The 57,671-nt window shown below is 45.9% G+C and carries 46 protein-coding genes, 2 tRNA genes and 1 other RNA gene (2 of these 49 cut by a window edge); 35 read left to right on the top strand and 14 right to left on the bottom strand.

Going from position 1 to position 57,671, the window contains the following annotated elements; translation table 11 throughout:
* The 8 genes from secG to truB all read left to right on the top strand — a co-directional run.
* Positions 1 to 115, top strand: the final stretch of a protein-coding gene (gene secG / locus AC5O63_RS14380; protein WP_171323123.1) for a preprotein translocase subunit SecG. Its footprint begins 218 nt before the window's first position; 115 of the gene's 333 nt are visible here — the last part of the coding sequence; its start codon lies beyond the left edge, outside the window; the stop codon is at positions 113 to 115.
* A 31-nt stretch (positions 116 to 146) separates the two neighbouring features.
* Positions 147 to 230: transfer RNA gene (locus tag AC5O63_RS14375), tRNA-Leu, on the top strand.
* Between the two features lie 56 nt (positions 231 to 286).
* Positions 287 to 363: transfer RNA gene (locus AC5O63_RS14370), tRNA-Met, on the top strand.
* Positions 364 to 585: 222 nt separating this feature from the next.
* Positions 586 to 1,041 carry a ribosome maturation factor RimP gene (gene rimP, locus AC5O63_RS14365; protein ID WP_004744998.1) on the top strand — a complete coding sequence of 152 codons (456 nt, stop codon included), beginning with the start codon at positions 586 to 588 and terminating at the stop codon, positions 1,039 to 1,041.
* A gap of 24 nt (positions 1,042 to 1,065) precedes the next feature.
* Positions 1,066 to 2,553: a transcription termination factor NusA gene (gene nusA / locus AC5O63_RS14360; RefSeq protein WP_171323121.1), complete on the top strand. Its 1,488-nt coding sequence runs from the start codon at positions 1,066 to 1,068 to the stop codon at positions 2,551 to 2,553.
* Positions 2,554 to 2,573: 20 nt separating this feature from the next.
* Complete coding sequence (gene infB / locus AC5O63_RS14355; RefSeq protein ID WP_494505417.1) at positions 2,574 to 5,261, top strand: translation initiation factor IF-2; 2,688 nt, start codon at positions 2,574 to 2,576, stop codon at positions 5,259 to 5,261.
* Positions 5,262 to 5,375: 114 nt separating this feature from the next.
* Positions 5,376 to 5,783, top strand: coding sequence for a 30S ribosome-binding factor RbfA (gene rbfA / locus AC5O63_RS14350; RefSeq protein ID WP_005472794.1), 408 nt, complete (start codon positions 5,376 to 5,378; stop codon positions 5,781 to 5,783).
* A complete protein-coding gene (gene truB, locus AC5O63_RS14345) occupies positions 5,783 to 6,730 on the top strand; it encodes a tRNA pseudouridine(55) synthase TruB (RefSeq protein WP_171323117.1) in 948 nt (315 codons plus the stop codon). The genes rbfA and truB overlap by 1 nt, the downstream gene beginning before the upstream one ends.
* Positions 6,731 to 6,888: 158 nt before the next feature.
* On the opposite strand, the gene AC5O63_RS14340 is transcribed toward truB, so the two are convergent.
* The 5 genes from AC5O63_RS14340 to gltB (AC5O63_RS14320) all read right to left on the bottom strand — a co-directional run bounded on the left by AC5O63_RS14340 (position 6,889) and on the right by gltB (AC5O63_RS14320) (position 19,919).
* The gene (locus AC5O63_RS14340) at positions 6,889 to 7,317 is read right to left on the bottom strand and encodes a DUF1499 domain-containing protein (RefSeq protein WP_272785649.1); all 429 of its coding nucleotides are present in this window, start codon (positions 7,315 to 7,317) and stop codon (positions 6,889 to 6,891) included.
* Positions 7,318 to 7,575: 258 nt separating this feature from the next.
* Positions 7,576 to 8,988, bottom strand: coding sequence for an FAD-dependent oxidoreductase (locus tag AC5O63_RS14335; protein ID WP_494505416.1), 1,413 nt, complete (start codon positions 8,986 to 8,988; stop codon positions 7,576 to 7,578).
* A gap of 21 nt (positions 8,989 to 9,009) precedes the next feature.
* Positions 9,010 to 13,473 (bottom strand): glutamate synthase large subunit, encoded by a 4,464-nt coding sequence (gene gltB, locus AC5O63_RS14330; protein WP_494505415.1) that lies wholly within the window; start codon positions 13,471 to 13,473, stop codon positions 9,010 to 9,012.
* Between the two features lie 429 nt (positions 13,474 to 13,902).
* A complete protein-coding gene (locus tag AC5O63_RS14325; RefSeq protein WP_494505414.1) occupies positions 13,903 to 15,372 on the bottom strand; it encodes a glutamate synthase subunit beta in 1,470 nt (489 codons plus the stop codon).
* The gene (gene gltB, locus AC5O63_RS14320; RefSeq protein WP_494505413.1) at positions 15,372 to 19,919 is read right to left on the bottom strand and encodes a glutamate synthase large subunit; all 4,548 of its coding nucleotides are present in this window, start codon (positions 19,917 to 19,919) and stop codon (positions 15,372 to 15,374) included. The genes AC5O63_RS14325 and gltB (AC5O63_RS14320) overlap by 1 nt, the downstream gene beginning before the upstream one ends.
* 532 nt (positions 19,920 to 20,451) lie before the next feature.
* Here gltB (AC5O63_RS14320) and mnmL point away from each other — a divergent pair.
* From mnmL to AC5O63_RS14300, 4 genes are all read left to right on the top strand, one after another.
* On the top strand, positions 20,452 to 21,399 hold the full coding sequence (mnmL, locus tag AC5O63_RS14315; protein WP_494505412.1) for a tRNA modification radical SAM protein MnmL/YtqA: 948 nt from the start codon (positions 20,452 to 20,454) through the stop codon (positions 21,397 to 21,399).
* Positions 21,400 to 21,463: 64 nt separating this feature from the next.
* Positions 21,464 to 23,212 carry a GGDEF domain-containing protein gene (locus AC5O63_RS14310; protein WP_494505411.1) on the top strand — a complete coding sequence of 583 codons (1,749 nt, stop codon included), beginning with the start codon at positions 21,464 to 21,466 and terminating at the stop codon, positions 23,210 to 23,212.
* Between the two features lie 83 nt (positions 23,213 to 23,295).
* Positions 23,296 to 25,641, top strand: a complete 2,346-nt coding sequence (arcB, locus tag AC5O63_RS14305) for an aerobic respiration two-component sensor histidine kinase ArcB (protein ID WP_494505410.1) — start codon at positions 23,296 to 23,298, stop codon at positions 25,639 to 25,641.
* A gap of 17 nt (positions 25,642 to 25,658) precedes the next feature.
* Positions 25,659 to 26,105, top strand: coding sequence for a hypothetical protein (locus AC5O63_RS14300; protein WP_004744984.1), 447 nt, complete (start codon positions 25,659 to 25,661; stop codon positions 26,103 to 26,105).
* A 77-nt stretch (positions 26,106 to 26,182) separates the two neighbouring features.
* On the opposite strand, the gene tolC is transcribed toward AC5O63_RS14300, so the two are convergent.
* Entirely contained in the window at positions 26,183 to 27,493 is a 1,311-nt protein-coding gene (tolC, locus tag AC5O63_RS14295) for an outer membrane channel protein TolC (RefSeq protein WP_494505409.1), read from the bottom strand.
* A 232-nt stretch (positions 27,494 to 27,725) separates the two neighbouring features.
* Between tolC and nudF the strand changes: the two genes are divergently transcribed.
* The 6 genes from nudF to parC all read left to right on the top strand — a co-directional run bounded on the left by nudF (position 27,726) and on the right by parC (position 34,598).
* Positions 27,726 to 28,355 carry an ADP-ribose diphosphatase gene (gene nudF / locus AC5O63_RS14290; protein WP_004744982.1) on the top strand — a complete coding sequence of 210 codons (630 nt, stop codon included), beginning with the start codon at positions 27,726 to 27,728 and terminating at the stop codon, positions 28,353 to 28,355.
* Positions 28,343 to 28,783, top strand: coding sequence for a DUF1249 family protein (locus AC5O63_RS14285; RefSeq protein ID WP_004744981.1), 441 nt, complete (start codon positions 28,343 to 28,345; stop codon positions 28,781 to 28,783). Before nudF ends, AC5O63_RS14285 begins: the two co-directional genes overlap by 13 nt.
* A gap of 10 nt (positions 28,784 to 28,793) precedes the next feature.
* A complete protein-coding gene (gene cpdA, locus AC5O63_RS14280; protein WP_171323089.1) occupies positions 28,794 to 29,615 on the top strand; it encodes a 3',5'-cyclic-AMP phosphodiesterase in 822 nt (273 codons plus the stop codon).
* 9 nt (positions 29,616 to 29,624) lie between these two features.
* Positions 29,625 to 30,206: an esterase YqiA gene (gene yqiA, locus AC5O63_RS14275; RefSeq protein WP_171323087.1), complete on the top strand. Its 582-nt coding sequence runs from the start codon at positions 29,625 to 29,627 to the stop codon at positions 30,204 to 30,206.
* A 225-nt stretch (positions 30,207 to 30,431) separates the two neighbouring features.
* Positions 30,432 to 32,312: a DNA topoisomerase IV subunit B gene (gene parE, locus AC5O63_RS14270; RefSeq protein WP_004744978.1), complete on the top strand. Its 1,881-nt coding sequence runs from the start codon at positions 30,432 to 30,434 to the stop codon at positions 32,310 to 32,312.
* A gap of 3 nt (positions 32,313 to 32,315) precedes the next feature.
* Positions 32,316 to 34,598 carry a DNA topoisomerase IV subunit A gene (gene parC / locus AC5O63_RS14265; protein ID WP_494505408.1) on the top strand — a complete coding sequence of 761 codons (2,283 nt, stop codon included), beginning with the start codon at positions 32,316 to 32,318 and terminating at the stop codon, positions 34,596 to 34,598.
* Between the two features lie 71 nt (positions 34,599 to 34,669).
* Here the strand turns inward: parC and degS are convergent, their stop codons facing one another.
* From degS to zapG, 3 genes are all read right to left on the bottom strand, one after another.
* Positions 34,670 to 35,734, bottom strand: coding sequence for an outer membrane-stress sensor serine endopeptidase DegS (degS, locus tag AC5O63_RS14260; protein WP_494505407.1), 1,065 nt, complete (start codon positions 35,732 to 35,734; stop codon positions 34,670 to 34,672).
* Positions 35,735 to 35,862: 128 nt separating this feature from the next.
* Positions 35,863 to 37,230, bottom strand: coding sequence for a DegQ family serine endoprotease (locus AC5O63_RS14255; RefSeq protein ID WP_494505406.1), 1,368 nt, complete (start codon positions 37,228 to 37,230; stop codon positions 35,863 to 35,865).
* 123 nt (positions 37,231 to 37,353) lie between these two features.
* Positions 37,354 to 37,812: a Z-ring associated protein ZapG gene (gene zapG, locus AC5O63_RS14250; protein ID WP_494505405.1), complete on the bottom strand. Its 459-nt coding sequence runs from the start codon at positions 37,810 to 37,812 to the stop codon at positions 37,354 to 37,356.
* Between the two features lie 152 nt (positions 37,813 to 37,964).
* Between zapG and zapE the strand changes: the two genes are divergently transcribed.
* The 8 genes from zapE (at position 37,965) to sspB (ending at position 44,316) form a co-directional block, all read left to right on the top strand.
* Positions 37,965 to 39,071 (top strand): cell division protein ZapE, encoded by a 1,107-nt coding sequence (zapE, locus tag AC5O63_RS14245; protein WP_171323078.1) that lies wholly within the window; start codon positions 37,965 to 37,967, stop codon positions 39,069 to 39,071.
* 245 nt (positions 39,072 to 39,316) lie between these two features.
* Positions 39,317 to 39,745 (top strand): 50S ribosomal protein L13, encoded by a 429-nt coding sequence (rplM, locus tag AC5O63_RS14240; protein ID WP_004744972.1) that lies wholly within the window; start codon positions 39,317 to 39,319, stop codon positions 39,743 to 39,745.
* 16 nt (positions 39,746 to 39,761) lie between these two features.
* Positions 39,762 to 40,154, top strand: a complete 393-nt coding sequence (rpsI, locus tag AC5O63_RS14235) for a 30S ribosomal protein S9 (RefSeq protein ID WP_004415472.1) — start codon at positions 39,762 to 39,764, stop codon at positions 40,152 to 40,154.
* A gap of 330 nt (positions 40,155 to 40,484) precedes the next feature.
* Positions 40,485 to 41,078 (top strand): ubiquinol-cytochrome c reductase iron-sulfur subunit, encoded by a 594-nt coding sequence (gene petA / locus AC5O63_RS14230; protein ID WP_004744971.1) that lies wholly within the window; start codon positions 40,485 to 40,487, stop codon positions 41,076 to 41,078.
* The gene (locus tag AC5O63_RS14225; RefSeq protein ID WP_004744970.1) at positions 41,078 to 42,343 is read left to right on the top strand and encodes a cytochrome b; all 1,266 of its coding nucleotides are present in this window, start codon (positions 41,078 to 41,080) and stop codon (positions 42,341 to 42,343) included. The genes petA and AC5O63_RS14225 overlap by 1 nt, the downstream gene beginning before the upstream one ends.
* Complete coding sequence (locus AC5O63_RS14220; RefSeq protein WP_004744969.1) at positions 42,340 to 43,077, top strand: cytochrome c1; 738 nt, start codon at positions 42,340 to 42,342, stop codon at positions 43,075 to 43,077. Before AC5O63_RS14225 ends, AC5O63_RS14220 begins: the two co-directional genes overlap by 4 nt.
* Positions 43,078 to 43,174: 97 nt before the next feature.
* A complete protein-coding gene (sspA, locus tag AC5O63_RS14215; protein WP_004744968.1) occupies positions 43,175 to 43,810 on the top strand; it encodes a stringent starvation protein SspA in 636 nt (211 codons plus the stop codon).
* Between the two features lie 11 nt (positions 43,811 to 43,821).
* On the top strand, positions 43,822 to 44,316 hold the full coding sequence (gene sspB / locus AC5O63_RS14210; protein ID WP_004749088.1) for a ClpXP protease specificity-enhancing factor: 495 nt from the start codon (positions 43,822 to 43,824) through the stop codon (positions 44,314 to 44,316).
* 45 nt (positions 44,317 to 44,361) lie between these two features.
* On the opposite strand, the gene AC5O63_RS14205 is transcribed toward sspB, so the two are convergent.
* The 4 genes from AC5O63_RS14205 to AC5O63_RS14190 are packed head-to-tail and all read right to left on the bottom strand — an operon-like array spanning position 44,362 to position 47,695.
* Complete coding sequence (locus AC5O63_RS14205; RefSeq protein ID WP_494505404.1) at positions 44,362 to 44,931, bottom strand: BON domain-containing protein; 570 nt, start codon at positions 44,929 to 44,931, stop codon at positions 44,362 to 44,364.
* A gap of 3 nt (positions 44,932 to 44,934) precedes the next feature.
* A complete protein-coding gene (locus tag AC5O63_RS14200; protein WP_004744965.1) occupies positions 44,935 to 45,525 on the bottom strand; it encodes a phosphoheptose isomerase in 591 nt (196 codons plus the stop codon).
* A gap of 3 nt (positions 45,526 to 45,528) precedes the next feature.
* The gene (locus AC5O63_RS14195) at positions 45,529 to 45,939 is read right to left on the bottom strand and encodes a YraN family protein (protein ID WP_494505403.1); all 411 of its coding nucleotides are present in this window, start codon (positions 45,937 to 45,939) and stop codon (positions 45,529 to 45,531) included.
* Positions 45,881 to 47,695 (bottom strand): penicillin-binding protein activator, encoded by a 1,815-nt coding sequence (locus tag AC5O63_RS14190; protein WP_494505402.1) that lies wholly within the window; start codon positions 47,693 to 47,695, stop codon positions 45,881 to 45,883. Before AC5O63_RS14190 ends, AC5O63_RS14195 begins: the two co-directional genes overlap by 59 nt.
* Positions 47,696 to 47,758: 63 nt before the next feature.
* Between AC5O63_RS14190 and rsmI the strand changes: the two genes are divergently transcribed.
* Positions 47,759 to 48,622 (top strand): 16S rRNA (cytidine(1402)-2'-O)-methyltransferase, encoded by an 864-nt coding sequence (rsmI, locus tag AC5O63_RS14185; protein WP_171323070.1) that lies wholly within the window; start codon positions 47,759 to 47,761, stop codon positions 48,620 to 48,622.
* 137 nt (positions 48,623 to 48,759) lie between these two features.
* Here the strand turns inward: rsmI and AC5O63_RS14180 are convergent, their stop codons facing one another.
* Positions 48,760 to 48,909, bottom strand: a complete 150-nt coding sequence (locus tag AC5O63_RS14180) for a hypothetical protein (protein WP_494505401.1) — start codon at positions 48,907 to 48,909, stop codon at positions 48,760 to 48,762.
* A 72-nt stretch (positions 48,910 to 48,981) separates the two neighbouring features.
* Between AC5O63_RS14180 and rnpB the strand changes: the two genes are divergently transcribed.
* The 8 genes from rnpB to murD form a co-directional block, all read left to right on the top strand.
* Positions 48,982 to 49,412, top strand: an RNA gene (gene rnpB / locus AC5O63_RS14175) — RNase P RNA component class A.
* A gap of 183 nt (positions 49,413 to 49,595) precedes the next feature.
* Positions 49,596 to 50,546, top strand: coding sequence for a 16S rRNA (cytosine(1402)-N(4))-methyltransferase RsmH (gene rsmH, locus AC5O63_RS14170; RefSeq protein ID WP_004744961.1), 951 nt, complete (start codon positions 49,596 to 49,598; stop codon positions 50,544 to 50,546).
* Positions 50,547 to 50,549: 3 nt separating this feature from the next.
* Positions 50,550 to 50,867 (top strand): cell division protein FtsL, encoded by a 318-nt coding sequence (ftsL, locus tag AC5O63_RS14165; protein ID WP_004744960.1) that lies wholly within the window; start codon positions 50,550 to 50,552, stop codon positions 50,865 to 50,867.
* Positions 50,864 to 52,588 (top strand): peptidoglycan glycosyltransferase FtsI, encoded by a 1,725-nt coding sequence (locus tag AC5O63_RS14160; RefSeq protein ID WP_004744959.1) that lies wholly within the window; start codon positions 50,864 to 50,866, stop codon positions 52,586 to 52,588. Before ftsL ends, AC5O63_RS14160 begins: the two co-directional genes overlap by 4 nt.
* Positions 52,589 to 52,599: 11 nt before the next feature.
* Positions 52,600 to 54,084: a UDP-N-acetylmuramoyl-L-alanyl-D-glutamate--2,6-diaminopimelate ligase gene (gene murE, locus AC5O63_RS14155; protein ID WP_494505400.1), complete on the top strand. Its 1,485-nt coding sequence runs from the start codon at positions 52,600 to 52,602 to the stop codon at positions 54,082 to 54,084.
* Positions 54,081 to 55,439 carry a UDP-N-acetylmuramoyl-tripeptide--D-alanyl-D-alanine ligase gene (locus AC5O63_RS14150; RefSeq protein ID WP_494505399.1) on the top strand — a complete coding sequence of 453 codons (1,359 nt, stop codon included), beginning with the start codon at positions 54,081 to 54,083 and terminating at the stop codon, positions 55,437 to 55,439. Before murE ends, AC5O63_RS14150 begins: the two co-directional genes overlap by 4 nt.
* A complete protein-coding gene (gene mraY / locus AC5O63_RS14145; RefSeq protein WP_069667126.1) occupies positions 55,436 to 56,518 on the top strand; it encodes a phospho-N-acetylmuramoyl-pentapeptide-transferase in 1,083 nt (360 codons plus the stop codon). The genes AC5O63_RS14150 and mraY overlap by 4 nt, the downstream gene beginning before the upstream one ends.
* A 14-nt stretch (positions 56,519 to 56,532) precedes the next feature.
* On the top strand, positions 56,533 to 57,671 hold the 5' portion of the coding sequence (gene murD / locus AC5O63_RS14140; protein WP_494505398.1) for a UDP-N-acetylmuramoyl-L-alanine--D-glutamate ligase. It continues 184 nt past the right edge of the window; the window shows 1,139 of its 1,323 coding nt (coding positions 1–1,139); the start codon lies at positions 56,533 to 56,535; its stop codon lies beyond the right edge, outside the window.

Raw genomic sequence — 57,671 nt, 5'->3', positions numbered from 1 at the left:
GTCTACACACAAAACTGAATCTCAATGGGTTGACCCTTCACAAGGTCAAGTGATTCAGCAAGCGGATGATGCGAGTGAAATTCCAGCCCCTCAAGGCGACGAAATTCCTCAATAAGCTATTTTCTAGCTGATAAATAGAATTAGCTGCCGAGATGGTGAAATTGGTAGACACGCTAGCATGAGGTGCTAGTGCCTTAGGTGTGAGGGTTCGAGTCCCTCTCTCGGCACCATTGATTTACAAACTTGTAAAACACCTTGGAGAGCGTATAATGCTCGACAAGTCGGACGCGGGGTGGAGCAGCTTGGTAGCTCGTCGGGCTCATAACCCGAAGGTCGTCGGTTCAAATCCGGCCCCCGCAACCAAATCTCTTCTCTTTTATAGAGAGTGGATTGGGACAAGTTTGCGCAATAGCGATATTGCGAGTTAAGTGGCATTGATATCACTTAACGTATCAGGGTCCAGCAACAAAAAACCCCGACTTTTCGGGGTTTTTTGTTATCTAAATTTTCTCATTGAGAATTTAGAGCTTTGCTTGGAATTTAAATTGGGCTCTGAGCCCTTTTTTTGTTTCTGGAGTGGTTTAAATGACTGGTTTAGAAAGACAACTTACTGAAATGCTTGAAGCTCCTGTAGCGGCATCAGGTTATGAGTTAGTTGGATTAGAATTTGTTCGCGCAGGTGAACACTCAACATTACGTATCTTCATCGATCACGAGAATGGTATTAATGTTGAAGATTGTGCTGAAGTTAGCCGCCAGGTTAGCGCGGTAATGGACGTTGAAGATCCAATCACAGTGGCTTACAACCTTGAAGTGTCTTCACCAGGTTTAGAAAGACCACTATTCAAAGCTGCACACTATGAACAGTTTATTGGTCACGAGGTAAGCATCGTTTTGAAGATGGCTGTAGGCAACCGTCGTAAGTGGAAAGGTGTAATCCACTCAGTAGATGGTGAAACTATCTCAGTTACTGTTGAAGGTAACGAAGAAGAGTTTGCCCTAAGCAACATTTCAAAAGCTAACCTGATCCCTAAATTTTAATTAAAGTCTTAGAGGCTATTTAAAATGAGTAAAGAAATTTTAGCGGTAGTAGAAGCGGTATCGAACGAGAAAGCGGTACCTCGTGAGCGTATCTTTGAAGCCCTAGAAATTGCTCTAGCTACTTCTACCAAGAAGAAGCACGAAATGGAAATTGATGTTCGTGTTGAAATTGACCGTAAAACTGGCGAGTTTGAAACATTCCGCCGTTGGTTGATTGTTGAAGAAGTTGAGAGCCCAACCAAAGAAATCTCTCTAGAAGCAGCGAAATTCGAAAACGAAGAGCTGGAACTAGGTGATTACGTTGAAGACGACATCGAATCAGTAACGTTTGACCGTATTACGACTCAAACGGCTAAGCAAGTTATCGTACAGAAAGTACGTGAAGCTGAGCGCGCGCAAATCGTAGAGCAGTTCATCGACAACGAAGGTGAGCTAGTGACTGGCGTGGTTAAGAAAGTTAACCGTGAAACAGTGGTACTAGACCTAGGTAACAATGCAGAAGCGGTTATCCTACGTGACGACCAACTTCCTCGTGAAAACTTCCGTCCAGGCGACCGTGTGCGTGGTCTACTTTACAAAGTGGCACCAGAAGCTCGTGGCTTCCAGCTATTCGTGACTCGCTCTAAACCTGAAATGCTAGCAGAGCTATTCCGTGTAGAAGTACCTGAAATCGCTGAAGAGATCATCGAACTTAAAGGTGCAGCACGCGATCCTGGTTCTCGCGCGAAAATTGCAGTTAAAACTAACGACAAGCGTATCGACCCAGTTGGTGCGTGTGTTGGTATGCGTGGTGCACGTGTACAAGCTGTTTCAGGCGAGCTTGGTGGTGAGCGTATCGATATCGTTCTTTGGGACGATAACCCAGCGCAATTTGTTATCAACGCAATGGCACCTGCTGATGTTGCTTCTATCATCGTTGATGAAGACGCAAACGCAATGGACATCGCGGTTGAAGCAGACAACCTAGCACAAGCTATCGGCCGTAACGGTCAAAACGTACGTCTTGCATCTCAACTAACGGGTTGGGAACTAAACGTAATGACAGTTGAAGATCTTCACAAGAAACACGCTGAAGAATCACAAGCTGCAATCGAAAGCTTCATGAAGCACCTAGATATCGAAGAAGACTTTGCTCAACTGCTTGTTGAAGAAGGTTTCTCTACTCTAGAAGAAGTGGCTTACGTACCTGTAAACGAGCTTCTTGAAGTTGACGGTCTAGATGAAGATCTAGTCGAAGAACTACGTAATCGTGCTAAGAATGCACTAACGACTCTTGCTCTTGCACAAGAAGAATCTTTCGAAGGTGTAGAGCCTGCAGAAGACCTACTTGGTCTAGAAGGTCTAGAGCGCGAGATGGCATTTAAACTGGCAGCTAAAGGTGTTGCAACACTAGAAGACCTAGCTGATCAGGGTATCGATGATATCGAAGGTATTGAAGGTCTAACCGAAGAACGTGCGGGTGAGCTTATCATGGCTGCTCGTAACATTTGTTGGTTCGGCGACGACGAATAATTTCAGCAAGGAGGAAGCGGATGACACAAATTACTGTTAAGGCACTGAGTGAAGAAATTGGTACACCAGTGGACCGCTTGATTGAACAACTTGCTGACGCTGGTATGAAGAAAGCGAGTAGTGATCAAGTTACTGATGAAGAAAAGCAGAAACTTTTGACTCACCTTAAGAAAGAGCACGGTGACACTTCAGGTGACGCAGAGCCAACTCGCTTAACGCTACAGCGTAAAACTCGCAGCACACTAAGCGTTAACGCTGGTGGTGGCAAGAGTAAGGATGTTCAAGTAGAAGTGCGTAAGAAGCGCACTTATGTGAAGCGCAGCATTATCGAAGACGACGCGAAACGTGAGGCTGAGGAAGCAGCAAAGCGTGAAGCTGAAGAGCTTGCGAAGCGTGAGGCTGAAGAGCAAGCGAAACGTGAAGCTGCAGAGAAAGCAAAACGCGAGGCCGAAGAGAAAGCGAAGCAAGAAGCGGATGCAAAACGCGACGCTGAAGAAAAGGCTAAACGCGCCCAAGCTGATAAGGCTAAGAAAGACATGAATGCAAAAAATGCGGAAGCTAATACGCAAGCGAAGAAAGAAGCTGACGAGCTGAAGCGTCGTCAGGAAGAAGAAGCCCAACGTAAAGCGGAACAAGAAGCAGCTAAGCTTGTTGAAGAAGCTCGTAAACTTGCTGAAGAAAATGAAGCTCGTTGGACTGAAGAAGAGAAGAAGAAGAAAGAGCTTGAAAACTCTGACTACCATGTAACGACTTCTACTTATGCTCGTGAAGCTGAAGATGCAGCAGACCGTAAAGAAGAAGGTGGCCGTCGTAAGAAGAAGAAAAAAGCTTCTAACAACGATGACCAAAATCGTGGTGGCCGTAACCAGCGTGGTGGCAAAGGCCGCAACAAAGGTAAACTGGCTAAGCCTGCTTCAATGCAGCAAGGTTTCGATAAGACAGCAACAGTTGCTAAAGCTGATGTTGTAATCGGCGAAACTATCGTGGTTTCTGAACTGGCAAGCAAAATGTCAGTGAAAGGCACGGAAGTTATCAAAGTAATGATGAAGATGGGCGCAATGGCGACTATCAACCAGGTTATCGACCAAGAAACAGCACAGCTAGTTGCTGAAGAGATGGGTCACAAGGTAATCCTGCGTAAAGAGAACGAGCTAGAAGAAGCGGTACTATCAGATCGTGATAACAACGCTGAAGCAGTTCCTCGCGCTCCTGTTGTTACTATCATGGGTCACGTTGACCACGGTAAAACGTCTACGCTTGACTACATCCGTAAAGCACACGTTGCATCGGGTGAAGCGGGTGGTATTACACAGCACATCGGTGCTTACCACGTTGAAACTGACAACGGCATGATCACTTTCCTTGATACTCCTGGACACGCAGCGTTTACTGCAATGCGTGCTCGTGGTGCTCAAGCGACAGATATCGTTGTTCTAGTAGTAGCAGCAGACGATGGCGTAATGCCACAAACAATCGAAGCGATCCAGCACGCGAAAGCGGCAGGCGTTCCTCTGATTGTTGCTGTGAACAAGATCGATAAAGAAGATGCGAACCCAGATAACGTTAAGAACGAGCTAGCTCAGTACGACGTTATTCCTGAAGAGTGGGGCGGTGAGAACATGTTCGTTCACATCTCTGCGAAACAGGGTACAAACATCGACGGTCTTCTAGAAACTATCCTTCTACAATCTGAAGTTCTTGAACTAACTGCAGTTGAAGAAGGCATGGCGTCTGGTGTGGTTGTTGAATCTCGCCTAGATAAAGGCCGCGGTCCAGTTGCAACTGTACTTGTTCAGTCTGGTACGCTAAACAAAGGCGACATCGTTCTTTGTGGTCAAGAGTACGGTCGTGTTCGTGCAATGCGCGATGAGAACGGTAAAGAAGTCACTACTGCTGGTCCTTCTATCCCAGTAGAGATCCTAGGTCTTTCTGGTGTACCTGCTTCTGGTGATGAAGCAACAGTAGTACGTGATGAGCGTAAAGCACGTGAAGTAGCGAACTACCGTCAAGGTAAATTCCGTGAAGTGAAACTGGCTCGTCAGCAGAAAGCGAAACTAGAGAACATGTTCTCTAACATGGCTGCTGGTGAAGTTGCTGAACTAAACGTTGTTCTTAAGGCTGACGTACAGGGCTCTGTGGAAGCAATCTCTGACTCACTAATCAAGCTTTCAACTGATGAAGTGAAAGTGAACATCGTAGGTTCTGGTGTTGGTGGTATTACTGAAACTGATGCCGTACTAGCAGCAGCTTCTAACGCTATCATCCTAGGCTTCAACGTACGTGCTGATGCAACTGCTCGTCGTACTGTTGAAAACGAAAACCTAGACCTTCGTTACTACTCAATCATTTACCAATTGATTGATGAAGTGAAACAAGCAATGGGCGGTATGCTTGCTCCAGAATTCAAGCAAGAGATCATTGGTCTTGCTGAAGTTCGTGACGTATTTAAGTCACCGAAACTGGGCGCAATCGCAGGTTGTATGGTTACTGAAGGTACCATCAAGCGTAACAACCCTATCCGCGTACTACGTGATAACGTTGTTATCTACGAAGGTGAACTAGAGTCACTACGTCGCTTTAAAGATGACGTACAAGAAGTTAAGAACGGCTACGAATGTGGTATCGGCGTTAAGAACTACAACGATGTTCGCGTTGGTGACCAAATCGAAGTCTTCGAAATCGTTGAAGTTAAACGTACTCTAGACTAATTGACTAACATTGCTGGCTTACTTATTGATAGATAAGCAGTAATTGGTTGTTGAATACGCCATGGGGGGCTGGAATTTATCCATCCCCCCATTCTTTCTAATAAGAGAAAAGATATGTCAAAAGAATTTAGCCGCACGCAGCGTGTTGCACAGCAGCTGCAAAAAGAACTCGCAATGATCCTTCAACGCGAAGTTCGTGATTCTCGCCTAGGCATGGTGACGATTTCTGATGTGGAAGTGTCACGTGATTTAGCATACGCGAAAGTTTTCGTTACTTTCCTATGTGTTGGTGAGCAAACGCCAGAATCTTGCCTAGAAGCACTACGTGAGCATGAAGTTCATATCCGTATGATGCTAGGCAAACGCATTCGCCTACGTCTAACACCTGAAGTACGTTTCCACTACGACAATACACTTGTCGAGGGTATGCGTATGTCAAACCTAGTGTCAGAGGTAGTTAACGAAGATAAGCGTAAACAGCATGATGCTGGCCGTGAAGAAGATCAGGCAGGTGAAGAGTAATGGCTCGTCGTCGTAAAGGTCGTCCAATTAATGGTGTTGTCCTTTTAGACAAGCCAACAGGCATTTCATCTAATGATGCGCTGCAGAAAGTAAAACGCATTTACTTTGCAGAGAAAGCAGGTCATACCGGTGCTCTGGATCCCCTAGCGACAGGTATGCTGCCAATCTGTCTTGGTGAAGCCACCAAGTTTTCTCAGTTCTTGTTGGATTCTGATAAACGCTACCGAGTGATCGCCAAGTTAGGGGAGCGCACGGATACTTCGGATTCTGATGGTGAAGTGGTTGAGACTCGCCCGGTAGACGTGTCTCTCGACAAGCTTGAAGCCTGTATTGATAAGTTCCGTGGTGAATCAGATCAAGTGCCTTCGATGTTTTCGGCATTGAAATACCAAGGTAAGCCTTTGTATGAGTATGCGCGAAAAGGTATTGAAGTGCCGCGTGAATCACGCAAAATTACGGTTTATGAAATCGTCCTGCATCGCTTTGAAGGTGATGAAGTCGAGATGGAAGTTCATTGTTCTAAAGGGACTTACATCCGCACTATCGTTGATGATCTCGGTGAGATGCTTGGCTGTGGTGCTCATGTCACTATGCTACGTCGTACTGGGGTTGCTAAATATCCATACGAGAAAATGGTGACTCTAGAGCAACTTAATGAGCTGTTAGAGCAAGCACATCGTGATGAAGTCGCACCGAAAGAGCTGCTTGATCCTCTGTTGTTACCTATGGATACCGCGGTAGAAGATTTACCAGAAGTAAACCTTAATGCAGAACTGACCAATTTGGTTCAACACGGTATGCCAGTGCAAGTATTCGGCGCACCAGAAGGCACACCGCTGCGTATGACTTCCGGTGAAGAGAAGCTGTTCATTGGTGTTGCTGAAGTGAACGATGATGGCAAGGTAGCACCAAAGCGCTTAGTGGTTTTCCGCGAAGAAGCTGAGTAACAGGCTACCGCTAGTGAATACCTAAAACCGAAGCTTAATGCTTCGGTTTTTTTATAGCTGCGTTGCGTAATGTCTACGCACACTTGATGCAATAGCAATAAGCAGTCGTTACTCAAGCAGCGAGGTTTGCCAAGGCGTCTGGACTCTTGTGTAAGAGGCTATTTAATTAGTTTAGCCTCACTCAGAGCGGCTCTCAGTGCGTCAGCGCGTTTGCGGTTAACCCCAAAATCAGAGTGACCGGTGCGAGATTCAGAGCGAACAATCAGACTGTTCCCTTCTATTCTTAATTCTAAATCATCGACGAAACGCATGATCTTACTGGTAAATTCTACTCGTAAATAATCAGCGCTTTTTTCCGCAGTTTTGGTTCTTGGCTCTTTCAGTACCACAGCTTCTATCTGATCTAAGGTAACGCCATCATTGAGTTCAAACGGCGCGAGGTTATGCTCTGGTCGAGTATCTTGTGTTGAAACGCAGTTAGGTTTGTCACCACAAGGGGAAGCTGTACGATCTTGCATCTCTTGAACTCCTTGGCTACAAGCGGTTAAACCCAATAGGGTGATTGAAAGGAGAGCGGCGTTCTTCATTTTGAATACCTTGTCTTATTTTTATACCAATCACACCAATTATCTGCTCATTCTTGCTTGTAAAAATCGCTGATAACTGCGTTAAAGATTTTGTAGGTAGAACAACTAGCTAGCTGCAATCTTTGCCTTGTTCTAAGCGATTTTTCCTATGCAATTTCTGAACATCTAATTAATGCGATTGGTATTATCGAATTCAATTATATGTTTTAAATGAAAAAAGGATCCAATTAATGGATCCTTTTGTGAGTTGAGTTAAGGCTATATCTCAAGGTAATCAAGTATACCTTCAGCAGCTTTACGCCCTTCATCAATCGCAGTAACAACAAGATCAGACCCGCGAACGGCATCTCCTCCGGCAAAGATCTTTTTGTTGCTCGTCTGGAACATAAACTCTTGATCAGATGGTGCTTTGATACGTCCCCATTGATCAAGCTCCACACCGTATGGTTCAAGCCAACTCATCTGGTGAGGTTGGAAACCAAATGCCATGATAACGGCATCGGCTTCCAATACATGTTCACTGCCTTCTACAGGCTCTGGGCGACGTCGCCCCGCTTCATCTGGTTCACCTAACGCCGTTTTGACCACTTTGACACCGCTGACTTTGCCAGAGCTATCGACCTCAAGTCCTAGTGGCTGAAGGTTAAACATAAAGTTAACCCCTTCTTCTTTGGCATTTTTAACTTCACGACGAGAGCCAGGCATGTTTGCTTCATCACGGCGGTAAGCACAAATGACGTTATCGGCACCTTGACGAATCGATGTACGTACACAGTCCATTGCGGTATCACCACCACCAAGGACGACCACTTTTTGTCCTGCCATATCTATAAATGGCTGGTCAGCTTCTAAATTCATTACCTTATAGGTATTTGATACTAAGAAAGGTAGAGCGTCATAGACACCAGGAGCATCCTCGTTATCTAGACCCGCACGCATATTCTTGTAGGTGCCGACGCCAAGGAAGACTGCGTCATACTCATCGACAAGCTCCTGCATTTGGATGTCTTTCCCTACCTCAATGTTGAGCTTGAACTCGACACCCATTTCGCTAAAGACTCGACGACGATTCTCCATGACCCCTTTTTCCAACTTAAACGATGGAATACCGAAAGTGAGTAGACCGCCGATTTCAGGGTAGCGATCGAAAACAACGGGCTTGACGCCGTTACGAACTAAGATATCTGCCGCAGCAAGGCCCGCTGGTCCTGCGCCGATAATGGCAACCTTCTTATCTGTCCATTCGACTTTGGACATGTCTGGTTTCCAGCCCATCTCAAACGCTTTGTCGGTAATGTACTTTTCAATATTACCAATCGTTACCGCACCAAAGTCGTCATTTAGGGTACAAGAGCCTTCACACAGCCTATCTTGAGGACATACTCGACCACACACCTCAGGCAAACTGTTAGTTTGGTGAGAGAGCTCAACGGCTTCTAAGATGCGCCCTTCATTGGCGAGCTTTAGCCATTGAGGGATATAGTTGTGAACCGGACATTTCCATTCACAGTAAGGGTTACCACAATCTAAGCAGCGATCCGCTTGCGCAGTAGCTTGCTGCTTAGTAAAGGGTTCATAAATTTCGACGAACTCAATCTTACGAGTTTTAATCGGCTTTTTCGCAGGATCTACGCGTTGTACGTCGATAAATTGGTATACGTTCTGACTCATGATTCAAACATCCTCCATGAATTATTGGACTTGAACGCGCAGTTCTGCGGCACTGCGGCTTTGATGGCCTAGCAGGGTGTTTAAGTCTGCTGCTTGAGGTTTCACTAAGTAGAACTTTGGAATCCATTCATCAAAGTTCGCTAAGATATTTTCTGCGTGAGCAGATCCTGTCTCTTCTAAGTGTTCTGCAATTAAGCCACGTAAATGTTCCTGATGAATATAGAGTTCAGAAAGGGCAACTGCTTCTACCGATTCTTGGTTCACGCGACCTTGGAAGTCGTCGTTTTCATCCAAGACGTAGGCAAAGCCGCCTGTCATGCCAGCACCAAAGTTCACGCCAGTCGCACCCAGAATGGCAACAATACCGCCTGTCATGTATTCGCAAGCATTATCGCCAGCGCCTTCAATCACAGAGATGGTGCCAGAATTACGCACTCCAAAGCGTTCGCCTGCAGTACCTGCCGCAAATAGCTTGCCGCCTGTTGCGCCATACAAACAGGTGTTGCCTATGATGGTCGCCTCATTACATCTAAAGGCGGTACCTTGGTGCGGCTTGATAACAATCTTACCGCCAGCCATGCCTTTACCGACATAGTCATTGGCATCACCTGTCAGGTAGAGTTCAACACCGCCAGCATTCCAGACGCCAAATGACTGACCAGCAGTACCATCCAGATGGAGTTTAATCGGTGTTGCAGCCATACCTTGGTTACCGTAGCGTTTGGCTATTTCACCAGAAAGACGAGCGCCAATTGAACGGTCAGTGTTAATGACGTTATAGAAGAGGTCAGCACCTTGCTTAGCCTCTACAGCCGCTAAGGTATCTTCAACGATCTTTTGATTGAGTTCTGCCTTGTCAAATGGAGCGTTTGGCTCGGTCCAATAAAGCGGATGGTTTTGTGGTGACACTGGTGCTTCAAGAATACTAGATAGATCGAGCTTGCTCTGTTTGGCTGTCATACCTTCTACTGCTTCCAGTAGATCGGTACGACCAATGAGATCTGTTAGCTTTTCAACACCAAGTTCAGCTAACAGCTCGCGCACTTCATCAGCAAGACCGACAAAGTAGTTCATCACCATCTCAGGTAGGCCTTTGAAGTATTCTTTACGTAAGGTGTCATCTTGCGTAGCAACACCTGTCGCACAGTTGTTTAGGTGACAAATACGTAGGAACTTACAACCCATCGCGACCATTGGGGCGGTACCAAAACCGAAGCTTTCTGCACCAAGAATTGCCGCTTTGACCACGTCTAAGCCAGTTTTCAAGCCACCATCAACTTGGAGGCGAATCTTGTGGCGAAGACCATTGGCAACTAGAGCTTGCTGAGTTTCGGCAAGGCCGAGTTCCCAAGGGCTACCTGCATATTTTACTGAGGTGAGTGGGCTTGCTGCTGTACCGCCGTCATAACCAGAAATGGTAATCAGATCGGCGTAAGCCTTAGCAACCCCTGTTGCGATAGTGCCGACACCAGGTTCAGAAACCAATTTTACTGACACCAGTGCGTTCGGGTTGACCTGCTTAAGGTCGAAAATAAGCTGAGCCAAATCCTCAATCGAATAGATATCGTGATGAGGAGGAGGGGAAATAAGGGTTACCCCTTGCACTGAATAGCGCAGTTTAGCGATTTCAGCCGTGACCTTATGCCCCGGTAACTGACCGCCTTCACCAGGCTTCGCCCCTTGTGCAACCTTGATTTGCAAGACATCAGCATTAGTTAAGTAGTGAGGTGTTACACCAAAACGTCCTGAGGCAATCTGCTTGATACGAGAGTTACGTTCAGTACCAAAACGGCGTGGATCTTCACCACCTTCACCAGAGTTTGAGTAACCTCCCAGTCGGTTCATAGCGGCTGCCAGTGCTTCATGAGCCTCAGGGCTTAAAGCACCAATAGACATCGCTGCTGAATCAAATCGTTTGAACAGTTCAGTGCTTGGTTCAATTTGTTCCAGTGGTAGCGGGGAATCAGACTTTTTCAATTGCATTAAGTCACGCAGCATAGCGACAGGGCGATCATTGACCTGTTTGGCAAAACTCTTATAGTCAGAAGAGTCGCCGGACTTAACTGCGGTTTGCAATGTTCCTACAACATCTGGGTTGTAGGCGTGGTATTCACCACCGTGGACATATTTTAGCAATCCACCATGTTCGATAGGTTTGCGCTTTGCCCAAGCTTTGCGAGAAAGGTTGTAAAGGTCTTGCTCAAAGTCTTCAAAGTTTGCACCTTGAATACGCGTTGTAACACCATTAAAGCACAGCTCGACAACTTCCTGACTTAGGCCGACAGCTTCAAACAACTGAGAACAACGGTATGAAGCGACCGTTGAAATGCCCATCTTAGACATAATCTTGTACAGGCCTTTGTTGATGCCGTACTGGTAGTTCTGCATCACTTCGCGATAGCTCTTATCGATCGCACCATCATCAATCACTTTGCCTAAGGCTTCATAGGCCAGATACGGGTAAACCGCGGTTGCGCCGAAGCCAAGCAGAACCGCAAATTGATGCGGATCGCGCACCGTTCCTGTTTCGGCAATGATGTTAGCGTCACAGCGTAAGTTAGCTTCTATCAAGCGGCTTTGCACTGCGCCAACTGCCATTGCGGCTGGGATAGGTAACATGCCTTTGCGTAATGCTCGGTCAGAAAGAACCACGAGCACAGAGCCATCTTTTACCGCCTGCTCAGCTTGATCACAAAGATCTAAGATGGCCTTTTCGAGATCTTTCTCTTGAGGGTCGTAGTTAATATCCAGTACTGAGTTGCCATAGTGTTGATCATTTAGCTCAAGCAACTGCTTCATATCTGAATAAAGCAGAACGGGCGAATCAAAGGTAACTCGGTGGGCGTGACCATCGGTTTCACAGAAGACATTCATCTCCTGACCAATACTGGTTGCAAGCGACATGACGTGTTTTTCACGCAATGGATCGATCGGTGGGTTGGTTACTTGAGCGAATTTCTGACGGAAATAGTCAGTGACAAGGCGTTCTTTTGAAGAGAGCACTGCCATTGGCGTGTCATCACCCATTGAGCCAACGGCTTCTTGTCCCATATCACCCAGAACGCGAAGGACCTGATCGACTTCTTCGTTGCTCATCGCAAACTGTTTTTGGTAGGTCTTAAGTTGGTCATCATCAAAGCTACGTTCCCCAACCTGATCCTCTGCCAACTGCGAGAATGGAGTAAGTTTATGAACATTGCTATCCATCCACTCTTTATATGGATGGCGACCTTTAAGATCATTATCAATTTCGCTTGATTGCCATAACTTGCCTTGGCGAGTATCCACCACGAGCAGTTCACCGGGGCCTACGCGGCCTTTTTCCGCCACTTCATCCGGTGCGTAATCCCAAATACCGACTTCTGATGCAAGAGTGATCAGCTTGTCTTTAGTGATCACATAACGAGCAGGGCGTAGGCCATTTCTATCTAAGTTACATGCCGCATATCGACCATCGGAAAGCACGATACCAGCCGGGCCGTCCCACGGCTCCATATGTTTCGAGTTGAAGTCGTAGAAGGCGCGTAAATCAGGGTCCATATCTGGGTGGTTTTGCCACGCAGGTGGAACCAGCATGCGCATAGCGCGGAAGATATCCATGCCCCCGGCTAAGAACAGATCGAGCATGTTATCTAAGCTTGATGAATCTGATCCCGTTTCATTGACGAAAGGTGCGGCCGTTTGCAGGTCGGGTAGGAGCGGCGAAGCAAATTTATAAGCACGCGCTCGCGCCCACTGCCTATTGCCTTGAATCGTATTGATTTCACCATTATGGGCGAGATACCGGAATGGCTGAGCCAGAGGCCAACGCGGTTGAGTGTTAGTCGAAAAACGCTGGTGGAACAGGCAGATAGCTGATTCCATGCGTAGATCGGCGAGGTCTAAGTAGAACCTAGGTAAGTCTGCGGGCATACACAGACCTTTGTACACCATGACTTGAGTCGACAAGCTACAAATATAAAACTCGTTATCGTCAACGATCTGTTTTTCAATTCGGCGGCGAGCGATATACAGGCGTCGTTCAATGTCGCGCTCACGCCACCCGGCAGGTGCTGAGATAAAAACTTGCTGAATATTGGGCAGTGAATCAGCCGCAATTGGGCCTAACACTGCCGGGTTGGTTGGCACTTCTCGCCAACCTGAGACAGTCAATGTCTCTTTTGCAAGCTCTTGATTAATAATGTCTTTAGCTTGTTGAGCTTTAAGAGGGTCTTGATTGAAAAAAATCATACCTACGGCATATTGTTTGCCGAGGTTGAAACCATTTTCTTCAGCGATAAGACGAAGATATGAGTCGGGCTTTTGTAATAAAAGACCACAGCCATCACCCGTTTTTCCGTCTGCGGCGATACCACCACGGTGGGTCATGCGGTCAAGTGCTGAAATTGCGGTGCGTACCAGTTTATGGCTTGGCTCACCTTCCATATGTGCAATCAAGCCAAATCCACAGTTGTCTTTTTCAAGACGAGGATCATATAAAGCCATTGCAATTCTCCCTTTGCTTCTCTGTCATCCCGACAGAACTACCAACATCAAAAGGGTTGGTATGTATGACTAACTATGCGTTCTAATTGTTATATATCGGATAGATATGCAGTAAATATTCTTAAAATATTTAACAAAATTGGACGAATTCATTTTCATCGACTTCACAACGTATAGGTTATTGTAAAAAAGGTCAAGTTCTTGGTGGAATATCACGTCAATATGCGATTTACCACTGAATGCGCTGTAATAACCTATATAATTCAGAAGGTTAAGGTTTTTATTGTTACAATTTTGCAACAAAGGGTGTTTTGGGAAAATAAAAAAGACCAGCACAATGTACTGGTCAATCGGAAAAGTTTGGAAGGAATGATTGTTTATGCTTAACCACCTAGAATCTACTAAATGAGCTTCTTAGGTGGTTAATCATTATGCTGAGAGCATCAGTGAGTCTGCTTTTGCTTCAAGATTTGAATTACCCATTAGGTAATCATCAATCGCAATTGCACATTCACGTCCCTCATTGATACAACGTACCACTAGAGACTGGCCAGTACGCATATCACCGGCTGCAAAGACACCTTTCTGGTTGGTTGCAAAGCCTTCAGTTGCTACGTTACCGCGCTCATCAAGTTTGATATCAAGTTGAGCAAGTACACCTGTTGGTTCTGGGTGTAAGAAGCCCATTGCTAGGAAGGCCATATCACATGGGATAACACGCTCCGAGTTTGCTACTTCTTCAAAAGTAGGGCGCTCGCCTGGCGCTGCATCTTTCCATACAATATCTGCGATGCGTAGACCTGTTACCTGACCTTCATCGTTACCGATGAACTCTTTAGTCAGAATGTTCCAGTGACGATCACAACCTTCTTCGTGAGAAGTGGTTGTTTTCATGATCATTGGATATTGCGGCCAAGGCATGTTCGCTGGACGTTTTTCTGGTGGGATCGGCATGATCTCAAGCTGAGTAACGCTCGCGGCTTTATGGCGATTAGAGGTACCAACACAGTCAGAGCCCGTGTCACCACCACCGATAACAACAACGTGCTTACCTTTTGCGTGAATCTCTTCAGTTTTAAGGTCCATGTTGTTAGCGCGGCGGTTGTTTTGACCTAGGAATTCCATTGCGAAATGAACGCCTTTCAGCTCACGCCCAGGAACTGGGAGATCGCGTGGAACGGTTGAACCACCTGTTAGCAGCACGACATCATATTCTTGGCGCAATTGCTGAGCATTTACATCAACACCGATGTGTTGGTTTACCTTGAATTCAACGCCCGCTTCAGCCATTAGATTGATCTTGCGATCAATCACATCCATGCCCAATTTGAAATCAGGGATACCGAAGCGTAGTAGACCACCGACTTTCTCGTCACGCTCAAATACTGTCACTGAGTGACCGGCACTATTGAGCTGCTCGGCGGCTGCAAGACCTGCAGGCCCAGAACCGATGATTGCAATAGTTTTACCTGTGCGAGAACGAGGCGTTTTAGGTTTTGCGTACCCTTCACGGTACGCAGTTTCGACAATAGTTTTCTCGATGTTACAGATAGTGATTGGATCTTGGTTGATACCAAGTACACATGCACTCTCACATGGAGAAGGGCAGACACGACCTGTAAACTCAGGGAAGTTATTGGTAGAACTTAGAATGTTCCACGCTTCTTCCCAGCTATCACGATAAACGGCATCGTTAAATTCTGGAATGATGTTGCCAATCGGACACCCGCTGTGACAGAAAGGAACACCACAGTCCATACAACGAGAAGCCTGAGTATTGATCTTGTCGCCAAACTCTTCGTTTAAAACGAACTCTTTGTTGTCTTCAATACGAACCGATGGGTCGAGCTTCTTTGGAAGCTCGCGACCATGTTCTAAAAATCCAGTAGGCTTACCCATTATACTGCCTCCGCCTGTTCCGTTTGTGCTTGCTCTGCTTCAGCCTTACGCTTTTGAAGTACCGCTTTGTAGTCACGCGGCATGACCTTAACCATAGAGGCTAGGCTTGCTTCAAAGTTGTCTAGGAAAGACTGAGCAACTTCACTTCCTGTGAACTCAACATGCTTAGTAAGCATCTCTTTCAGTAATGCGCGATCTTCGGCTTCGATTGGATCGAGGTCGACAAGTTCTGGGTTGAGCTTAGTTTCAAAGTCTTCTGACTTGTCCCAAACGTAAGCGACACCGCCACTCATGCCTGCTGCAAAGTTACGACCTGTTGAGCCAAGGATAACGGCGACACCACCAGTCATGTATTCACAGCCGTGGTCACCGACACCTTCAACAACCACTTTTGCACCCGAGTTACGAACACAGAAACGTTCACCCGCCATACCGCGAATGTAAGACTCGCCTGATGTTGCACCGTAGAAACAAACGTTACCCACTACGATGTTGTCTTCAGCAACGATGGTTGACTTCGCGTCAGGGTAAAGCACAAGCGTACCGCCAGATAAACCTTTACCCCAGTAGTCGTTCGCATCACCTTCCACTTCGAACTTCACGCCCTTAGCTAGGAAGGCACCGAATGACTGACCTGCAGAACCTGTGAACTTGACGTTCATCGGTTGTGGTAGACCTGTATCTTTGTAAATCTTAGAGATTTCGTTCGACAGCATAGTACCTGCAGAGCGATCCGTGTTGATGATAGGGAACTCAGCGTTAACTGCTTCGCCTTTTTCAAGGGCTGGGATAGCTGCTTGAATCAACTTACGGTCTAGAACTTCTTCTAGGTTGTGGTTCTGCTCTGTTTGGTTGTAGATGCCATCGCCTTCACGTGCTTGCTCAATGTGAAGCACAGGTGATAGGTCTAGGTTCTTGTATTTCCAGTGTTTGATGTCTTCACGAACTTTGAGTTTGTGCGACTGACCAACCATCTCATCGATAGTACGGTAGCCAAGTTCAGCCATCACTTCACGTAGACCTTCAGCCATGTATTGGAAGAATGTCACTACGTCTTCTACGCGGCCATCAAAGCGCTCACGTAGAGTCTTGTTCTGGGTTGCGATACCAACAGGACAGGTGTTCTTGTGACACTTACGCATCATGATACAACCTTCAACAACCAATGCCGCTGTTGCCACGCCCCATTCTTCAGCACCTAGCAGTGTTGCGACTGCAAGGTCGCGAGGGGTTTTCATCTGACCATCAGACTGAACCACGATACGGTTACGTAGACCATTCTTGATGAGAGTTTGGTGCGTTTCTGCTAGACCAAGTTCCCAAGGCAGACCTGTGTGACGGATAGACGACATTGGTGATGCACCAGTACCGCCATCGAAACCAGCGATAAGGACAACGTCTGCTTTCGCTTTCGCTACACCTGAGGCGATGGTACCGACACCGGCTTCCGAAACGAGCTTAACGTTGACACGACCTGCGCGGTTCGCGTTCTTCAAGTCGTAGATTAGCTGAGCCAAATCTTCGATTGAGTAGATATCGTGGTGTGGCGGTGGTGAGATTAGACCGACACCCGGAGTCGAGTGACGTGTTGCACCGATCCAGTCATCAACCTTATCACCTGGTAGCTGGCCACCTTCACCTGGTTTCGCGCCTTGAGCCATCTTGATCTGTAGCTCATCTGCGTTAGTGAGGTAGTAAGAAGTTACACCGAAGCGACCTGAAGCAACCTGTTTGATTGCTGAGCGTTCCCAATCACCGTTCTCTTTGCGTTCGAAACGTGTTGGGTCTTCACCACCTTCACCTGAGTTTGATTTCGCGCCAATGCGGTTCATCGCAACAGCCAGCGTTGAGTGTGCTTCGTACGAGATAGAGCCGAATGACATTGCACCTGTTGCGAAACGCTTAAGGATGTTTTCAATTGGCTCAACTTCTTCTAGCGGGATTGAACCTGCTGGGTTTTTAACAAAGTCTAGCTGGCTACGCAGTGTTGCTGCGTTATCACCTTGGTCATCGACCGCTTTCGCATACTGCTTGAACTGTGCGTAATCTTTATTACGTGTCGATTGTTGTAGTAGTGAAATAGTCTCAGGGTTAAACAGGTGTTTTTCACCACGCTGCTTCCACTGATAAACACCACCCACATCAAGCACTTGTACTGGGATTTCACGCGTTGGGAAACCGATACGGTGACGCACTAGTACTTCTTTCGCGATATCGTCAATCGTTAGACCTTGGATACGCGAAACTGTACCTGTGAAGTACTTATCGACAACAGATTTGCTGATACCTAGCGCTTCGAAAATCTGCGCACCATGGTAAGACTGAAGCGTTGAGATACCCATCTTCGAGAAGATCTTCAGTAGACCGCCGTTGATAGACTTACGGTAGTTCTCAAATAGGTCACGAATATTGGTTTCAGGATCAAGCTTCTTAGTACGCTGCAGTTCAACCATAGTTTCGATAACTAGGTATGGGTTGACTGCGTTTGCACCGTAACCAACTAATGTTGCAAAGTGGTGCGTTTCACGTGCGTCACCTGTCTCAACCACGATGTCACACTTGGCACGTAGACCTTTACGGATCAGGTGGTGGTGAACAGCGCCAACCGCCAACATAGCTGGAATTGCGGCGTGGTTAGAGTTAACTGCACGGTCTGTCAGAAGGATGATTGAGTAACCATCGATGACGGCATCTTCAGCATACTGACAGATACGCTTAAGTGCGCGCTCTAGTTTGCCTTCGTCTTCGCTTGCTTGGAATACGATGTCTAGTGTCTTGGCTTGCAGGTGCTCGTTATCGATTGCACGTAGTTTCTCAAGCTCAGAGTTAGAAAGAACTGGAGACTCAAGCTCGACTTTTTGACAGTGCTCTGGTGACTCAGCAAGCAGGTTCTGATCTTTACCTAGGTAAGTGTTCAGAGACATAACCATGCGCTCACGAATCGGGTCGATTGGCGGGTTAGTTACCTGAGCAAATAGCTGTTTAAAGTAGTTTGATAGATGTTGTGACTGGTGCGAAAGAATCGCTAACGGCCAGTCAGCACCCATTGCAGAAAGTGGCTCTTTGCCATCTTTCGCCATCGGTACGATGATTTCGTTAACTTCTTCAGAACTCACGCCAAATGCTTGTTGCTTGTGCAGTAGCTTCTCTGGCGATGGTTGGTTGAATTCGTTGCTTGCATCAGGAAGCTTCTTCAAGCTCAGTAGGTTTTCTTCAACCCACTTTTCGTAAGGCTGTGCCGACGCAATACCATCTTTCACTTCTTCATCAGAAATGATGCGACCTTGTTCTAGGTCAGCAACGAAGATACGACCTGGCTGAAGGCGACCACGGAACTCAACGTTCTCTGGCTCAATCTCAACCACGCCAGACTCAGAAGCCATCACTAGGAAGTCATCTTTAGTCACTGTGTAGCGAGATGGGCGCAGACCGTTACGGTCAAGCGTTGCACCGACTTGTACACCATCGGTGAAACAGACTGAAGCTGGGCCATCCCAAGGTTCCATCACGTTCGCGTGGTATTGGTAGAACGCACGACGAGTTGGATCCATGTTTTTGTTTTCTTGCCATGCTTCAGGGATCATCATCATTAGCGCATGTGGCAGGCTGCGACCAGATAGAACTAGTAGCTCAAGTGCCATATCGAAGTTAGATGAATCCGAGCTACCTTCCTGACAGATAGGCAGTAGCATGTCGATCTCGGCCTGAGTGAACAGGTCAGATTCAATGATTGCTTCACGAGCTTTCATCCAGTTCAGGTTACCGCGAACTGTGTTGATTTCACCGTTGTGAGCAATGTAACGGAAAGGCTGTGCTAGACGCCATTTCGGGAATGTATTGGTAGAGAAACGAGAGTGAACCAGTGCCAGTGCACTCACCATGGTTGGGTTCTGTAGATCTAGGAAGTACTGAGGTACTTGTTCCGTGGTTAGCTGACCCTTGTACACCACTGTCTTGTAAGACATAGAGTTGATGTAGAAATCATCGCCAATGTTAGAAACGCTTTCTAGACATACGCGAACTGTGTAGTTTCGCAGTACGTAAAGTTTACGCTCTAGTTCTTCAGGTGTGATACCTGGGCCGCCTGAGACAAACACATGCTCAAACTGAGGCTCGGTGCTTAGAGGGTCTGCGCCGATCATTGAGTTGTCAGTAGGTAGAACGCGGTAGCCAATAACGTCTAGCTCTAGACGCTTTGCATTACGTTCTAAAATATCGCGACATTGTGCGCGTTTGTGTTCATCTTTAGGGAAAAGTACAACACCGACACCGTATTTCTCAAAAGAAGGCAGCTTGATACCAAGCTTTACTGCTTCTTCTAACAGAAATTCATGGGGCTTTTGCAATAAGATACCTGCACCGTCACCACTACATGGGTCACAACCTTGACCACCGCGGTGTTCCATACGGGCTAGCATATCCAGTGCCTGAGTAACTACTTCGTGTGATTTACGGTTTTTAAGGTGAGCAACAAAACCGATACCACAAGCGTCATGCTCCAGTTCCGGAGTATATAGACCTTGGGCATTTTGCTCTCTATCTACCATAGATACATCCTTCCAGTTCAGTAGGCGCAAATGTGCTAGTCGAAACTAGTTCTACGTCCTGTCCTTTATAGTTTTGATTCGAAGTCAGCCTAGGTTGGCGACTTTGATTCCTTTCCGTATCTCGCAGAAAAATATTGCGAGAAAAACAATCCTTGGTGGAATCCCGTTTTTTAGTATCACAATCTAGTGATTTATATAGGTGGGAGTGGGATAACACCGACGTTTCACCGAGTTTTTATGTAAGTAAAATCACAAAAAACAGCGAAATCTGTAAGTATCCTACAATTTAGTAAGGATGAAATGCAATCAAAACTCGATGCTGTTGCCCACTTTTTTTGGGTTATAAATGAATATTATGTTTAACTTTTGCGTAACAATCTGGTTGAGGCACGTTATTTTTGCATGTTTATTGATATTGATTAATGCTTCGCCTGTTTGAAATCGCTACCTTTCCTCCTCCATTTTTTTCAGAATTGTAATTTAATTACATAGATCTTAATGAGACTCATTTCGATCTAATAAGAGGTTAGTCATGCAGCTTCACGAGTTGGTCAACACCATAGGGCAAGACCTTCAGCGCCGTTATGGAGAAAAAGTCCATAAGCTCACGTTACATGGTGGATTTAGTTGCCCAAATCGAGATGGGACGATTGGTCGTGGCGGCTGTACTTTCTGTAATGTTGCTTCTTTTGCGGATGAAGAAGCGCAGATCAAAAGCATTCATGAACAGTTAACCGATAGAGCGGGAGAAATTGTTCGTGCCAAGCGCTATCTCGCCTATTTCCAAGCCTATACCAGTACATACGCTGAAGTTCAGGTGCTTAAGAACATGTATGAAGAAGCACTTAAAGCGGCTGATATTGTCGGACTTTGTGTCGGCACTCGACCTGACTGTGTGCCAGATGCTGTGTTGGAATTACTATCTAGCTACGTAGAGCAGGGATATGAGATCTGGCTTGAGCTTGGATTGCAAACCGCCAACAACCAAACCTTAAAACGCATTAATCGCGGTCACGATTTTGAGTGTTATGCTGAAATTACTCAGCGCGCGCGCGAGCTTGGCATTAAAGTTTGTACTCACCTTATTGTTGGATTGCCCAAAGAAACGCGTGAAGACAATATCGAGACGCTGAACAAGGTGCTTGAGGTGGGAACCGATGGAATCAAGCTCCATGGGCTGCACATCGTTGAAGGTAGCACCATGGCTAAAGCGTGGAAAGCGGGTAAATTGGATGCGCCCGAGCTTGAAGAGTATGTCGCTATCGCGAGTGAAATGATCCGCATGACTCCCCCGGATGTGGTTTACCATCGAGTCTCTTCTGCTGCTCGTAGGCCGACTTTACTCGCCCCGCTTTGGTGTGAGAATCGCTGGCTAGCAATGACAGAAATTGGCCGAGCACTTAATCGCCAAGGTGCACAAGGGTCTTTGTTAAATCAACCCTTTATATATACAAAACCAATATTAAAGGCTGATAATTAAGCAATAAGCTGATATCTTTTATACACTTACAAAAAGCGTGTCAAAGATAGGTTCGAGAAGCTGAATGGAGCAAGTATTAGTTTGGTTGTGGGACACCTCCCATGGGCATGGATTTGATCTTGTTGTCATTCTGCTCTCAATTATTGCGGTCGTGTTTTTTTATACCCGCAGTCAAACACATTTAGTCCAGCTTTTAAAAGACAATCCTACCGCCTTAATTATTGTCGACAGTAAAACTGGCGAGCTTAAGTTAGCCAACGTAGCAGCAAACAAAGTTTTGGGCGTACGTAAAGTGGGCAAAAGTTATATGTTGCCTGAAATGGTGACACCTCAATTCGTCCTGTCTATTTTTTCTCCTATCACTGAAAATGTCTTCAAAGAGCAGAAACTCAGTTGGCCGATTTCACAAAGCCGTATCATTAAGTTAAAAGTCAGCGGTCGTAAAACCACTTACCGTCGACGAACCATGTGGTTACTCTACTTTACTCCCTCTCAAGTGACGGACCTTGAACTGAAGCGCGAGGTTGACTCACTTTCAATGATCAAAAGCGCATTCGATAATCTGTCGGAATTGGTGTTTATCAAAAATAACCAAGGTGAAATTATTTCTAGTAATCGCGCCTTTCAACGTTTCTGGAACAACAGGGAAGAGGAAGGGGCGGCAGATATCCAAAGCGTAATTAAAGGCAGGGCCAGTAAACGCCGCTGGACAACCAATCCAGATGGAAGAGGCTGCCTGTTAGAAAGCTACCAAAGGGTATTGATCTCTTCAGATGGGGAGAAGATAGGTACCTTGGGAATTAGCCATGATGTTACGGATTGGCACGATATGCAGCAAAATCTACGCGATGAAATGGAGAAGCGTAAAGACACTGAAGTGGCGTTGGCACAAAGAGATACTATATTGCAGAACATCCTAGAATCGAGCCCAGACTCGATCGGGATTTTTAATGAGAATATGGTTTATCAAGCGTGTAACCCACCTTTTGTTAAAGCGTTAGGCATCGCCGATGTTGATGAGCTGATCGGTAAGCGATTGCAAGATGTGATTCCCAATGAAACTTATGCTCGTCTTTCTGAGACAGATAAAAAAGTGTTGTATGAAGGTAAGTCACTACGTTATATCGACCAAGTAATTAGTAGTACAGGGCAATGCATTTGGTATGACGTCGTGAAATCACCTTTTAGAGATCCCGCATCGGGAACCAATGGTGTGCTGGTTATGGCGCGTGACGTCTCCGAGCGTTACCTTGCCGAGCAAAAATTAGAAGAGGCGAACCAAGAGCTTGAAAGGCTAAGTTTTGTTGATGGCTTAACCCAAATCTCTAATCGACGTCGATTTGATGAGCAGCTAGAAACATTGTGGTACCTGCATATTCGTGAGCAGCAGCCTTTAAGCGTGATGTTATGTGATATCGACTATTTTAAAGAGTATAACGATGCGTACGGACACCAAAGTGGTGATGAGGCTTTGATCAAAGTGGCTGAAGTGTTTAGAAAAGTACTGACCCGCTCCAGTGATTGTGTAGCGCGCTATGGAGGAGAAGAGTTTGGTTTTATTTTGCCAAACACAACCGTTGAAGGGGCGCTGCTGGTGGCTGAAAAAGTTCATGAGGAAGTGAAAAACTTAGCGCTTGAACATCACACTTCAAAAGTTTCTGGTTTAGTGACGATAAGTATTGGCTTGGTATCTATCATTCCTCAACGTTTGGATCATAGCGACTCAATCGTTGCTTTGGCTGATAGCGCATTGTATCAAGCGAAAGCGGATGGTCGTAACCAAACCTGTGTGCATCACACATCCGAGAATTAAGCTTTTCTTATTTAAGGATTCTTTTAGCTGTCGTTTATGAAAACAGGTAGTATTTAGTCATATGTTTTCGTGCGGAGCTCTCAATGAAGCCGATTAAAAATCTTGCCCAATACTATGTCGATCTGCTGGTTAAGTTGGGCATCCTCCGTTTCTCTATTCTTCTCGCTCTTGCCCTCGTTGCTCTCGCTGTTGTGGTGCAGGTTGGTATTACCCTAGTCTTGAGTGGCCATGTCGATGATATTGATATTGTTCGCTCAGTATTCTTCGGTCTTCTGATTACCCCCTGGGCGGTCTATTTCTTATCCGTGGTCGTTGATCAACTGGAAGAGTCACGCCAACGACTTTCAAAGTTAGTGTCTAAGCTCAAAGATATGCGCTCGCGTGACCAAGAGCTCAACAATAAGCTTCAGCAAAATATAACTAAGCTCAATCAAGAGATCGAAGAAAGGATCAAGGCGGAAGAAGCTCGCGAAGAAGCGATGAAAGATCTTGAGAATGAGGTCTATCAACGTGAAAAAACTCAAGTCGAGCTTGCAGAAAGAACTGCACTGCTGCGCTCATTTATTGATGCCTCTCCCGACCTTATTTATTACCGTAATGCTGAAGGTGTTTTCTCCGGTTGTAACCGCGCAATGGAAGAGTTGACCGGTAAGAAAGAGAGTCAGTTAGTAGGCTTAACACCTTGGGATGTCTACAGTAAAGAGGTTGCGCAGCAAATTGTCGATACTGACCAAAAGGTCTTCTCCGACAACCAAGCCCTTACGTATGAACAGTGGCTTGAGTATCCAGATGGTCGCCGTAACTACTTCGAGCTGCGTAAGGTGCCGTTTTACAGCAAAGATGGTCGACACTTAGGGCTAGTTGGTTTTGGTCGTGATATTACCGAGCGTAAGCGTCATGAAGAGTCGCTTGAAAAGGCGAGCCGTGATAAGACAACCTTTATTTCTACAATCAGTCACGAACTAAGAACGCCGCTCAACGGCATTGTTGGTTTAAGCCGCATGCTACTTGATACTCAGTTGACTGCCGAGCAGCGCAATCATATGCAAACGATCAATGTCAGTGCGATTACGCTGGGTAACATTTTCAATGACATTATCGATATGGATAAATTCGATCGCCGTAAGCTAGAGCTTTTCCCTGCAGCGCTGAACTTCGAAGAGTTTGTCGCTGAAATGGAGAGTATTTCCGCACTTATGGCATCGCAAAAAGGGCTGAGATTTGATCTTGAGCGCTTGAGCGAATTGCCGACTGCGATTGAAGTTGACGCGACCCGTTTGCGCCAGGTGCTATGGAACTTGATAAGCAATGCAATGAAATTTACTAAAGAGGGCGGCGTTGTAATGACGGTCAGCTCTGAAGTTGATGAAGAGTACGCACATATCACAATGGAAATCGAGGACAGTGGAATTGGTATCCCAGACGCTGAACTGGATAAGATCTTCGCAATGTATTATCAGGTGAAATCAGGTAAAGATAATCTTCATGCCGTAGGAACGGGTATTGGCTTAGCGGTTTCGAAACAGCTGATCAATATGATGGATGGTGACATTACCGTTTCAAGTGAAGAAGGTTTTGGCAGTACCTTCACTGTTACGATTCGAGTCCCGTTGGCAGAAAGCGAACAACCTACAGCGGAGGTCATTAATCAGTCGCAAGAGCTGAATATCTTTATGGTTGAAGATATTGAACTCAATATTACTGTTGCTCGATCATTACTTGAGAGTATGGGGCATGAAGTTTCCGTTGCGATGAATGGCGCGGAAGCGATGGAGATGTTCGACCCTGAAATTTATGACCTAGTGTTCCTCGACATTCAACTACCAGATATGACAGGTTTCGATATTGCTGAGTACTTCAGACGTACCTATTCTGATTTACCGCCACTGGTTGCTCTAACGGCCAATGTGCTGAAAAACAAACGAGAATACCTTGATAGAGGAATGGACGATGCTATCAGTAAGCCGCTTTCGGTGACTGCGGTTCAGGACGTGTTAGCCAAGTTTACTCAGCAAGAGGTGGCAGATAAGGTCGCTGAAGTTGTGATTGAAGAGCCTGTTATTGAGGGAGGCGAGATCTACTCTCGCGTACTTGACCTTGATATGCTTGAGTCGTATGTCGGCATTGTCGGTTCTCAGCCTGTACTGGATAGCATCACTATGTTTGAAGAGATGATGCCTGACTATCTGCAAGTTCTCGACTCAAACATGATCGCTAAGCATCAAGAAGGCATTGTGTCTGAAGCGCATAAGATTAAAGGTGCGGCAGGCTCTATTGGATTAAAGCACATTCAAAGCGTCGCTCAGAAAGCTCAATCACCAGATTTACCTGCTTGGTGGGAAAATATTGATGATTGGGTTGAAGAAATGAAGAATGAATATAAAAATGATATTCAAATACTTAAAGAATGGTTAGCACAACAGTCGTAACGTCAGAGGTGAAAGAGATGAAAAAATTAGCATTGGTGTCATTAAGTGCCGCTCTACTAGCAGGTTGTGCTTCAGAGCCAGTTGGGTGGGAGCAAGACAATCAAGTTGTTATTTCTGAGGCGACCGTATCGCTAAAAAGTAACCTTTGGCTGAATAAAATGCCAACTATCGGTGAGGTTCAAGACAACACCTTACATGGGGCTCTGTATCTTGAGTCTGATAAAACCCTTCCGGCTGAACTTGATGTAGAAAGCATCTCTATTCAACAGGGTGAAGAGACGTGGCAGATTGATGGTGACTTACTTGAGCTACGTACACACAATCAAAATCAGTGGGAAGTTGCCTTTGTATGGCAGTTCCCTATTGATGCTGCTAAGCCAGTGAATGTTGCTTTAATGCTCAACAATAACGGCCAAGTGGAATGGTTGGTAGAAAAGAACGTCAAGATTGATACGGTTTATTAGATTCCAATCTAATAGCAGATAAATAAAAAGGCTTGCTTCACATATCGGAGCAAGCCTTTTTCATTCAATCAGCTAGATTAGTTGCTTGCTGTCTTTAGACCCGCATTCACATCTAGTACATCTTGCTCGCTCAGAGTACCGACAGCTTGACGTAGCTGCAGTACGCTTAGGATGTAATCGTAACGAGCGTTCGATAGGTTTTTGTTCGCATCATATAGACGACGAGTTGAGTCTAGAACGTCAACGATAGTACGAGTACCTACATCAAAACCTGCTTCCGTCGCTTCAAGAGCTGACTGCGCAGAAACTACAGTTTGCTCGTAAGCGCGAAGTGCACCGATTGAAGCGCTGATGTTGTTGTTGAATGCGCGAACATCTTTAACAACGCTGCGGTAAGTTTTTTCTAGGTCTTGGCTTGCAGAGACATAGTTAAACTCAGCCTGTTTGGTTAGCGAGGTTGTTGCACCACCGCGATACAACGGAACATTTAGATTCAAGCCAACATTCAAGTTATCAGAATCAAAATCACTTGAGCTGTTCGTTTGCTCCGCCAGTGTATAGCCACCGTCTAATGTTAGAGTCGGTAAGTGACCAGAGCTTTGCAGCGTAATATTGTCTTTAGCAATATCTTGAGTAATACGCGCTGATAGAAGACTTAGGTTTTTTTCTTCTGCTTCTCTTACTAGTTCATCTATAGCTGCAGATGTTTTTTGTGCAGAGAAACGTGCCGTATCAAGAATATCTAGGTTAGAGTGCTCTTGACCGGTGATTTCACGTAGACCTTCGTAGCTATTGACTAGGTTGTTTTGCGCTAGAACTTCATCGGCTAACACAGAATCGTATTGAGCTTGCGCGTCATGTACGTCGGTAATTGCAGATAGACCCACTTCAAAACGCTGCTTAGTTTGCTCTAGCTGACGGCCAACGGCGGCTTTTTCTGCTTGAACAAAGACTAGGTTATCTTGCGCGCGCAGTACGTCAAAGTAGGCTGTCGAAACACGTAGAATGAGTGCTTGCTGCGCTGCTGCATAAGAAGCATCACTTTGACGTGCTGACTTTTCTGCTGAATCTAATGTTACCCAACTTGAACGATTATATAGTTCTTGCTTAAAGCCAATACCTGCGTTCCAAGCGTTAGAATCATTGTTTACATTGCTTCGTTCGCCGCGATTAAGATCGTAAGCCGCTGTTAAATCAATTTGTGGCAACAGAGCTGCACGACTAGAAGTCACTGCTTCAAATGCTTCATCACGCTTTGCCGCAGCGCTTAGTAGCGTTGGATCGTTCTCTTTTGCTTGATTGTAGATGTCCGTCAGAGTGTCAGCGAAAGCGCTTGTGCTTAGGCTGCCTAGTGCTGCACTGATAATAAGTGGAAGCAGTTTTTTCATAGGTCCTATTCCTGCCAAATGCGAAAAATATTTGTCTTCAAGAGTTTAACTCAATTGATGGCAATTCACTCAAAAACTTTGCAAAGTTTTACACTTAACTGTCCGCTTGTGCAATAAAAATAATTCATCAATTTAACTTAAACTATAAAAATTGTATAAAAAGTTGAGCCATGTCCTTGGAAGTTAAGCTTTTGTCTGCGTAAACTATAAGATTCACTCAGAGAGGTGCCAAATGCAACAGTCTGACAACCAACATCAGCAGTTTACTCCCCAAGATGTGGAAATAATCTCAAAAGAAACACTGTTTCAGGGTTTTTTTAGAATGATTAAGTATCGCTTCAAGCATAAGCTGTTTGAAGGCGGGTGGAGTGAGCCGATAGAGCGCGAAATGTTCGAGCGTGGACATGCTGCTGCAATGTTGCCTTATGATCCAGTTCGGGATCAGGTTGTCATTATTGAACAGATCCGTGTTGGTGCCTTAGAGCACCGCAGTCCATGGCAGTTAGAAATTGTCGCGGGCATGATAGATAAAGGCGAAGAGGCCGAGGATGTTGTAAGGCGCGAAGCCGTAGAAGAAGCGGGCATTGAAGTGGGGAAACTGGAAAAAGTGACCTCTTACTACCCATCTTCGGGCGGCTGCTCTGAAAAATTAGATGTTTTTGTTGGTCAAGTGGATGCGAGTACAGCGTATGGCGTTCATGGTTTAGACTATGAAGGGGAAGATATTCGTGTACACGTTATTTCCCGCCAACAAGCGTATCAATGGGTAGTAGAAGGAAAATTTGAAAATGGTGCCTCTATCATTGCGTTGCAGTGGCTAGAGTTAAACCATCACAGATTACAGGAACAATGGCACAAGTAGCACTAAAGAAACCGTATCATGTTGATCTTGCTGATTTGATGCGGACTTACGAAACAAATTACGCCAAGCTTAACGCTTTGTTGCCTAATCAACCGAGTGTGGGTGATGTACGTTGCTATCAAGCTGCTTATTTGACCTATCAGATTCAAGTGGTTGAAGTCACAAAGTACACAACTTTGGTCGATATTTGTCAAAGCGATGACGTTCCAGTGTTTCCATTGCCGACAATGTCTGTCAGGCTCTATCACGATGCTCGCGTAGCAGAAGTCTCTGCTTGTGACCACTTGAAACGTGTCAATGCCCGATATGATTACCCGAACGATAAAATGCTACAACAAGATGAGAAGGTGCAACTTAACCGCTTTTTAGGTGATTGGCTTTCATTTTGTTTAAAGCAGGGTATTAGCCGCACTCCATTGAATATTTAGGTTTTTTGTTTTGAAAGTAACGTCAAGTTCATCAAATAGCGACAGTATTAAGCTACTTCAGATTACTGACACTCATTTGTTTGAGCCAGTGGATGGTAGTCTGCTCAGCGTAAATACATTAGACAGTTTTAATGCTGTGGTAGCGGCGATCGTCGAAGAAAATCAAAGTTTTGATGCGGTTATCTCGACCGGAGATATCTCTCAGGATCACACTGCTGAGTCCTACCAGCGTTTTGAGCAAGGCATTGCTCCGCTGAAGAACACCTGTTTCTGGTTGCCGGGCAATCATGACTTCAAACCAAGCATGAACTCGGTATTGCCATCGACTCAAATAAAACAAGTTGAGCATGTTTTGCTTGGCGAACATTGGCAAATGGTCCTGCTAGACTCACAAGTCGTTGGTGTGCCGCATGGACGCTTAAGTGATCAACAGCTCGCTCTGCTTGAAGATAAACTTTCTCAATATCCACAAAGACATACCTTGGTGCTGCTTCATCACCACCCAATATTGGTAGGTAGCCGTTGGTTAGATCAGCACACGCTAAAAGATGCTCATCATTTTTGGGAGGTTGTTGAAAAGTACAGCAACGTTAAGGCGGTACTGTGTGGCCACGTACATCAGGATATGAATGTGTTGCATCAGGGAGTGCGTGTGATGGCGACCCCTTCAACGTGTGTGCAGTTCAAGCCAAATAGCGATGATTTTGCTCTGGATACGCTTTCCCCTGGATGGAGAGAGCTAGAGCTGCATAGTGATGGCCAGTTAACCACGCAAGTCAAACGTCTACCTTATGGCAGTTTTCAACCGGATTTTAACTCAGCGGGTTATTAAGGGAGCGCAATGAAACCGTCATTACTACTTTATATTCATGGTTTTAACAGCTCACCTTTATCGCACAAAGCCAATGTGATGAAGGAGTATTGCCTAGAAAATCGACCTGATATTAAATTAGTGACGCCGCGTTTGCCTTGCTTTCCACAGCAAGCTGCCCAGCACCTTCTCGATATTGTTAACCAGTATAAAGGTGACTATACCATTGGCTTGGTTGGCAGCTCTTTAGGCGGTTACATGTCAATGTGGCTCAATGCACAGTTTGGCTTTAAAGCCGTGGTGGTGAATCCAGCAGTGAAGCCCTACGAGCTGCTTGTCGACTATTTAGGTGAACAAGAAAACCCATACACTAAAGAGCGCTATGTGCTTGAGGCGAAACATATCGAAGAGTTAAAAACACTCGATACGCCCAAAATAGCCACACCGTCTGATTTTTGGTTGTTGCAACAAACCGAAGATGAAGTGTTAGATTATAAGCAAGCGGTTGAGCACTTTTGTGGGGCGAAGCAGACCGTTGAACTGGGCGGTGATCATAGCTTTGTTGATTTCGAACGCTATCCTGCTCAAATCATAGAATTCTTACAACTCTGACCCTCATTGAGGGAAGAGTCATAATTTTGCTTGTTACTTAGTTATCTCTCTTGACATAATTGGGTCTGTTCCAGACTATGTCTCACCAGTACTTGTGTGGGTTTGACGCAATTAGATAGTGGCCGCATGGACGACTGCCAACAGTCAATGCTCCCATTGTGAGCCAACGCCTTATCCATCACCCAACAAGTAACCTTTTTATTCTTTATAACGATATTCCGTATTATGACTGAACAATATAATGCTGGAGCCATTGAGGTTCTTAATGGTTTGGAGCCAGTACGTCGCCGACCAGGGATGTATACGGATACAGCGCGCCCAAACCATTTGGGCCAAGAAGTCATCGATAACAGTGTCGATGAAGCGCTCGCCGGACACGCTTCAAAGGTTCAAGTAATTTTGCATGCTGACCAATCACTCGAAGTGATCGATGATGGTCGTGGTATGCCTGTAGACATCCACCCAGAAGAGAAAGTCTCTGGTGTGGAGCTTATTCTATGTAAGCTTCACGCAGGTGGTAAGTTCTCGAATAAAAACTATCAATTCTCTGGTGGTCTACACGGGGTTGGTATCTCCGTGGTAAACGCCTTGTCTAAGCGCGTGGAAGTGACGGTGCGCCGTGATGGTCAAGTGTACGAAATTGCATTTGAACACGGTGACAAAGTGTCTGACTTAACGGTTACCGGGACATGCGGCCGTCGCAATAAAGGTACCAGTGTTCATTTCTGGCCTGAGGCGAAGTACTTTGACTCGGCAAACTTCTCGGTTACTCGTTTAGTTAATAACTTACGCGCGAAAGCTGTCCTTTGTCCGGGCTTAGAAATTACTTTTACTGATAAAGTAAATGGCAATGACTACAAATGGCTGTATGAAGACGGTTTAAAAGATTACCTAGCGGAAGGCGTTAAAGGTTATACCGTTCTCCCAGAAGAACCATTTACGGGCGAATTCTCGGCGGAAACCGAAGCGGCTAACTGGGCTGTTATCTGGCAGCCAGAAGGCGGTGAGATGATCACCGAAAGCTACGTTAACCTGATCCCTACCGCGCAAGGTGGTACCCACGTTAATGGTCTGCGCCAAGGTTTGCTTGATGCGATGCGAGAGTTCTGTGAATTCCGCAACCTGCTGCCACGTGGTGTTAAGTTAACCGGTGACGACGTCTTCGACCGCTGTTCCTATGTTTTATCGGTTAAGATGCAAGATCCTCAGTTTGCAGGTCAGACGAAAGAGCGCTTATCTTCTCGCCAAACCGCTGCTTTTGTTTCTGGTGTGGTTAAAGATGCTTTCAGTCTGTGGCTGAATGAAAAACCACAATTAGCAGAGCAACTGGCTGAAGTGTGTATCGCAAACGCACACCGCCGAATGCGCGCAAGCAAGAAGGTTGTGCGTAAAAAAGTGGCTTCAGGCCCAGCTCTACCAGGCAAGCTGACGGACTGTTCTGTTCAAGACTTAAACCGCACTGAAATCTTCTTCGTCGAGGGTGACTCGGCAGGTGGCTCAGCCAAGCAGGCTCGTGACCGTGAGTTCCAAGCAGTAATGCCATTACGCGGTAAGATTCTCAATACTTGGGAAGTCTCTCCTGATCAGGTGCTTGCCTCTCAAGAAGTTCACGATATCTCAGTGGCGCTAGGTATTGACCCAGATAGCGAGAATCTTGAAGGTCTTCGCTACGGTAAGATCTGTATCCTTGCCGATGCGGACTCGGATGGTCTGCATATCGCAACGCTACTTTGTGCGCTATTTACGCGTCACTTCCGCTCTCTGGTTGAAGCGGGTCATATCTATGTAGCTATGCCTCCTCTCTATCGTATCGACTGTGGTAAGGAAGTGTTCTATGCCCTTGATGACGATGAGAAAGAGGGCATTCTAGAGCGCTTATCGAAGAAGAAAGCAAAAATCAATGTACAGCGATTCAAAGGTTTGGGTGAGATGAACCCGCTGCAACTTCGAGAAACGACGATGGATCCGAATACTCGTCGCTTAGTTCAGCTAACCATTGATGACAACCAAGCCACCATGGAAATGATGGATATGCTGCTTGGTAAGAAGCGTGCTGATGATCGTCGCTCTTGGTTACAAAACAACGGCGACATGGCAGAGGTTTAACGGATGTCTACTGAAATTACATTTGATGGCGTTGAACAGTTGCCAATGCGCAAGTTCACCGAAGACGCTTATCTTAACTATTCAATGTACGTCATTATGGACCGTGCGTTGCCATATATTGGTGACGGTTTAAAACCGGTTCAGCGTCGTATTATCTACGCAATGTCGGAGCTTGGTCTTTCGGCAGCGGCAAAATACAAAAAATCGGCACGTACTGTTGGTGACGTGTTAGGTAAGTACCACCCACACGGGGACTCGGCTTGTTACGAAGCAATGGTATTGATGGCTCAGCCATTCTCTTACCGTTATCCACTCGTAGATGGTCAAGGAAACTGGGGTGCGCCTGATGATCCTAAATCATTCGCGGCAATGCGTTATACCGAAGCAAAACTCTCTAAGTTTGCCGAAGTTCTGCTTGGCGAATTAGGCCAAGGCACCGTTGAATGGCAGCCTAACTTTGACGGCACGATGAAAGAGCCGCAAATGTTACCAGCGCGTTTACCTCACATCCTGCTTAATGGTGTGACAGGTATCGCGGTAGGCATGGCAACGGACATTCCGCCACACAACGTACGTGAAGTGGCTGAAGCGACGATTCATCTGATCGACAATCCAAAGTCTGAACTTGCGGATGTAATGAACTTTGTTCAGGGGCCAGATTACCCAACAGAAGCAGAGATCATTTCGCCTAAAGCAGATTTAGAGAAGATTTATCGTACTGGTCGTGGCAGCATTAAAATGCGCGCAGTATGGCACAAAGAAGGTTCAGAGATCGTCATTACCGCTCTGCCACACCAAGTGTCTGGCGCTAAGCTACTAGAGCAAATCGCTAACCAAATGCGCGCTAAAAAACTGCCTATGGTTGACGATCTACGTGATGAATCCGATCACGAGAACCCAACTCGTATCGTGGTGGTACCGCGTTCAAACCGCGTTGACTGTGACCAGTTGATGAATCACCTATTTGCCTCGACCGATCTTGAAAAGAACTTCCGTGTAAACCTAAACATGATTGGTTTGGACAACCGTCCTCAGGTGAAAGGACTCGTTCAAATTCTATCTGAATGGATCGAATTCCGTCGTGCAACTGTACGTCGTCGTTTGCAACACCGTTTAGATAAGGTCATGGCTCGCTTGCACATCTTGGAAGGTTTGTTGGTTGCATACCTTAATCTCGATGAGGTGATTGAGATCATTCGTACTGAAGACGATCCTAAAGCGGTGCTTATGGAACGTTTTGGTATTACCGATATTCAAGCAGATGCGATTCTCGATACCAAACTTCGCCACTTAGCGAAATTGGAAGAGATGAAGATTCGCGGTGAGCAAGATGAGTTAGAAAAAGAGCGTGAAAAACTAGAGCAACTATTAGGCTCTGAGCGTCGTCTTAACACTCTTCTGAAGAAAGAAATCAAAGCGGATGCTGATAAATACGGTGATGATCGCCGTTCGCCAATGGTTGAGCGCGCAGAAGCTAAGGCGCTAACAGAGCGTGATTTAGTCCCTAGTGAACCAATTACGGTTGTTCTTTCTGAGAAAGGTTGGATTCGTCATGCTAAAGGGCATGATGTGGATGCTGATGGTTTGAACTATAAGTCGGGCGATAAATACCTTGCCCATGCTCGTGGTAAGAGTAATCAGCAAGCTGTGTTCCTTGGCAGTGATGGTCGAAGCTACTCTTTAGAGTCTCACTCATTGCCATCTGCGCGTAGTCAAGGTGAGCCAATTACAGGTCGCTTGAACATTAGCGCAGGGACCAATATTCGTCATGTTGTTATGGGCGAAGAAGAGCAACTGTGGTTAGTCGGTTCTGACGCGGGTTATGGTTTCGTTTGTAAGGGAAGTGACTTACTGTCGAAAAACCGCAGTGGTAAAGCTTTGGTGACACTGCCGCAGAATTCTGAAGTGCTTTCACCACAAACGGTGGGCAATTTAGACGCCGACGAAATCTTAGCGATTACTAACCAAGGTCGTATGTTGCTGTTCCCAATCAAGGATCTGCCGCAGCTTGGTAAAGGTAAAGGCAATAAGATTATTAACATTCCAGCTGCAAAAGCGAAAGAGCGTGAAGAGCTTGTTTCTCACCTCATTGCTCTGCCTCAAGGGAGCTCGGTCACTCTGTATGCGGGTAAACGTAAACTTGGATTAAAACCGGCAGACCTAGAGAATTTCCGCGGAGAGCGTGGACGTCGAGGTGGCTTGTTGCCTAGAGGTCTTCAGCGCGTAACTCGTATTGAGGTTGAGTCTGGTTCAACCCCGGAGCCTGAAAACGAAGCGTCTGAATAGAACAAAAAAACCCATGCCTAGCATGGGTTTTTATTTTTCATCGTATTTGTTAGGTCAACACACTCTAAAGCTTATTCGCGCGTATCTTCTTCAATGGTGACTTTAAGGGTTTTCTCAACTCCTTTACGCAGTACTAGCACATCAACAATGGTACCTGGTCTTAACTCGGTGACTATGTCCATCACGCTTTGACGTCCATTGATCTTCTGACCATCAATTTTCAAGATAATATCTTGAGCTTCAAATCCAGCATCTGCCGCAGGGCCGTTAGGGTCAATACCTAATACTACAATGCCGCCTAGATGTTCGTTACCTAATAGACGTGAGGTAACTGAGTTAATATCTTGTCCATCAATTCCGATATAGCCGCGAATCACTCGACCATCGGCAATGATTTTCTGCATGATTTTATTGGCCAGTGCGTATGGAATGGCAAACGAAATACCGTAAGTTTCCAGCTCAGTGGCTTGTTGGAATGAAGCAGTGTTAATTCCGACTAGCTCGCCACGCGTATTGACCAAGGCGCCACCAGAGTTACCTTCATTGATTGCGGCATCGGTTTGGATAAACGCTTGGTGACCATCGGCGCTGATTGAAGAGCGGCCAGTGGCAGAGATAATACCGAAAGTGGTGGTTTGACCAAGGTTGTACGGGTTACCAATTGCCAGAACAATATCACCGACTTTCGGCGAGTATTCAGGATTAAGTGGAATAACAGGTAAGTTCTCGCCTTCAACCCTCAGAATGGCGATATCGGTTCTACGGTCTTTACCAACTAATTGAGCGGCAGCCACTCGGCCATCTTGCAGCGCAACGATAATTTGATCGGCCTGTGCAACGACGTGGTAGTTGGTAATGATATAGCCTTTATCACTGACGATGACACCAGAGCCTAGCCCTTGGGTAAGCAGTTTGGAACGATCGCTCTCTTGGTACTTACGGCTATAAATATTCACCACAGCAGGAGCGGCTTTTCGAACGGCTTGATTGAATGACACCTGAACCTGTGAATAGTCAGTTACAGTGGATTGATTGGTTTGAGGAAGGATGTTGGACCGCAAAGACGGTACAGCGATTAATAACAGAGCAGCAGTTGCTAAGCCTAAGCCAATAGAACGCAACAAAAATTGCAGCATGCTTTCCTCGTCAAGGTCATAAAATGGATAAGTTGGTGAAGAATAGCACTAGATGAGAAAATAACAAAAGGACAGCGGGTACTACCGCTGTCCTTTCAAGCCAATATCGCGTTTTTTATCAATGGCGTTTATCGAATAACAAGATAGATACTACGCTCTCCACGTTGGATATTGAGTGCAAGTACTCCTGATTGCTTCTCTACCACTTTTCTAAACTCAGCAAGGTTTTTCACTCGTTGACGGTTAACGCCAATAATGATGTCATCTTTTTGCAGCTGATAAGCTTCAGCATTAGAGCCTTTTTCTACTGAGGTAACTTTAACTCCTTGCACAGAGTCACTCGCATTGGTGTTGGTTAGCTGAGCACCAGACAAGCCTTCATGTAGCTTATCAGCAGTCGTCTTCATGTTAGTTTGCTCACCTAAGGTGACATCGAATGATTTCTTCTTACCGTCGCGCACGACGCCAAGTGAGATCTCTTTACCTGCACCTAAGGTGGCGACTTTTGCTCTCAGTTCGCTAAATGAATTAATCGCTTTACCGTTGACAGAGACAATAACATCGCCTGCTTCAAGCCCTGCTTTATCTGCAGCACTGTCTGGAACGACTTGGCTAACAAATGCGCCTTTGCTTGATTCGTATCCTAAAGCTTCTGCTAATTCAGAGGTGATTTCGCCACCTTGTACGCCGAGCATGCCGCGTTTGACTTCACCAAACTCTAAGATTTGCGCGGTTAGGTTGGTCATCATGTTGGATGGAATCGCAAAGCCGATACCGACGTTACCGCCGTTGGGGCCTAAGATAGCGGTGTTAATACCAATCAGTTCACCGTTAAGATTAACTAGAGCTCCCCCCGAGTTGCCGCTGTTGATAGCTGCGTCGGTTTGGATAAAGTTCTCAAAATTTTCTAGGTTAAGACCACTACGACCTAGCGCAGACACAATCCCCGAGGTTACGGTTTGCCCTAGACCAAATGGGTTACCAATGGCTACGGTGAAATCACCAACGCGCAATTTGTCTGAGTCAGCGATCTTAATTTCGGTCAGGTTTTTCGCTTCTTCCAACTTGAGTAGTGCGACATCTGACATCTGGTCGCCACCTACCAACTCAGCATCGTATTCACGACCATCACGCAGTTTAACGCGGATTTTTTCTGCGCCGTTGATTACGTGATAGTTAGTAACAATGTGGCCTTTCTTAGCGTCAACGATGACACCCGAGCCTAATCCACGGAATGGGCGTTCTTGGAGTTGTTCGGTTGGGAAGTCAGGCCCGAAGAAAAAACGGAACTGATCAGGAATTTGTTGTTTGGATACTTGGGTTCCTTCTACTGAGATACTGACGACAGCAGGGGTCACTTTTTCAAGCATTGGAGCCAAGCTTGGTAACTGTTCGCCATCAACCGTAAAAGGCAAAGCGGCTGTAGCCTGCATTGGTGTGATGATTGAACTTAGGCTTAATGACAGGACGGTTAAAGCAAGCAAAGGTTTTTTCATCGGATACTCCTAGTTGGTTAAGGACCTAATACTGACATTTGTACGAAAAATCAGATTTTAATGGTCACTTGTAGGAGTTATGACTTAAAAACCTTTGCAAAGTTCATCAAAGATAGATTTCAATTATGACGCTTTAGCTGAAACAACATCTTGAGAATCTAAAATTTCTTTTTTCTGCTCTTTTAATAAACCCGTTGAACCTGACGCATAATCCTTAGGTGCTTCGCTTAACGGTTGAATATCAACATCGTTATTTTCAACTGATTCTGAATCAGACTGCTGAACGATCTTCTTCACGAATGGGTTATCTTGCTCGGGAATGTTTGGTAAAAGCTCTGAAGACGTCTTCGCCATATGCTGATACAGCTTAGTGTACTCTTTACCTAGTGAATCCAACATTTCCGCTGTTTGCGCAAAGTGATCTGCAAGATCTTGTTTTTGCTGCTCTAATTCAAATTTTGCGTTGTCGAGATCTTTTTGAACGCTTTTTTGCTTCTTGTATCCTGGTGTTGTCAGGCGAGAAATCGCAACACCTAAAATCGTACCAACAAGCAAACCTACGAGGGCATAAATCCAAGGCATAATTGCTCCTTATCATTGTTATTTAACATGTTTTTTACTGGTTAGTTACACATGTTCAATTGACATGGTACTATGAGAACTTAAGCCAATAAAGAAAAATGCATGTGCTCTACATAGCAGTTTGACAGTCTTCTTGAGTAGGTAAAGAAGCAATGACGCCATTAGAAATCTATAACAACGATATAAAACAACATGGTTTTCAAAAGGATGCCGCGCAGCTTCAAGCGGTTACAGCCTTAGATAATCTCTACCATGAATTCATCGACTACGTTAACACGCCGGTAGAAAAGCCGAGCGGATGGAAAACTTGGTTTAGTAAAAAAGCGCCTGAGCTACCACAGGCACCCCAAGGTCTCTATTTTTGGGGCGGAGTAGGGCGTGGTAAAACCTACCTGGTTGACACCTTCTTTGAGGCTCTACCCACAGAAAAGAAAATGCGCGTCCATTTTCACCGCTTTATGTATCGTGTCCACGATGAGTTAAATGCATTAGGTGATGTGAATGACCCACTAGAGTTGGTGGCTGACAAATTTAAGTCTGAGGCTGAGATCATCTGCTTCGATGAGTTTTTTGTTTCAGACATTACTGATGCCATGATTCTGGGCACTCTGTTCCAAGCTCTGTTTAAGCGTGGGGTTATCTTAGTCGCGACTTCGAATATTCCGCCGCAAGATTTGTATCGTAATGGATTGCAACGTGCTCGTTTTCTTCCTGCGATTGAATTGATCGAGAAAAACTGCCGCGTGTTGAATGTTGATAGTGGGATTGATTACCGCTTGAGAACTCTAGAACAAGCCGAGATCTACCACTCTCCGTTAGATGCGCAAGCCGATAAAAACCTGCGCCACTATTACGAACAGCTCGTTGGGGAAGGGAAGAAAGGGGCTCAGAGTATCGAGATAAATCATCGAGAGATTGATGTCATTCAAGCTTCTGAAGATGTGTTACACGCCAGCTTTGCACAGCTATGCCAATCTGCGCGCAGCCAAAATGACTACATAGAGATGTCGCGTATCTATCACACCGTATTGCTAGCGGATGTGCAAATAATGGATCGCACCATAGATGATGCTGCCAGACGTTTCATTGCTCTGGTCGATGAGTTCTATGAACGTCATGTCAAACTGATTATATCTGCGGAAGTGCCTTTGGAAGCGCTTTATGCGGGTGGTCAATTGGAGTTTGAATTTAAACGCTGTCAGTCGCGTTTGATTGAAATGCAAAGTCATGATTACTTGGCGAAAGAACATTTAGCATAGCTGGCGGAAGCGAACTGTGCTCAATTGAAAAAAAATGAAATTTTCACGCGAAAAGAGGTGATTTTTTCTACTGACTTCTCTATAATCCTGCGACCCACCGTTACTGCAGACCTTATTATCGAAGGTATTTCGACATAACGGGTCGAGAGTGCCAATCACTCGAAGGGGTGTTAACTGGACTCTTAGTCAGTGGGAGCGAAAGCTCCTTAAGTGTAAATTTAATTATTGAACGGGTTATTATTAGCATGAAAACTTTCGTTGCTAAACCAGAAACTGTAAAACGCGACTGGTACGTTGTAGACGCTGAAGGTAAAACTCTTGGCCGTCTAGCAAGTGAAATTGCATCTCGCCTACGTGGCAAACACAAAGCTGAATACACTCCACACTGTGACACTGGTGATTACATCATCGTTGTTAACGCGGAGAAAGTTACTGTAACTGGTAACAAGGCTAAAGGTAAGATTTACTACCGTCACACTGAATTCCCTGGCGGCCTAAAATCAATCAGCTTCGAGAAGCTAATTGATCGCAAGCCAGAGATGGCTCTTGAGCTAGCAGTTAAAGGTATGCTACCACGTGGTCCTCTTGGCCGTGCTATGTACCGTAAGCTGAAAGTTTACGCTGGCGCTGAGCACAACCATGTTGCTCAACAACCTCAAGTACTAGACATCTAATCGGGGATTTCGAACAATGGCAGATAATCAATACTACGGTACTGGCCGTCGCAAAAGCTCAGCTGCACGTGTTTTTGTTAAACCAGGCAGCGGCAACATCGTAATCAACAAGCGTAGCCTTGATGAGTACTTCGGTCGTCCAACTTCTCGCATGGTTGTTAAACAGCCTCTAGAGCTAGTTGAACTAACTGAGAAACTAGACCTATACGTTACTGTTAAAGGTGGCGGTATTTCTGGTCAAGCAGGTGCTATCCGTCACGGTATCACTCGCGCTCTAATGGAATACGATGAGTCTCTACGTCCTACTCTACGTGCTGCGGGTTACGTTACTCGTGACGCTCGTTGCGTTGAACGTAAGAAAGTTGGTCTACGTAAAGCACGTCGTCGTCCACAGTTCTCTAAGCGTTAATCTTTTTTCGAAAAGATTCGCTTCCAATGTTTACATTGGAACGTGGTACCAAAAGCCTGGCTTCTTGCCAGGCTTTTTTGTTTTTGTCCGTTAAAAAAATCCTTTCCTAGCGCCACTTATCATTTGATTTCTCTTACTTATCCTCCTTTTGTGACCTCACTGGCGATTCGCTTCACAAATGTTACAAAAAGGTAGCTTTATCTTGTCAAAAAGTAGGGTTTTATTTATCATTTGGCATCAAATAAATACAACTAAATTCGTATTTTGTTAGCCATGCTCTTTAAGCGGAATAACAATAAATCCACAAGGAGCAAATGGGAGAATGTTTGGATGAGCAATGCGCCTTTAAATAACGGTCGCAGACGTTTCTTAACCGCTACAACAGCCGTTGTGGGTGGTTTAGGAGCAGCTGCTGTCGCCGTTCCTTTTATTAAATCTTGGAACCCAAGTGAAAAAGCCAAAGCTGCAGGTGCCCCTGTTGAAGTTGATATCGGTAAACTTGAAGAAGGGCAAATGGTACGTGTTGAATGGCGTGGTAAACCTGTATGGGTTGTCCGTCGTGCACAGTCTGTAGTTGAAGGATTAAAAGCTATCGATGGTCAGCTACGCGACCCATCTTCAGCAGAAGAACAACAACCAACTTATGCTCAGAATGCTTATCGCTCAATTAAGCCAGAGTATTTTGTTGCGGTAGGTATCTGTACACACCTTGGTTGTTCTCCAACGTATTTGCCTGACAGTTTTAATGAGCAAGTTCAGGGTGTTAAATCAGGTTTCTTCTGTCCGTGTCACGGCTCTAAGTTCGACATGGCAGGTCGTGTTTTCCAAGGCGTACCAGCGCCATTAAACCTAGTTGTTCCAAAGCACCAATACTTAAGTGATACCAAGATTATTATCGGTGTTGACGAAGAAGGGGAGGCATAATGCAAGCTCTACTTGATTGGGTAGAAAAACGCATACCCGCAATGAATGCGTACAAGAAGCACCTTTCTGAGTACCCGATGCCAAAGAACTTTAACTTCTGGTATCTATTTGGCTCGCTAGCGATGCTTGTCTTGGTTAACCAAATCCTAACCGGTATCTGGTTAACAATGAACTACGTTCCTTCTGGTGACGGAGCTTTTGCCTCAATCGAATACATCATGCGTGATGTTGAATACGGTTGGTTGCTGCGTTATATGCACTCTACAGGTGCGTCAGCCTTCTTCGTTGTTGTCTACCTGCACATGTTCCGCGGTCTTATCTACGGTTCTTACCAGAAGCCTCGTGAGCTACTGTGGATATTCGGTATGCTTATCTTCCTAGTGTTGATGGCAGAAGCTTTCATGGGCTACTTACTACCTTGGGGACAAATGTCATACTGGGGTGCACAGGTAATCATTTCTCTATTTGGTGCGATTCCTGTTATTGGTGATGACCTAACGCTATGGATTCGTGGTGACTACGTTATCTCTGGTGCAACGCTAAACCGCTTCTTTGCACTACACGTAATTGCTCTGCCTATCGTTCTATTACTGCTAATCGTTCTTCACGTACTAGCACTGCACGAAGTAGGTTCAAACAACCCTGATGGTATCGAAACTAAGCTACCTAAAGGTACTATGGGCGATGACTACAAGACTCAGTTCCCATTCCATAACGATTACACTAAGAAATACGACATCATCGATTCTATTCCTTTCCACCCGTACGGGACTGTGAAAGATATGGTTGGTGTAGCCGGTTTCCTATTCTTCTTCTGTTATGTGCTGTTCTTCAACCCAGAGATGGGCGGTTACTTCCTTGAGCCACCTAACTTTGAAGCAGCAAACCCACTGAAAACACCTGAGCACATTGCTCCTGTATGGTACTTTACTCCGTTCTACGCGATTCTACGTGCGGTTCCGGATAAGCTACTAGGTGTTATCGCGATGGGTGCATCGATTGCGGTTCTATTTGTACTGCCTTGGTTAGACCGTTGTCGTGTACGTTCTTACCGCTACCGCAGTAAGTTCCATTTATTCAATATCATCCAGTTCACGATCAGCTTTATCGCGTTGGGTATTCTTGGTGCGCTACCAGCAACACCAACATACACGCTATTAGCTCAGATCTTCAGCTTAGCTTACTTCATGTTCTTCGTACTGCTGTACTTCTACAGTAAGAACGAAGCGACTAAGCCACTACCAGAAAGGGTGACATTCAAATGAAAAAATGGATTGTAATTTTATTTGCAATGCTGCCTTCATTGGCGATGGCAGCGGGTGCGAACGTACCACTTGATAAAGCAAACAATGATCTGAGTGACCAAGCTTCACTGCAAAACGGTGCGAAACTGTTTATGAACTACTGTTTCGGCTGTCACTCAGCTCAATACCAACGTTATGAGCGTGTCGCTCGTGACATTGGTATCCCAGTTGAACTGCTTAAAGAAAATCTAATCTTTGATCCAGAAGCGAAAGTGGGTGACTTGATGGAAAACTCGATTCCTGAGAAGTCAGCAGCGAAATGGTTTGGTGCTCCACCGCCAGATCTAACACTGGTTGCTCGTGTTCGTGGTACGGATTGGCTATACACATACCTACGTTCATTCTATGAGGACCCAAGCCGTCCGTTTGGTGTTAACAACATTGTTTTCCCAAGTGTTGGTATGCCTCATGTACTAGAAGAGCTGCAAGGCATTCCTAAGCCAGTTTTTGAAACTCATGTCGTAGATGGCAAAGAAGTGACAAAAGTGGTTGGCATAGAAGCTGATGGTACCGGTGAGCTAAACAATGAAGAGTACGACCAAGCAGTACGTGATTTGGTTAACTTCTTGGAGTACTCAGGTGACCCAGTGAAACTAGAGCGTCATGCGCTAGGTTGGTGGGTAATGGCTTTCCTAGTCATCTTCACGATTGTTGTTGTGCTACTGAAGAAAGAGTATTGGCGTGATGTGCACTAATTGTGCTATCATACTGTGCTAATTCCCAATTTTTGAACTTAACAATGGAGGCTTAGCCTCCATTGTTTTTATATTTGTAAGTGTGCTGGAGGGCTCCATGGCTGTAGCTGCCAATAAACGTTCTGTGATGACTCTATTTTCAAGTGCATCTGATATGTATAGCCATCAGGTACGTATTGTTCTAGCAGAGAAAGGTGTAAGCGTTGAAGTAGAACTCGTAGATGAAGCAAATCTACCTGCGGAGCTTATTGAACTTAACCCGTACAAGACAGTACCAACGTTAGTAGACCGTGAACTAGCGCTTTACGATTCAAAGATCATCATGGAATACCTAGATGAGCGTTTCCCTCATCCACCATTGATGCCAGTTTACCCAGTTGCTCGTGGTAACAGCCGTCTAATGATCTTCCGTATTGAGAAAAACTGGTACACGCTTGCTGAGAAAATCGTAAAAGGCAACGCAGAAGAAGCAGAAGCAGCACGTAACAAACTACGTAATGACCTGCTAACTCTAGGCCCAGTTTTTGCTGAGTACGAATATTTCATGAGCGAAGAGTTCAGCCTAATTGACTGTTACTTAGCACCGTTACTATGGCGTCTGCCTCAACTTGGTATTGAGTTGGTAGGCCCAGGTTCTAAAGAACTAAAAGTTTACATGAACCGCGTATTTGAACGTGATTCATTCCTAGCTTCTCTAACTGAAGCTGAACGTGAAATGCGTCTAGCTCGTTAATTGGCGAGAAGATGGATATAGCAAACATGACACCACGCCGACCATACATGCTTCGTGCATTCTATGATTGGCTGGTGGATAACGATTTAACTCCACACTTGGTCGTGGCAGCAGAATTACCTGGTGTACGTGTACCTTTGGAGTTCGTTCAAGACGGTCAGATTATCCTTAATATCGCTCCAAGAGCGGTGGGTAATTTAGAACTAGGCAACGAAGCAATTACCTTCAATGCTCGCTTTAGTGGTCGCCCTCACTCAGTGATTGTTCCTCTGTATGCAGTACAAGCTATCTACGCGCGTGAAAACGGCGCAGGTACGATGTTTGAGCCTGAAGAGGCTTACATGGCTGAATACGAGGAAGAAGGCATTGAAGAGGTATCTGACGAGCCTCAACCATTGTCAGTTGCGACAGAGGTGGAGCCAGAACCAGAAACCGCAGATGCGACAGTGGGTGATGACGAGCCGCCAAGACCTAAAGGTCGACCGAGTCTTAGAGTCGTTAAATAATAAAAAAGCAGCGCCTAGCGCTGCTTTTTTGTATCTGCGATTCGCTTAGCTTCCCTGATGGAATGCTTTTACCACCTGTTTTACCCCAGAGGTATTGCGGGCGATATCTATCGCTATTTCAGCATGTTCATGTGAAACGTAGCCAAGTAGGAAGACTTCTTTATCTTCAGTGATGACCTTGATTTTGGTTCCACTTAATTCAGAGTTGGCAATTAAAGCGGATTTAACCTTAGTGGTGATCCAACTGTCGTGACTGATCTCGCCAACAGAGAGCGGCGCTTTAACGCGCAATTGGTTATATATGTTCTCGACGCCTTTTATATCACGGGCGCGACTTTCAATCTCACGCTTAAGCTGCTCGGTATTCGCTTGCCCCATTAAAACTACGCTGCCATTGTAAGAGCTAGCAGTAATACGTGCGTTGCCTCTGAATGGTGCTTTGTTGCCGATACCTGCAATTTCAAACTCGATGTTATTGTCGTCCCAGATCTCTTGAGTTGTTCTTGGATCAATCACAATACTGGCAGTTGTTGCCGCACCTGCGACAAACAGACCTGCACAACCGGTCAGGCTGAGGGCGAAAAATGACAGCAATAAGCCTTTAAACATCTTCATAACTTACTCTTCGTGCGCTGGGAACAATACTTGGTCGATAAGATCGCATAAGCAGTGTAGCGTCACCATATGAACTTCGTGAATTCTTGCGGTTCTGTGAGATGGGATACGAATCTCAACATCATTCTCACCCAACAAGCCAGCCATTTCGCCGCCATCTTTACCAGTTAGGGCAATAATGGTCATATCTCGGGTTACCGCTGCTTCCATCGCTTTGATGATGTTCTTACTGTTACCACTGGTAGAGATAGCAAGTAGGATGTCTCCCGTTTGACCAAAAGCGCGTACCTGTTTGGAGAATATCTCTTCGTAGTGGTAGTCATTTGCCACTGCGGTTAAGGTGGTGTTATCAGCTGTCAGTGCCATCGCGGGTAAGCTTGGTCGCTCAGTTTCAAAACGGTTGAGAAGACAAGAAACAAACTGTTGGGCGTTTGAAGATGAGCCACCGTTGCCGCAGCAAAGAATTTTGTTGCCGTTGAGTAGACTCGCTACCATAGCTTGCGCTGCATGAGTAATGGCATCAGGGAGCGCTTCGGCTGCTGCGATTTGAATTTGAATACTTTCAGTAAAACTGTCTTTAATGCTATCTAGCATTGATTATCCTTGAGTAATTGCGTTTTTGATCCACTCGATTTGCGCGCCTTGCTGATGGATAGCCACTAAGTCAAAGCGAAAATCGGTTGAATAGATAGATAAGCCATTTTTGCTCAGCCACAGCGTGGCGGTTTTGATGAGCTTTTTCATTTTGCTGGCGGTAACGGTTTCCGCAGCATGTCCATAAGTTTGGCTTTTACGGTAGCGAACTTCGACAAAAACGATCGTCTCGCCATCTTTCATAATTAGGTCGAGTTCGCCTCCTTTGATAAGGAAGTTTCTCTCAATTGGCGATAAGCCGCAACTGATAAGATGCTTTTCAGCTGCAGCTTCGTAATGTTGCCCTTGTGCGCGCTTACTGAGTAGCACTGTGCTCCGCCCAGCTGATTTCACGTTGGACGATACAATCTTCATTAATGCTCAACACACCCGTGTTGCCATCAACCGTGTAATCATGCACGACTTTCATTTGTGGTAGGTGCTCCATTAAACGGTAAGCATCCATTCCCAATGCTTGAAGACGCTTCTCGGCATTGGAATCTTTTGGCCAAAGTTGTTCCATTTGAGCTTTCAATGCCGCATCAGGTTGAATTAGTAGTGGAATGTCGCTGTACATCACACCCGAAAGATCTTCGTATTGCTGGCGACCACTGTTACTGCGTGAGTTCGAGTAGAGTTTAGGTGGCACTGTATCAGGGTTAATCGCTACTTCAATAAATGGCTTAATCAGCGTAAGTTCAGAGCCGTTTGCGACAATGTAAACTGCATCGATATCACGGCGGCTACGCGGTTGGCTTTCCAGTGGAATGTTGAGTAGTGATTCCATCTGGGCAATGTGTTGCTGGCTACTTTGCAGGCCGAATACTTTGTTGATATCACGTTGGAGTTGACGCTTGTCACCGAAGAGGTTTACCGCAACCTTATTCTCACTGTGCTTATGCCACTCTTGTTCGAACGCTTCGACAACTCGTGATCCCAAACGGCCTTGTGGCGCAAGGATTAACGGGTATTGGTAGCCTTGCTGCGCTAAATGCTTGGCCGCTTGTGCCACTTCTTGCTCAGGCGATAGGGCTAAGTAGCAAGTGTTGTTACCCGCTTCGACTTCATCCGGAATGTTAAGTGCCAGCGTTGGGAGTGGGTTGGCAAAGCTAGCTTGAGCTTGCTGTAGTTTCTCTATGTTGCTTTTTAATAGCGGGCCGACCACTGAATCAATCTGTTTTTCAACCAATGTTGCTTCAAGCTCTTCGATAGAAGTAGCGTTGGTATCAATGACTGTTAGTGTGGCGTTTTCATCGCGCTCATCATCGTTCATCATTTCAAGGATAAACCCATCACGAATCAACTGAGCTTGCTTAGCAAACTTGCCTGAGAGTGGTAGCAGCAAGGCCGTGTTCACTGGCTTGGTGATTTCTAACGCGATAATGTCAGTTACGGCTTGAGGGGTGTAGATAGCGCCGGGGTGAGTTGGATTATCTACAAGCCATTGCTCAAGGCCAGATTTTAGCTGTGGAAGATTGTTTGCCAGACTTTTAGTTAGACCTGTTAACTCAAGCCAACCAGAGATGACTGGATCGGACTCTTGTTGTTTTAGCGTCTCGATTTGCGAAGCTGAGTATTGACTTAGGTTATTCCAAATCCCCTGTGCGACAAAGGCTTGCTCATTTTCTGGAAGGTATCGACTACTCAAAGAGAGTTCGCGTGTCGCGTTGAAGAAGTCACCCTGCTTGGTAAACAGTGAAGCGCGTAACTGGTGGTAGTTAAGCCATTGGTCTTCGCCTAACTGCCAAGACGGTCTAAAGTTGAGAATTTGCAACGCTTCGGCATGGTTACCTTGAGTCACGAGCAGTTCGGCACGTGCGAGTTGCCACTCAGCTTGTTGCATGTCATTTAAAGACTGACGAGCCAAGCGTTTGATCAATAGTTCAGATTGAACAAGGTCGCCTGAATCAATAGAGGCTTTAAGTGCCATGATTAACCAGTCATTTTGTAAGCTACCCTGGCTGCTGTCGGCGCGCATTAAGTAGGTTTGCACCGATTGATTCGGATCTAGGGTAATATCGACACTTCGCGGCGTCTTAGGAGCAGAAGAACACGCTGCCAATGTGACAGCAAGTGCTACAGGAGTCAGTAAGCGTGTTACACTTAGACGCTTGTGGTTATTCATGGCCATGAGTTCTTTATTAATTCCGTATAAGATTGTGTCTATATTAATCGTTGAAGTGATGGTAAACAAATGACAGATAACAAAACCTTACCAACTGAGGTTCCAACTCTCTATATCGTGCCTACGCCGATTGGTAATTTAGGCGATATAACTCAACGAGCGATTGAAGTTTTGTCCAATGTAGACCTCGTTGCTGCTGAAGATACTCGTCATACTGGTAAACTATTGTCTCACTTCAGTATTCAAACTAAAACTTTTGCCCTTCATGATCATAATGAACAGCAAAAAGCGCAAGTGTTAGTCGATAAATTGTTAGCTGGGCACTCGATCGCATTAGTTTCTGATGCAGGTACACCATTAATTAGTGATCCAGGTTACCATCTTGTGACTCAATGTCGTCAGGCGGGAGTCAAAGTTGTTCCGTTACCAGGAGCTTGCGCGGTCATCACCGCACTAAGTGCTTCAGGTCTACCCTCTGACCGCTTTAGCTTTGAAGGTTTCTTACCGGCTAAAAGTAAAGGTCGTAAGGATAAGTTTCTTGAAATAGCCAAGGTTGAGCGTACTTGTGTCTTCTATGAGTCTCCGCACCGTATCTTAGACTCGCTTGACGACATGCTTGAAATCTTGGGTCCAGACAGAGAAGTGGTATTGGCTCGGGAGCTAACCAAAACCTTCGAAACCATCCAAGGTATGCCGCTAGGTGAACTGGTTGAATGGGTCAAGTCGGACTCTAACCAGCAACGTGGTGAAATGGCATTGCTGATCCATGGCTACCGCGCATCAGAAGATGATTCTATCCCTGAAGAAGTTAAGCGCACAGTGACTATTTTGACCAAAGAGTTGCCATTAAAGAAAGCGGCAGCGATGGCGGCAGAAATCTACAATCTTAAAAAGAATGCCCTGTATAAATGGGGGTTGGAGAACCTGAGCTAGAACGTTACAGCTATAAAATTCATTTAGGGTAGGCGTTTATGCCTGCCCTTTTTATAATCTTAGATAACTAGATAACTAGATAACTAGATAACTAGATAACTAGATAACTAGATAACTAGATAACTAGATAACTTTACTTATTTGAGGATTGCTGTGCTTTCTTGCTGCAAATGTTTTAGATTTTCTTGCAGGGCGTAGCCCGTTCCAGTTTTCCATAGCGAAGCGTTCCAGCTCTCAAAAGTGTTCTCAAGTCTCAATGCCGGACGTTCTGTCGATTCCTTAACCACTTAACCCTCCGTTTGCAGCAAATCTGTGATCTCGCTAGACACTGCTCTCTGAACTCTATACAATCCGCCCTCGGAGTCGACTGGGTAGTCGCTGCTTTGTTGATGTCCTTCGGGAGACTGACGTTGAGGTCCTTTTAGGAGACTGACGTTGACGTCCTTCGGGAGACTGACAAAGGGGAGGAAAGTCCGGGCTTCATAGAGCAAGGTGCCAGGTAACGCCTGGGGGGCGCAAGCCCACGACAAGTGCAGCAGAGAGAAGACCGCCGATGGCCCGTAAGGGAACAGGTAAGGGTGAAAGGGTGCGGTAAGAGCGCACCGGACGACTAGTAATAGTTCGTAGCAGGGTAAACTCCACCTGAAGCAAGACCAAATAGGCCTCCACATTGCGTTGCTCGCGTAAGGAGGCGGGTAGGTTGCTTGAGCCAGTGAGTGATTGCTGGCCTAGACGAATGGCTACCGCCGCGCAAGCGGAACAGAACCCGGCTTATGTGTCGGCTCCACCTATTCGAGACCCATCGTAACTTTGTTATGATGGGTTTTTTGCTTTTTATTGACCAAATTTATTTTCGAACTATTAAACTTAGCGCAAAATCACGTGTTCTCACTCGCTAGTGGTGGCGATAAGCCATTAAATCAGTACACTGGAGAATCTGAATTCGTCAATGCGTCAGCCACATGAGATAACTATGACCGAAGCATTCAAACACATATCTGTACTCCTCCATGAATCGATCGATGGTTTAGCGATAAAACCAGACGGCATTTACATTGACGGTACATTCGGTCGCGGTGGTCACAGCCGTACAATTCTCTCTAAGCTAGGTGAAAACGGTCGTCTTTACAGTATAGATCGCGACCCACAAGCCATCGCTGAAGCGAACAAAATTGACGATCCGCGTTTTACCATTATTCATGGCCCATTTTCGGGTATGGCTGAATATGCCGTTGAGTACGATCTGGTCGGTAAAGTTGATGGTGTATTGCTTGATCTTGGTGTGTCGTCACCCCAGTTGGACGACGCAGAGCGTGGCTTTAGTTTTATGAAAGACGGGCCGCTAGATATGCGCATGGACCCGACCTCAGGCATTCCAGTTTCTCAATGGCTATTGGAAGCTGACCTTGATGATATTACTTGGGTGATTCGTGAGTTTGGTGAAGATAAACATGCTCGCCGCATTGCTAAAGCGATTGTTGCTTACCGTGAAAACGAAGAGAACGAACCGTTAACTCGCACAGGTCAACTGGCTAAACTAATTTCTGAAGCTGCACCAAAGAGCTTTAAAGAGAAGAAACACCCAGCAACTCGAGCATTCCAAGCGTTCCGAATCTACATCAATAGTGAGTTAGAAGAGATTGATACGGCACTTAAAGGTGCTGCAAGTATATTGGCTCCTCAAGGTCGCCTATCAGTAATTAGCTTCCACTCGTTAGAAGATCGTATGGTTAAGCGCTTTATTCGCAAAGAGAGTAAAGGGCCTGAAGTACCTCATGGCATTCCTATGACGGAAGATCAAATTAAAGCGTTAGGCAGTGCCAACCTGAAACCTGTAGGCAAAGCGATCAAACCTTCTAAACAAGAAGTGGAAGTGAATGCTCGCTCACGTAGTTCAGTGCTTCGCTTGGCTGAAAAGCTATAAACCATGAGTAAGCCTGCTCCTAATCTCGCAAAACTGATAGCACTCGATCTTTTGAGTGTTGGTCGAGTGCCACTGATTTTATTGGTACTGATTTTTAGTAGCGCGATGGGGGTGGTTTTTACTACCCATCACACTCGTCAGGCAATTACCGAAAAGGATCAGGCACTGGTTGAGCGTGAAAGATTGGACAATGAGTGGCGCAATCTGCTTATCGAAGAAACAGCCTTAGCGGAGCATAGCCGCGTACAAGCTGTTGCTAAGAAGGAGCTAGAAATGAAGCGCCCAGATTCAGACAAAGAAGTCATTATCAACCTTCCATGAGCAAAAAAGTTAAACCTGTCGAGTCTAAAACCGAACAGCCGCCAGCGACATTAATCCGTTGGCGCTTCTACTTGGTGCTATTTTTCGTATTCTGCGCTTTCGCGGCGCTTGCTGGCCGTATTGCTTACATCCAAATCGTTGAACCAGACAACTTAATCAAGCAGGGTGATCTGCGCTCAATCCGAGCAAAGACACTCCATTCGGCACGAGGCATCATTTCAGATCGTAATGGCGAGCCTTTGGCAGTAAGTGTTCCGGTTGAAGCCGTTTGGGCTGATCCGGTTGCCATTTTTAAAGCTGGCGGGTTAGTAGATGTCGACCGCTGGCATGCTCTCGCAGATGTTCTTGGTCTAAAGCGCCAAGGCTTAATCGACAAAATAAACCGTAACAAGAGCAAGCGATTTATCTATCTGCAGCGTCAAGTAAGCCCTGCTATGGCGCACTACATTCGTGAGTTAAAGCTATCCGGCGTAGGTCTGAAAGCCGAATCGAGACGCTACTATCCAGCAGGTGAAGTTAGTGCTCACTTAGTTGGTGTGACAGGGATTGATGGCCATGGCCTTGAAGGCGTTGAGCGCAGTTACGATAAGTGGCTCACGGGCGAAGCGGGTAAGCGAATTATACGTAAAGATCGCTATGGTCGCGTAGTGGAGAACATCTCTCTTGAAGAGCGTGAAGAAGGCAAGCCGTTAGAGCTGACCATTGATCAGCGTATTCAGGCGATTGCTTACCGCGCGATAAAGCAAGCGGTCGCTGACTATCGAGCGACGTCTGGCTCTGCGGTAATTCTTGATGTAAAAACAGGTGCAGTGTTGGCGATGGTCAATGCTCCTTCATATAACCCAAACAACCGCGCAGACCTTCAGTCAGCAAAAATGCGTAACCGAGTGATTACCGATGCATTTGAGCCGGGTTCAACGGTGAAACCTTTTGTTGTTTTAGCTGCGTTAGAAAATGGCGTTGCTGATGACGATACGGTGATTGATACCGGCAACGGTATTATGCAAATTGGCGGAAGCCGTGTACGCGACACGTCCAAAGTCGGCAAAGCTGACTTAACAACCATTTTAAAGAAGTCGAGTAACATTGGTGTGGCGAAACTTGCCTTAGAGATGCCGCTTGAAGCTTTGCTAGGTATGTATAGCTCTGTCGGATTTGGTGAAGTTTCAGGTCTGAACCTCGTCGGTGAAACTCAGGGTATTTTCCCTAACCGTCGCCGTTGGTCGAAGTTTGAAATTGCGACACTGTCGTTCGGCTACGGATTGACCATTACTCCTCTTCAGCTTGCTCACGCCTATGCGACCTTAGGTAACCTTGGTGAGTACCAGCCAATTCATATCATCGAAAACAATCAGCAAGATTTATCTAAGCAGGTCATTGACCACGACAACGCACAAAAAGTCCTCAATATGCTTGAGACAGTAACGCAACCGGGTGGTACTGCGACTAAGGCTGCGGTACCAGGCTATCGAGTTGCAGCAAAAACCGGTACTTCACGTAAAGCGATTGCTGGTGGTTATGGCGATGAATACTTCGCCTATACCGCAGGTGTTGCTCCGGCGAGTGACCCAAGAGTCGCGCTAGTGGTGGTAGTCAATGAACCACAAGGTGATAACTACTATGGTGGTTCAGTAGCAGGACCTGTCTTTGCAGAAATTTTGAAGGGGACGTTGCAAATTCTCAACGTAGCCCCTGATGAGAACAGATTTAAACAAGATTAAGTGAGTTTACTATGTCGAAGGAACTGACCTTAGCCGTGTTACTTTCTCCGTGGTTGGATATCTCTAACCACTCAAGCGCGAGTGTGATCGTTCAGAACCTAGAACTTGATAGCCGAAATATCTCGCAAGGTTCAACCTTTGTGGCGGTAAAAGGGCATGCAGTCGATGGACGACGTTTTATTCCTGTCGCTATCGAACAAGGCGCAAATGCTGTTATTGCTGAGGCGTGTGAGTCTCATCCGCATGGTCTGGTTGAACTGCAAGATGATGTCCCTGTAATCTATATTGCTGACTTAGCTCAGAATTTATCTGCGCTTGCCAAACGTCTATACCCATTAACTCACAACAAGCTTATTGGTGTCACGGGCACCAATGGTAAAACCACCATTACACAGTTAATTGCGCAGTGGCTCGATCTTGTCGAGAAAAAAGCGGCGGTGATGGGTACCACAGGCAACGGTTTTCTTGCCGATCTTCAAGTGGCGAAAAACACCACGGGCAGCGCGATTGAGATTCTTCAAACCTTACATTCGTTGGAGCAGCAAGGCGCTGACTATACCGCTTTAGAAGTCTCTTCTCATGGTTTGGTCCAAGGGCGTGTTAGAGCCGTGGAATTTGAGGTTGGTGCTTTTTCTAACTTAAGCCGTGATCACTTAGATTATCACGGTACGATGGAAGAGTACGCAGAAGCCAAGTTCTCGCTGTTTAGCCAACATATCTGCAAGCAAGCGGTGATCAATATTGATGATCCGGTTGGGGCAGAGTGGTTCAATCGCCTAGATAACGCCATTGCGGTTACCCTTAAGCCGAGTGATCATCCACGAGTAGTGTGGGCAGAGCAGGTTAGTTACTCTGAATCGGGTATTACCCTCGATTTTGCAGGCGCATTTGGCCCAGGCACGATTAGCGTCCCGTTAATTGGTGAATTCAATGCCAATAATGTCTTACTCGCAATGGTGACTTTGCTTTGTCTTGGTATTGATAAGCAAGAGTTGATTGTAACGGCACGTTCGCTAAAGCCTGTAATTGGACGTATGGAACTGTTTGCGGCTGATGAAAAAGCCAAGGTTGTTGTCGATTACGCTCACACACCAGATGCACTAGAAAAAGCCCTGCAAGCACTTCGAGTTCACTGCCAAGGTAAGCTTTGGGCTATTTTTGGTTGTGGCGGTGATCGCGATACAGGTAAGCGCCCGATGATGGCGGAAATTGGTGAGCGCTTAGCGGACCATGTCATTCTGACTGATGACAACCCTCGCAGTGAATCACCGCAACTGATTGTCCAAGATATGCTTGCAGGCATGATTAATCCTGACAGCGCAATCGTACAGCACAGCCGTTTTGATGCGCTGAAACATGCTTTAGAGAATAGTCAGTCAGATGACATCATTTTACTTGCGGGTAAAGGTCATGAAGATTATCAAGTGATGGCTAATGAGACGGTTCACTACTCGGATCGTGAGTCAGCGCAGCAACTGTTGGAGAAAAATGCATGATTTCTTTGATGTTAAGCCAGATTGCTGAATCGCTAGACGCTGAACTTATCGGTAATGATTTAGTGATAAATTCAGTATCAACCGATACGCGCGTCATTGAAACTGGCGCATTGTTTATTGCTTTAGTTGGCGAGAGATTTGATGCGCACGATTTTGCCGCTCAGGCCGTTGAGTCAGGTGCGGGAGCTCTATTGGTGAGCCGCGTTGTTGAAGCTGATGTCCCTCAATTACTCGTTAAAGATACTAAGCTTGCTCTTGGTCAACTTGGTTCTCTGGTGCACCACACTTGCTCAACGCCTACCGTGGCTATTACGGGGAGCTGCGGTAAGACCACAGTAAAAGAAATGGTTGCCAGTATTATGGAGCAGAAAGGCCGCGTGTTATTCACGGCTGGAAACTTCAATAACGACATTGGTGTTCCGCTGACCTTGCTACGTTCAACGCCAGACGATGACTTTGCTGTGATTGAGATGGGGGCAAATCATATTGGTGAAATTGCCTACACCACTCAACTGGTTCAGCCTGATGTCGCACTGGTCAATAATGTCGCCGCTGCTCACCTTGAGGGCTTTGGCTCGATGGATGGAGTAAAGCAAGCTAAAGGTGAAATCTACCAAGGCTTAAAACCGGGTTCTGTAGCGATTGTTAACCTTGATAGTCATGGTGGTGACTATTGGCAAGCCGTATTAGCAGACAAAACTATTAAGACTTTCTCGGTCAAGGATGCTTCTGCGGACTACTTTGCCAGCAACATCTCACTCAATGAAATGGGTGTGGCGCAGTTTACTCTTGTGGCACCGATTGGCAGTGTTGAAGTTAAGTTGGGTATCATTGGTCAGCACAATGTATCGAATGCGCTATCTGCAACTGCACTAGCGTTAGAACTCGGTGCATCGCTTGAGCTGGTTAAGAGCGGATTGGCTCAACTCGGCAAAGTAAAAGGCCGTGTCGAGTTGGTTGAGTTAAGTGAGACGGTCAAGCTTATCGATGATAGCTACAATGCCAGCGTACCAGCTATGAAAGCGGCTGCTGATCTCCTTTCTGGCTTTAGCGGAGAACGTTGGTTAATTTTGGGTAATATGGCCGAGTTAGGTGATGAAAGTCTTGCACTTCATCGTCAAGTCGGGGAACATGCTGCCCCATTCAAATTTGAACACGTGCTTACTTATGGCGCTGATGCAAAAGCGATCAGTAAAGAGTGTGGTGGGATTCATTTTGAAGATCACCAAAGCATGATTGATTATATAAAACAGCAGATTGAACAGAGTCAACAAGCTCAAACACTGTTAGTCAAAGGGGCTAATAGTGCAGGAATGAGCAAAATTGCTACTGCTGTCAAGGAGATGTATACATGATTATTTGGCTTGCTGAGCTGCTACAGCCATATTTTTCATTCTTCCGATTATTCGAATACCTGTCGTTCCGTGCGATTGTCAGTGTGTTAACCGCACTCGGCATTTCACTCTGGATGGGCCCGATTATGATCAGACGTTTGCAACTGCTGCAAATTGGTCAGGTTGTGCGTAACGAAGGACCAGAGTCTCACTTTAGTAAACGTGGTACGCCGACCATGGGCGGTATCATGATTTTGACCGCCATCGTGACGACGGTACTGCTTTGGGCTGATTTGTCGAACCCTTATGTTTGGGCTGTGCTTGCGGTACTGCTTGGCTATGGGGCGATTGGTTTCGTTGATGATTATCGCAAAGTGGTGCGCAAGAATACCGATGGATTGATTGCCCGTTGGAAGTACTTTTGGCAATCTGCGATTGCACTAGTGGTAGCCTTTGCTCTATACGCTCACGGTAAAGATACCGCAGCGACTCAGTTAGTGGTGCCTTTCTTTAAAGAAGTAATGCCTCAATTAGGACTGATGTACATCGTTCTTACCTATTTTGTTATCGTGGGTACCAGTAACGCAGTGAACTTAACCGATGGTCTCGACGGACTAGCGATTATGCCGACCGTACTGGTTTCCGCTGGCTTCGCCGCTATTGCTTGGGCGACAGGTAACGTGAACTTTGCTAACTATCTGCATATTCCACACATTCCGCAAGCCTCTGAATTGGTGGTCGTTTGTACCGCAATTGTTGGCGCCGGATTAGGATTCTTATGGTTTAACACCTACCCAGCTCAAGTGTTTATGGGCGATGTAGGTTCACTAGCCTTAGGCGGTGCACTAGGTACTATTGCGGTGCTAGTTCGCCAAGAGTTTGTCTTGGTGATTATGGGCGGTGTTTTCGTTATGGAGACTCTGTCTGTGATTCTGCAGGTTGGTTCATACAAACTACGTGGTCAACGTATCTTCCGTATGGCTCCGATCCATCACCACTATGAGCTAAAAGGCTGGCCGGAACCACGAGTGATTGTACGTTTTTGGATCATCTCTATTGTTCTCGTTCTTATTGGTCTAGCGACTCTTAAAGTTCGATAAGGAAATCATACACAATGACCATTGACCGCTGGCAAGGTATTGAGAATGTGGTGGTTGTAGGGCTCGGTATTACCGGGCTCTCTGTCGTTAAACACCTGCAAGAATTACCTAAAGCACTTGATATTCGCGTTATCGATACCCGAGACAATCCACCGGGCAGTGACGCTCTGCCTGAAGGTGTTGAACTGCACTCAGGGGGCTGGAATCAAGCGTGGTTGATGGCCGCAGATTTAGTCGTGACTAATCCAGGTATAGCGCTTGCGCTGCCAGAGATTGAGCAAGTCATTAATGCCAAGATTCCTGTCGTTGGTGATATCGAACTGTTTGCTTGGCAAGTCAACAAGCCAGTCATTGCGATTACTGGATCAAATGGTAAAAGCACTGTGACTGACTGGACTGGTCAAGTTGCTCAAGCGACAGGTTTAAAGGTTGGGGTTGGCGGCAACATTGGTGTGCCTGCTTTAGATTTGCTAAGGCAAGACGCTGACCTTTATGTATTGGAGCTTTCGAGCTTCCAACTTGAAACCACCTCATCTCTCGCTCCGAAAGCGGCGGCTTTCCTTAATCTTTCCGAAGATCACATGGATCGCTACCAAGGGATGGAGGATTATCGTCAAGCTAAGCTGCGTATTTTCAATCATGCTAGCGCTTGTATTGTGAATGCTGATGACCGAGCAACCTACCCTGAACAGGCCAATAATTTAGTCGAGTTTAGTCTTAACCAAGCGACGCGCTTCTCGCTACTTGAATACGACAAGACTGAATATCTAGCCATTGATGGCAAGCCTATTTGTGCCAGTAGTGATCTTTCCTTAGTTGGTCGACATAACGTCGCCAATGCTTTAGTCGTTTTAGCTCTGCTGACCGAAGCGGGAGTCGATGTGGCGAAAGGGCTATCCGCACTTAAGTCTTACAACGGTTTGACACACAGATGCCAGGTTGTTGCAGATAATCAAGGTGTTAAGTGGGTCAATGATTCTAAGGCGACCAATGTTGCTAGCACTATGGCAGCGTTAGCAGGATTAGAGCTTGAAGGTAAACTCTACTTGCTGGTTGGTGGTGTCGGTAAAGGTGCTGATTTCTCTGAACTTGCACCAATTTTGCAGTCGCTCAACGTACAGCTGTGCTGCTTTGGTGAAGATGGTGATCAGTT

It is taken from the genome of Vibrio sp. SCP2, assembly GCF_059295395.1.
The sequence above is the reverse complement of the archived record's forward strand: the minus strand, read 5'-3'. Positions and strand labels throughout refer to the sequence as shown.

Excerpts from the sequence above, each read along its gene's own strand:
- rimP (WP_004744998.1), top strand. The coding sequence starts at position 586 with ATGACTGGTTTAGAAAGACAACTTACTGAAATGCTTGAAGCTCCTGTA.
- nusA (WP_171323121.1), top strand. The coding sequence starts at position 1,066 with ATGAGTAAAGAAATTTTAGCGGTAGTAGAAGCGGTATCGAACGAGAAA.
- infB (WP_494505417.1), top strand. The coding sequence starts at position 2,574 with ATGACACAAATTACTGTTAAGGCACTGAGTGAAGAAATTGGTACACCA.
- rbfA (WP_005472794.1), top strand. The coding sequence starts at position 5,376 with ATGTCAAAAGAATTTAGCCGCACGCAGCGTGTTGCACAGCAGCTGCAA.
- truB (WP_171323117.1), top strand. The coding sequence starts at position 5,783 with ATGGCTCGTCGTCGTAAAGGTCGTCCAATTAATGGTGTTGTCCTTTTA.
- AC5O63_RS14340 (WP_272785649.1), bottom strand. The coding sequence starts at position 7,317 with ATGAAGAACGCCGCTCTCCTTTCAATCACCCTATTGGGTTTAACCGCT.
- AC5O63_RS14335 (WP_494505416.1), bottom strand. The coding sequence starts at position 8,988 with ATGAGTCAGAACGTATACCAATTTATCGACGTACAACGCGTAGATCCT.
- gltB (WP_494505415.1), bottom strand. The coding sequence starts at position 13,473 with ATGGCTTTATATGATCCTCGTCTTGAAAAAGACAACTGTGGATTTGGC.
- AC5O63_RS14325 (WP_494505414.1), bottom strand. The coding sequence starts at position 15,372 with ATGGGTAAGCCTACTGGATTTTTAGAACATGGTCGCGAGCTTCCAAAG.
- gltB (WP_494505413.1), bottom strand. The coding sequence starts at position 19,919 with ATGGTAGATAGAGAGCAAAATGCCCAAGGTCTATATACTCCGGAACTG.
- mnmL (WP_494505412.1), top strand. The coding sequence starts at position 20,452 with ATGCAGCTTCACGAGTTGGTCAACACCATAGGGCAAGACCTTCAGCGC.
- AC5O63_RS14310 (WP_494505411.1), top strand. The coding sequence starts at position 21,464 with ATGGAGCAAGTATTAGTTTGGTTGTGGGACACCTCCCATGGGCATGGA.
- arcB (WP_494505410.1), top strand. The coding sequence starts at position 23,296 with ATGAAGCCGATTAAAAATCTTGCCCAATACTATGTCGATCTGCTGGTT.
- AC5O63_RS14300 (WP_004744984.1), top strand. The coding sequence starts at position 25,659 with ATGAAAAAATTAGCATTGGTGTCATTAAGTGCCGCTCTACTAGCAGGT.
- tolC (WP_494505409.1), bottom strand. The coding sequence starts at position 27,493 with ATGAAAAAACTGCTTCCACTTATTATCAGTGCAGCACTAGGCAGCCTA.
- nudF (WP_004744982.1), top strand. The coding sequence starts at position 27,726 with ATGCAACAGTCTGACAACCAACATCAGCAGTTTACTCCCCAAGATGTG.
- AC5O63_RS14285 (WP_004744981.1), top strand. The coding sequence starts at position 28,343 with ATGGCACAAGTAGCACTAAAGAAACCGTATCATGTTGATCTTGCTGAT.
- yqiA (WP_171323087.1), top strand. The coding sequence starts at position 29,625 with ATGAAACCGTCATTACTACTTTATATTCATGGTTTTAACAGCTCACCT.
- parE (WP_004744978.1), top strand. The coding sequence starts at position 30,432 with ATGACTGAACAATATAATGCTGGAGCCATTGAGGTTCTTAATGGTTTG.
- parC (WP_494505408.1), top strand. The coding sequence starts at position 32,316 with ATGTCTACTGAAATTACATTTGATGGCGTTGAACAGTTGCCAATGCGC.
- degS (WP_494505407.1), bottom strand. The coding sequence starts at position 35,734 with ATGCTGCAATTTTTGTTGCGTTCTATTGGCTTAGGCTTAGCAACTGCT.
- AC5O63_RS14255 (WP_494505406.1), bottom strand. The coding sequence starts at position 37,230 with ATGAAAAAACCTTTGCTTGCTTTAACCGTCCTGTCATTAAGCCTAAGT.
- zapG (WP_494505405.1), bottom strand. The coding sequence starts at position 37,812 with ATGCCTTGGATTTATGCCCTCGTAGGTTTGCTTGTTGGTACGATTTTA.
- zapE (WP_171323078.1), top strand. The coding sequence starts at position 37,965 with ATGACGCCATTAGAAATCTATAACAACGATATAAAACAACATGGTTTT.
- rplM (WP_004744972.1), top strand. The coding sequence starts at position 39,317 with ATGAAAACTTTCGTTGCTAAACCAGAAACTGTAAAACGCGACTGGTAC.
- rpsI (WP_004415472.1), top strand. The coding sequence starts at position 39,762 with ATGGCAGATAATCAATACTACGGTACTGGCCGTCGCAAAAGCTCAGCT.
- petA (WP_004744971.1), top strand. The coding sequence starts at position 40,485 with ATGAGCAATGCGCCTTTAAATAACGGTCGCAGACGTTTCTTAACCGCT.
- AC5O63_RS14225 (WP_004744970.1), top strand. The coding sequence starts at position 41,078 with ATGCAAGCTCTACTTGATTGGGTAGAAAAACGCATACCCGCAATGAAT.
- AC5O63_RS14220 (WP_004744969.1), top strand. The coding sequence starts at position 42,340 with ATGAAAAAATGGATTGTAATTTTATTTGCAATGCTGCCTTCATTGGCG.
- sspA (WP_004744968.1), top strand. The coding sequence starts at position 43,175 with ATGGCTGTAGCTGCCAATAAACGTTCTGTGATGACTCTATTTTCAAGT.
- sspB (WP_004749088.1), top strand. The coding sequence starts at position 43,822 with ATGGATATAGCAAACATGACACCACGCCGACCATACATGCTTCGTGCA.
- AC5O63_RS14205 (WP_494505404.1), bottom strand. The coding sequence starts at position 44,931 with ATGAAGATGTTTAAAGGCTTATTGCTGTCATTTTTCGCCCTCAGCCTG.
- AC5O63_RS14200 (WP_004744965.1), bottom strand. The coding sequence starts at position 45,525 with ATGCTAGATAGCATTAAAGACAGTTTTACTGAAAGTATTCAAATTCAA.
- AC5O63_RS14195 (WP_494505403.1), bottom strand. The coding sequence starts at position 45,939 with ATGAAGATTGTATCGTCCAACGTGAAATCAGCTGGGCGGAGCACAGTG.
- AC5O63_RS14190 (WP_494505402.1), bottom strand. The coding sequence starts at position 47,695 with ATGGCCATGAATAACCACAAGCGTCTAAGTGTAACACGCTTACTGACT.
- rsmI (WP_171323070.1), top strand. The coding sequence starts at position 47,759 with ATGACAGATAACAAAACCTTACCAACTGAGGTTCCAACTCTCTATATC.
- rsmH (WP_004744961.1), top strand. The coding sequence starts at position 49,596 with ATGACCGAAGCATTCAAACACATATCTGTACTCCTCCATGAATCGATC.
- ftsL (WP_004744960.1), top strand. The coding sequence starts at position 50,550 with ATGAGTAAGCCTGCTCCTAATCTCGCAAAACTGATAGCACTCGATCTT.
- AC5O63_RS14160 (WP_004744959.1), top strand. The coding sequence starts at position 50,864 with ATGAGCAAAAAAGTTAAACCTGTCGAGTCTAAAACCGAACAGCCGCCA.
- murE (WP_494505400.1), top strand. The coding sequence starts at position 52,600 with ATGTCGAAGGAACTGACCTTAGCCGTGTTACTTTCTCCGTGGTTGGAT.
- AC5O63_RS14150 (WP_494505399.1), top strand. The coding sequence starts at position 54,081 with ATGATTTCTTTGATGTTAAGCCAGATTGCTGAATCGCTAGACGCTGAA.
- mraY (WP_069667126.1), top strand. The coding sequence starts at position 55,436 with ATGATTATTTGGCTTGCTGAGCTGCTACAGCCATATTTTTCATTCTTC.